The organism is Virgibacillus chiguensis, assembly GCF_900129865.1.
Lineage (GTDB): Bacteria > Bacillota > Bacilli > Bacillales > Amphibacillaceae > Virgibacillus > Virgibacillus chiguensis.
The window spans coordinates 1-57,671 of sequence record NZ_FQXD01000003.1 but is presented as its reverse complement, the minus strand read 5'-3'; the positions used below and the strand labels follow the sequence as shown (position 1 = coordinate 57,671).

Here is a 57,671-nt window from a genome sequence, read left to right as displayed (position 1 = left end):
TTAGTAGTTAAGTCTGCTTGCTCTCTTAGCCAAACGAAGGCTACTGCCATAAAGGTTTGGCAATAGCTTTCTATTTGATGTTAAATCTTATGTTTTCTAATAACGTTAAAAAAAGCTAGTCAAGGCAGCGACCCTAACTAGCTTTTTTATTACAATGTAATGATATTTTCTTCTTTACTTTCTACTTTTCCACTCTTCTCAAGTGATATTTGTTGTCCCTCTTTTAGGTTGGTAAATACAATTGGTGTGATAACCGGCATTCCTTTACTTTGAATAAAGGACAGATCTGCTTTAAGCAGTGGTTGTCCAGCTTCGACCTTATCTCCTTCTTCAATGAGCATTTCAAAGCCGTCTCCTTTTAAATTAACCGTATCAATACCAACATGAATAAGAATTTCTTTTCCACCATCTGACTGTAAACCAATGGCATGTTTAGTTGGGAAAACATTTACCACTTTCCCATTTACAGGTGAAACAACTAGACCGTCTTCTGGTACAATCGCAAAACCATCACCCATCATTTTTCCAGAAAATACTTGATCAGGAACTTCTGTTATTGGCAATAGCTCTCCTTTCATTGGTGAAACAATTGCTTCTGTTTCAGCTTCATTTTGCATTGCCTCTGGATTGACTTCTTCAATCTGTTGTTGAACTTCTTCATCTTGATCTGTTTCCACAGGACGTGGTGTTTTACCAGACATAATATCTTGCATTTGTCCTTTAATCGTTTCGGAACGTGGACCAAAAATGGCTTGAATATTATCGCCAACTTCTAATACACCTGAAGCGCCTAGCTTCTTCAATCTTTCTTTATCGACATTTTTGATCGAATTAACGGACACACGTAAACGTGTAATACATGCATCTAAGTGTGCAATATTTTCTTGACCACCCATTGCTTCTAATACATCATAAGCAAGCTCACCAGTTTGTCCATTATTATTTTCCTCTTCCTCTTCCACTTTCTCCCGACCTGGAGTCATTAAGTTAAACTTCTGAATGAAGAAGCGGAAAATGACGTAGTAAATAACAGCAAATGCTAATCCTAATAGGATGGTGATCCACCACGGTTCTTTATTCGGTAAAATTCCAAATAATACAAAGTCAATCGCACCACCGGAAAACGTATAACCGACATTAACGCTAAAGAACGTCATTAGTACGAATGAAAGTCCATCTAAAACCGCATGTAAGAGAAATAATAGCGGCGAAACAAACATAAATGAAAATTCGAGCGGCTCAGTAATCCCTGTTAAAAAGGATGTTAATGCTGCAGAGCCTAACAAACCAGCAACGACCTTTTTCTTTTCTGGTCGTGCTGTATGATACATAGCTAGCGCTGCTGCTGGTAAACCAAACATCATAACTGGAAATTCCCCTGCCATAAAGTTACCAGCTGTAATTTCTACCCCATCTTTTAACTGGGCAAAGAAAATCGTCATATCTCCACGAACTAAATCACCTGCTACAGTAGTATACGAACCAAATTCATACCAAAATGGCGCATGGAAAATATGGTGCAATCCAAATGGAATAAGTAATCTTTTTACAAAACCAAAGAAGAAAACAGCTAAATATGTTCCTTCCTCAATTAGCCAATAGGATGCACTATTCATCGCATCTTGCACAGGTGGCCAAACAAATAATAGCGCAATACCTGCAAGAAATGAAAACGCAGCCGTAACAATTGGTACAAATCGCTTTCCAGCAAAGAAACCGAGAAAAGCGGGCATTTCAATATTGTGATAGCGATTATAACAAAATGCGGCAATCAAACCTACAATGATACCTCCAAACACGCCTGTTTGTAACGTAGGAATGCCTAATACAGAAGCAAACCCAGGGTCTGATTCGATCATTTCTGGGGTAACATCGATCCAAGAGCCCATTACTTGGTTTAAGACTAAATACCCTACAAGAGCTGCTAAACCAGCTGCCCCATCACTCGCTAAACCTATGGCTACACCAATCGCAAAGATAAGCGCCAAGTTACTAAAAATAATTCCACCGGCATCTTCCATGACAGTGGCAACCAATTGAATCCAATCCGCTTTTAAAAACGGTAAGTATCCTAACATCGTCTCTTGCTGTGCTGCATTACCAAACCCAAGCAATAAACCAGCAGCCGGTAATAACGCGACTGGAAGCATAAGTGCTTTACCAACTTTTTGTAAGACACCAAAAGCTTTTTTAAACATCTTTTTTCCTCCTTTTATGCAACAACCAACATTAAAATTTCGAGAAGCTTTCTTTACCATTTATCCTTCCCAAAATCTATAAGAAAAATGAAAAAAACATGACTTATTAGCAAGTATCATGACGAAATCCTTCACTTTACTTCACACTATAAACTTGAAAAACGCGCTTTTCGCCAAAGTGTTTATAACACTAGAACGTCAACATTTTTCTTAAAGGATAAACCCTAAAGAACAAAAAAAGGCATGAGTAGAAATCAGAAACAAGCAGTAGGGGCTATACGTGTACCCTACTGTCCTATTTCATAATCTTTCCACTCATGCCTGATCGTATCAGTAACACGGAAAATGTATTATGAGTCATGTTTTTGATAGAGGCGTTGCAAGTGCATCGTTAAATACACCGCTTCCGCTTCATATACTGGTTGCTTTAATGTTTGTTGCATCATTTTAATCAATTTCCACGCTAGATTATAACATGTTGGGTATTCCTTTTTCAAGAGGGAAGCTATTTTAACTGGTTCATCTACTGTCTCCCCCTTTAACACGCGTTCGATTGTATAGCGCACATGCCGAACAAGGCGTACGTACTCTATCCCGCCTCTGTCCACTTTAATTTTTAATTGTTCTTCAATAATATCGACAAATTGCGTAACCAATTGGGAGTATTTATTGATATCAGAGAGAGCTTTATTCGATATGGCACTGTGTACATGTAAAGCAATAAAGCCAATTTCCCCTTCAGGAAGATGAATATCCAACCTATGATTCATGTCTTCAACAATTTCTGAGGCGATCTCATACTCAAAAGGATATAATGCTTTTGTTTCGGCAAGAAAAGGATTTTTTATTTCCAAACCTTTTAGCATACGATGGTAAGCAAACAACACATGATCAGTTAGAGCCACATGAACGGATTCATTCAACATGACATGTGATCGTTTCTGAATTAATTCTACCGCTTTAACAATGGAATCCAACAATGTATGATCTATGTTTGGAAGCAATTGCTTATATTGCGCCTGCGCCTGTTCATCACGTAATACAAACAGCTTTTCTATTTGCTCTTTATGGATAATGTCTTTTTTCTTATAATGAAAACCAATTCCATTACCAATCAAGACGACTTCATTTTGCTGATTATCCAAAGCAATGAGGACGTTATTATTTAGTGATTTCTTAACCGTAAACGTGTTCAAAATGTTTATCTCCTTAAAGCAGTATTGGCAATACGTACAATGATAACTTGTTGTTACTACAGGAAACATTATGCACGATTAGCTAGAAACATTGCAAGTAGATTGAATTGATTGAATCTACTACAGATTAAGGTTTGAAATGACCACCGAAGAAAAAGCATACGTTAATATATCTCCAGTAGTTGCGCTAAATTAATAAGCTTTCTCCATATAGCTATTATTTTGATGAATTAAGGATAAAAGTCATGTTAAAGCCTCTATGACTTGCAATTAATTCTTCTCATGTTTGGAATAGAAAAAATTTGGCTTATGCACCGTATTATCAAATGGTTTATGAAAAATATGTGTTGTTGCTGGTGACAATGGAGGAATAAGCCATGACCATTTACCAGTAACTGTTCTGCCTTGTTTTTGTTCATTCTTTTCAAATACCGCAAATTGTTTAGCTGCTGTATGATGATCAACAATGGAAACCCCTGCTTGTTTAAATGACTCTAAAACCGCAATGTTTAATTCAACTAAGGCACGATCTTTCCATAATGTATTTAAATGCTTTGTGTTTAACCTCAACTGTTTCGCGACTAAAGGTAATAAATTGTAACGGTTCTCATCAGCAAGGTTTCTTGCCCCAATTTCTGTTCCCATGTACCATCCGTTAAACGGGGCAGCATAATAACTTATACCACCTATTTCCAAGCGCATATCAGAAATAATTGGTACACCATACCATTTTACTTTTTGCTGAGCAAAAATATCTTCCGTTGGATGTTGGATGGGAACTTCTAAAACCATATCGCTAGGAATCTCCATCCACTCTGGTTCTCCATCATCAACTTGGATAACTAATGGGAGCAAATCAAAAGGAGTTCCTTCCCCTTTCCAGCCAAGTTTTTGACATTGCTGTGTAAAAGTAATCGAATCAGGGTCACCTATTATTCCATTTTCTGTTTGGTAACCAGCGTAGCGAAGCAGCTGATGATTCCATATTTTCACTGGAGCATGTCCATCCTTTGTTGGTGAGAATATCGTAATTAACGGTCGAATTTTCCCGCCGTTTCCAGCGTAACGAATGTGATGCAATAACTGTTCAAAAACATGTTGGCTTTTATTCACAGAACGCGCATCAATAACTTCCATACGCTCCCAAAACAACCTACCAATACAACGGTTAGAATTTCTCCAAGCTACTTTCGCCCCGTAGGTTAATTCCTCATACGTATGCTCATAAGTGCCTGTTTGTTCCATTTCACGTTGTACCTCTTGTAGTCGGTATTCAAGCTCTTTTTCTAACCCACATTCATTGTGATACAGTTGCAAAAAATGTACAGCTTCTGCCCATAGTTGCTCTTGATTATCATGCATATATTATCCTCCGATGTTTGAACTCTTTTATAGTTTATCAAAGCCATTTTCCTTCATGTGTGACAAACTTTCAACAACTGAGCCATATTCTAATTAATAATTTGTTTTCCTTTCACATCATCATTATCCTATTCCTTTTTTAAAAATAGACTTTCCACCAAACCATGAATACGAAAACAGCTGCTAGATTTTCACTTTACTATCAACCTTTTACATTTTATACTCTTATGAGGATGATTATAGCATCCATAGGAGTCCTGTAAGAAAATCAACTTTTAGTACAATAAATTGTCGTTCATTCCATGTAAACGACACTGAATTCTACTGCATTGTAAAATTTTATTGACGGTTTTCAGTTCTTTCGTTTTTTCTGTCTAGATGTAGTAAGATAGATTGGGTAGAATAAAAGAGGGAGATTCGAATGGAAGATTTACTACACGATTTACTTAATGAACAGCTTATTTTAGTCTTTGTTATTTTGTTTTTAGGATCATTATTAGGACAATTAAAAATAAAAGGCATCTGTCTAGGCTCAGCTGGAGTTCTAGTAATTGCGATGCTTTTTGGACATTTTGGTTATCAAGTATCAACAGCAGTACAAAATTTGGGGCTTAGCTTATTCATAGTTGCCGTTGGGCTACAAGCGGGGCCGCGTTTTTTCCGTATGATGCGTTCTAATGGGATCGTTTTTTGCCTTATTTCTCTATTTATCGTCATTAGTGCAGCTGTAACTTCTGTTGTCGTTGCTAAAATTTTCGACCTGCCAACAGCACTAGCTATTGGGTTATTAACAGGTGCATTAACAAACACCTCAGGCTTAGCAGCAGCTCTGCAAGCAACCAATGACCCGATGGCATCTGTTGGTTATGGGATCGCCTATCCATTCGGCGTGCTTGCTATTATACTATTCGTTCAGCTTTTACCGCGTATTGGGAAGATAAACCTTGCTAAAGACTTAGAAGAAACAAACAGCCCGATAAAAACAGAACACTCACCAGAAGTAATGACATTTAAAGTAACGAACCCAAAATTGCATAAAAAAACATTACGCGAGCTCGGTTTTAGTCGAAATTCTGTCGTGATCAGCCGGATTATCCGTGGAGTTCACACCATGATTGCACTTCACGACACTACTATTTTATTAGGAGATTACCTCGTTTCCGTTGGGGAAGCTGACGAACTGAAAGCTTTTGGAGAATATGTTGGTGAACCCGTCAATGCAACGATGGATAACCCTGATAATATACAATTACGCAAGATTACGGTTGAGGATGAAGACTTAGTTGGTAAAAACATGAAAGAACTTAGACTGAGGAGAGATTATGGGGCAACCGTAACCAGAATTGAACGAGATGGAATTGAGCTAAATCAAAATCCGAACACTCCTTTACTTCGTGGAGATGTCTTAACGATGGTAAGTAGTGAAAATCGATTAGATGAAATAGAAAAATTCTTTTCCCGTAAAAAACTATCTGTAACAAACATTCACATCCTATCCATTAGTGTTACGCTTTTAGTCGGTATTCTAGTTGGAATGCTACCAATTCCTATACCAGGATTAGGAACGATGCAGCTCGGATTAGCAGGAGGCCCTTTAATTGTTGCTTTAATCATTGGCCACTTTGGAAAGCTAGGCCCCATCCATGTACGGTATTACGGTCCAGCTATTCACGTTATAAGCGAATTAGGTCTTGTCTTATTTTTGGCAGGCGCTGGAACAACAGCAGGCCAAGGTTTAATTGATGTGATCCAAAAGCAAGGTGTCGTATTAGTTGTTAGTGGAACTATTATAACGACTGTGTCCATCTTATGTGGATATTTTGTAGCAAGAAAACTGTTTAAGTTGGGCGTTGTCTACTCACTAGGTACTTTATGTGGTGGTAGAACATGTACGCCTGGACTAGGTGCCTTGAATTTACAAATAGATTCTGAAGAACCAGCTATTGCTTATGCTGCAGCTTATCCTTTTTCACTTATTTTTGGTACGGTTGCCGCTCAATTTGTGTTAGTTTTCTTCTAAAAAATAAAGATGAAGATATCACAACCTTTATTTGTACATTTTCTCACATAGTACTACCATCTATTAACAGATTAAAAATCAGTGGAGAAAAAAACAAACTCCACTGATTTTTTCTATTACTTTTTAAACTGTTTCTTTTTTATCGTATGCTTTTCAACCTCATCTTTTAAAACTGTATAACCAATTCCTGGCGCATCATTTACTGTTAAGACACCGTCTTCTGCCACTACCTCCGGATTAATAATATCTTTTTCCCAATATCTAGAAGAAGACGCTGTGTCTCCCGGAAGTGTAAAGTTGGCTAGCGAAGCAATAGCAATATTGTGCGCGCGTCCAACACCAGACTCTAACATTCCACCACACCATAAGGGTATCCCTGCTTGTTCACATAGGTCATGAATTCGTTTTGATTCGGTCAATCCGCCTACACGACCGATTTTTAAATTAATTATTTTGCAACTTCCTAAAGCAATTGCTTTCCGAGCATCTTCATAAGAATGGATGCTTTCATCTAGACACACTGGTGTTTCAATCTCTTTTTGTAACGTAGCATGATCAAGGATATCATCAGCTGCAAGCGGCTGCTCAATCATCATTAAATGAAACGCATCCAAAGCTTTCAACGTGTCCATATCTTCCAGCGTATAAGCAGAGTTTGCATCTACCATTAAAGGGATATCTGGAAAATGCTGACGTACTTCTCGTACTACATCCACATCTTTACCAGGCTTAATTTTTATTTTAATTCGTTTGTAACCTTCATCCACTTTTTCTTGAATATTTGCTAGTAGTGCTTCAATATTTTCCTCGATTCCTAAGCTAATCCCTACTTCGATTTGCTTTTTGGTTCCACCTAATACGGAAGATAAAGACTTTTCTTGCTGTTTTGCATACAAATCCCACATAGCACCTTCCAAAGCTGATTTAGCCATATAATTGCCTTTATACGGTTTAAACGTATGTTGTAAATCGTTTGGGTGGCTTATCTCTTGTTTCAATGCCTCTGGAACGAGAAACTGGTCAAGCATCATCCAGCTTTGTTGCGTAAATTCTTCACTATACATCGGACGTTCGGAAGCTACACCTTCGCCCCACCCAGATCGACCACTAGCATCTTTCACCTCTACTAATAAAAAACCGCGATCTTGCTCAGTACCAAAGCTTGTTGTAAATGGGTGTTTCATTTTCATTTTCAATTGATATAAAATAATTTCTGAAATATCCACTAGTTATCTACTCCTTTTTTTAAAACAAATTACCATTGGGACTTTGCTATCCTTTCGGAAAGATTTAGCTATGTTTACATAGTATCATGTTTGAATGAAGGATGGTTCAGCAAATCCTTTCATATGTGTCAAGTTTTTCTCGACATATTTGTAACCTCAATATATCCAGCTATTTGAAATGTAGGCAAGATTGAACTCATGAAGCCTATACAGGCCCCCAACTAATAAATACTGCAACCGTTAAGTAGACAATACCGATAATGAACCAAATAATTACTAAAGGTATAATGAATTTTACCCACTTTACCCAGGAAATACCAGCTATCGCTAGGGTAGCCATCAAAATTCCAGAAATAGGAGTAATGACGTTTGAAAATCCATCCCCCATTTTGTATGCTTGAACCGCCACTTGTCTTGGAATTTCCATCATATCTGCTAAAGGGGTCATAATAGGCATGACAATTACTGCTTGTCCACTTCCAGAGGAAACAATAATGTTAAACAAAAAATTAGCTAAAAACATCATATTTGCGCCTAATACACTGGAGAATGGATCCATGATCGTAGCCATCCCTTGGACAATCGTATCCAGAATTTGACCGTTTTCTAAAACAACAACGATAGAACGAGCCATTCCAATAATCAATGCTCCATATACTAAACCACGACAACCATTAAAAAATTGTGTAACGAGTTCATTAGGATGCATTCTAGCAAGAAAAGCTGTTCCTATTGCAATAACGATAAACATAGCGGCCATTTGGTTTAGCGACCAATCATACTGAAAGACACCAAACACATAAATAGCTATGCCAACCGCTAGCCATGTTAATACTAACTTATGAACAGTGGTAAGTTGTGCATGAACGCTTTCGAAAGCTTTTTCTTCTGATTTTGGAAATGGGTTGTCTCCTAATACACTTTTGGTTGGGTCTTTTTTAATTCGATTCGCATACCACCAAACATAGCCAATCGTAGATCCAAGTACAGTTACATAAATGAGGATTCGATAGCTAATACCTGAGAAAAGAGGAACTTGAGCAATTTCTTGAGCCGTCCCTGTTGTTAACGGGTCAAGAAATGCTGTGTTAAACCCTGCATAAGCTCCCAAATATATAATGGACACGCCAACAATAGCGTCTAATTTCATAGAACGCGCTAGGATAATCCCTATTGGTATAAATGCAATGACAGCATTTACTATAATTCCCAATGCTCCAAATATTGAAAATAACGTACTAACGAGAATAATTAGTAAATATTCCTTATTCTTCGTTTTATTAATAGTCTTCATAATAAGTGCATCGATCGCTCCCGTATACTCAATGACCCCAAAAGCACCACCAATGATAAGCACTAAGAAGATAAGCCCTGCTGAATCAATCATTCCTTGTTGAATAGATACAAATAAATCCATAAAGGAAGCTGGGTCCTGCTCAATTTGTTGGTAGCTCTCAGGCACTACTATCGTTTTGTCATCCACTGTTTCCCGCTCAAAACTCCCCGCTGGGATAATATACGTGGCTATAGCAGCTAGCACTAAAATCATAAATAAAATAACATAAGCATCTGGCAAACCTAGCTTCTTCTTGTCTTTTTGTGTGAATCCTGATGAATTTTTCATAGTCTCCTCCGATTTTTCTAAATTTTATTAACTTGCATGATATTATAATAAAGCATATAATTTATTTCAATACTAAATTAAAATAATAGTTTAAAAACTTTTAAACTTCCACTCTTGTAAAGCGAACCGCAATTAGGGGAGTTCTTTCATTCTCCACTAGATTTTCTTCGCATGTCATGAGTATGACCTACAACCCTCTTACAAAAAGGAATAGAGATGTTGTTAGCTGACTTAGATGTTTCAACTCATCTTTTTCAATTCTTAAAGGAGAAGCCTTATAACACTTTTTAAACAGGAAAGGAGATCGCCTCTCATGGCTAACTTAGAACAAAAAATAAAAAACACGTTCCATCATTTACATAACCATGCAGAAATCAGTTGGGAAGAGATGGAAACGACCAACTACATCAAGCATATTCTTCAAGAACAAGGGTGTGATGTGCATACATTCACAGATCACACAGGGGTTATTGGGCGATTTGGAAACTTTGAAAAAGATTTACCAATAGTAGCCATTCGAGCTGATATCGACGCACTTTGGCAAGAAGTAGATGGCACATTTCAAGCCAATCATTCTTGTGGACATGACGCACATATGGCTATGGTATTAGGGCTATTGTGGAAATTAAAACAGAGCTCCAGTCTTCAAGACAAGGTAGCGATAAAATTTATTTTTCAACCTGCAGAAGAAACAGGGACTGGCGCATTAAAATTAGTAGAAAAAGGTGTTGTAGAAGATGTCGATTATTTATTTGGCGTCCATTTACGACCAAAACAAGAGACACCGATGCACAATGCAGCTCCCGTCATTGTGCATGGAGCATGTAAAACATACAAAGGGAAAATTATTGGTGTAGACGCACATGGGGCAAGACCGCACTTAAATACGAATGCAATTGAAGTTGGTGCACAAATTGTACAATTACTAAGTAAGATTCATTTAGATCCAACCGTCCCGCATTCTGTAAAAATGACGAGCTTCCAAGCTGGTAGCAAGAGCACCAACATTATACCTGGAAGTGCTACTTTTGCAATCGACATGCGGGCACAAACGAATGAAGCGATGGATGAGCTAGATAAGCAAGTAGGAGCCATTTTTGATTCAATACAACATCTTTACCCAATTAACATAGACATTATGGAGAAGCATGGCATTGCTGCAGCCAAAACAAATAAGGAAGCAACATCTATAATGACAACTGCTATTACCAATGTGTTAGGGAAAGAAGCCGTTCAGCCCCCTTTAATTACTCCTGGAGGAGATGATTTTCACTTCTATACAATTAAGAAGCCAGAATTAAAAGCGACTATGCTAGGTCTCGGTTGTGATTTAACGCCAGGATTACATCACCCACAAATGACATTTAATTCTGATGCACTCATCAACGGTGTTGAAATTCTAACGGAAGCAGTTCGACAAGTTTATGAATTGTAGAGCATTTTCTATTAAAAGGTTGGTTTCCATTTTCGTTATATCTCAAGTTGTACGTTCTAAAGGTGTGCAGAGGAAATAGACGTAGACACTGTAGTAAGAAGGCATTGGTGAGCCCCTACATTGCGCCTGCACGAGGGGGCTATCCAACCACTTACGAAAAGCAACATGTTTTGCAGAGCATTTTAGAGGCATGAACTACTTCTACTCGTTCATGTTTTTCTTTGTTCAGAATACTTTTGTTACAACTTCGAGGTTACACAATGCATTTAAAAGTTGAAAAATTCCTTTACTATACATTTTTACCTCTTTCCCCTTCATTCAACAACTGATAAATTTCATAGATTCTCACCCACCTTTTAGTAATATATTTTAAAAATGGTTTAAACAGGATATTAAAGCGATTACAATGTTTTTCAATCATTCAAAGCTTGAAAAATTTTTGAACAATCTTCCCAAGAACAAGATTTTTCCTTTCGTTGTAGTAAAATAGATACTATGAAAGAAAGAGGAGAGGAAAATGGAAACATTACTTCACGATTTACTCGACGAACAACTTATTTTAGTTTTTGCCATTTTACTGATTGGCTCTTTTCTTGGCCAACTTAAATTAAAAGGACTAAGCTTCGGTTCTGCCGGAGTTTTACTTGTTGCTATGATTTTTGGACATTTTGGATATAACGTATCGCCAATTGTACAAAACCTAGGTTTGAGCTTATTTATAGTAGCTATCGGTTTACAGGCTGGCCCACGATTTTTCAGAATGATCCGTTCTAATGGAATTATATTCTGTAGTATCTCTTTATGTATTGTTACCAGTGCAGTCATCACTACCATTATAGTTGCAAAAACATTTGATCTTGAAGCAGCGCTAAGCATTGGATTAATGACCGGAGCATTAACAAGTACTCCTGGTTTAGCTGCAGCATTACAAGCAACAAATGATTCCATCGCTTCTGTCGGTTATGGAATTGGGTACCCTTTCGGTGTGCTAGCAATCATTTTATTTGTTCAGCTTTTGCCTCGTTTTAGTAAAGTCGACTTAATGAAAGATTTAGAGGCATCAAAAAATCCAATTAAAGATGAACATTCACCTGAAGTGATGTCATTTAAAGTAACCAATCCAAAACTTCATAGAAAAACCTTAAAAGAGCTTGCGATTAGTAAAAAGGATGTCGTAATTAGCAGAATTATTCGCAACGGACATACGATGATTGCTCTCAGCGATACTCCTGTACTTATGGGGGACAACCTTGTTACTGTTGGAGAAGAAGATGAATTGAAATCTTTTGGCACCTATGTCGGACAAAAAGTAACCACGCAACTAGAAAACCCAGATAATATACAGTTTAAAAAAATCACTGTAGAAGACGAGTCCGTTATTGGAAAAAGCATGAAGGAATTAAAATTGAGAAAAAAATATGGTGCCACCGTAACTAGAATTGAACGTGAAGGACTAGAATTAAAGCAACATCCTACGATGCGCTTGCTCCGAGGTGATGTTTTAACCATTGTAAGCACGGAAAATCGTTTGAAGCAAGTTGAAAAATTATTTTCGCGAAAAAACCCAGCCGTCACCAATGTACACATTTTCTCGATTAGTATAACACTATTATTAGGAATCATTGTTGGTATGCTCCCCATTTTCATTCCAGGGTTAGGAACAATTAAACTAGGAATAGCTGGTGGGCCACTTTTTGTTGCTTTAATTGTTGGTCATTTCGGTAACGTTGGACCCATACATGTCCGTTATTATGCCCCAGCAAATCATGTCATTCGAGAATTAGGTCTTGTATTATTTCTAGCAGGTGCTGGAACAACAGCGGGACAGGGACTTGTAAATGTGATACAAACAGAAGGAGTGCAGCTTGCGGTTGGAGGAACGATCATCACGCTTGTGCCACTCTTTATCGGTTATTTAGTAGCAAAAAAACTATTTAAGCTTAGCATTGTGCACTCACTTGGTTCACTGTGCGGCGGTAGGACGAGCACCCCTGCTTTAGGTGCATTAAATCAAGTGGTAGATTCCGATGATGCCGTTATTGCCTACGCTGCTGCTTACCCATTTTCACTGATTTTTGTTGCTATTTCAACACAATTAATGATGTTTTTTCTGTAATTCATGCTCATCAATGAACATGGGCCTCTGTCATTTTAACAAATAACGTAGCACTTATATGTTAGCTTGCATTTACGCCTTTTGCCATAGGACTTGGCGAAAGGCGTAGTTTTTCTTATACTATACACCTTTATACTTTTATGCTTTCCTATAGTACTAGTAAAAACGATAGTCGTATTTATGTTTGTTTTGTTTAAATTATAGAGTAGGATAGAATTCTAAATTATAACTAAAGCAATAGCCATAGAGATTAGTAATAAATCACATATTTATAGTAAATCTTTACACTACTTTAACCAATTATTAACAACTGCTCCCGTATACTTAGACATATACATGCAAAGGGAGGATAAAAAATGCAAAACAAGAAGTTTCGCACGCTTTTAGCAGCATTGACGGCGATCGTAATAATAATCGCCAATTTCTTACAACCAACTTCGGTTGCTTATGCCACTGTTTCCACCCCTAAACAAGCAACAAAAACTAAAGAGGAAAAACAGCAAGAATTACCAAATCAAGATAGTGAAACTATGAATAATGATACATTGATTATGCAGCATGTTGCACCTAAAGTGATGCAACGCCTGCAACAGCATTCATTATCAGTAACTGCACCTCACGCAGAGAAAGTAAGCTTGTTTTATCAATCTACAAAGGTTTCTAAACCGATAGAAATTGACATGAAAAAAGAAGACAATGGTGAATACACTGGTGCTATTCCCAAATCAGCAACTTGGTCTGACCATATAACGTATTGGTATGAGGGAAAGTCAGCAACAGACCAAGGAAAAACAGATCCATATACTGTTCCAATACAATCGCAAACTAGTACGAATGTACAAGCACTGCCTAAAATAATGATTACAGAAGTAGGGTTTGGTGAACAACCCTTTATCGAAATTTTCAACCATTCATCACACCCCATTGATGTAAAAGATTATTCATTACAAGTAGAGAACCAAAAAATTTCTTTTGAACAATCTTTATTGATCGCATCAGGAAAAAGTCATATTATTTGGTTTGCTAACGAAGAAGCAGATATGAATACATTTCATAGCTTCTATGAAATGCAACCAAATAAACAACAAGTAACTGCTGTAAATAAAGCGTTACTTCCTTCCACCATCAATAAACTATCATTAATAGAAAACAGTACCAATGAAGTTGTAACAGAAGGTAATGTTCATTTCACAGAGAATATGGCAGGGCAGCTTTTCTATTACACAGACCAAAAAACATGGCGGGGTGGCGGACTTACAACAGAAGCGAGCCCTGGTGAGATTTTTCCTGGCCAAGTTCCAGCTGAAAGAATGGAAGTAAAAGCAGAACAACCCGAAAGCTCTAAAGAAAAAAACACCAATGAAGACATGGTGACGAAAGAAAAGAAAAAGCAAACAAAAGATACAGAATTAGATAACAAGAAAAATGAAAAGAACGTTACAACAGATTCGTTCATCCAACATGAAGCCATATATGATGCGACAGCTACAGATGACCTTACAATTACAGCAACTTTAACCGATGAAGTAACCGAGCTTAACCTTCAGTTCCAGACTGCAAATAAAATGGAAATGGAGGAATTGCCATTCACGAAAGATAAAGATGCCACTACCTATTCCGTTACAGTTCCTAAAGAAAAACTGTGGTCACCAAACTTTTACTACCAAATTGTTGCTCAAACGAAAGATGGTACAAGCATACCCTATCCTGAACAGGAGCCTATACATGTTACGATCAAACAAAGTGATACGGATGATACACAAACAATACCCCCATTGTTAATTACAGAAATTACTCCCGACACGACAAATGTAAATCAAAAAGATGCCTATGAATTCATTGAAATCTATAACAATACAAATCAAACAATTAACATGAATGATTACCAATTATTCTATCAATATCCAGATGATATGCCTGATCAAATATGGGGTATAAGTGATAATAAAGAAATCAAACCCCAGGAAAGCTTTATTGTATGGATTAAAAATGAAGGTAACCAACGTTTAACTTTAGCTGACTTTAATGAACAGTATGGCTTACATATGCCAGAAAGTCATGTAACCGAAATTCACAATGCTGGCATGGCTAATAGCGGAGAACGCACTTTAGTCGTTGCTGATAAATTTAACAACGAAATCGTATCCGCTACGTATAATGATACGGAAAAGGATGATACATCTCCAAACCAAGGAATTGTTTACCGTTATCCGAATCAAGGGACAAGCATGATAAAAACTGGTTTAGGACAAGCGATGACGCCATTGTCTAACCTGCCTGGACAAGTTCCAAAAAAACCTGTTATCGTGGATGGCACTGCGAAAAAGCCTATTTTGGGCAAGCCAGAACTTTCCATGGATGAGAAAGGAATAACCGTTCAAATAGAGGTTAAATCAGAAAAATCAATATCAGGAGCTAGTCTCTCTATCTTGCAAAGTGCTGAAGCAACATATCAAACATGGCCATTGCAAGTTTCTGAGGAAAATCCGAATATCTATTCGGTAACTATTCCACTCGAAGAAATTTGGAGTGACCACATTCAATACTATTTCACCGCTACCAATGAGGCCGGTGAGGCAAAAACAGATGTTCATTCTTATCAGCTACCAACGAAGGAGATCGACTATCAACAAGTTCCACCTCTGTTCATTACAGAAATAACTCCTGATACGACGAATAGCAATAGTGCTGATGCCTATGAATTTATCGAAGTTTATAACAATACTACAGAAGCAATTGACTTTAAAGACTATACGATCCGTTATCGCTATCCGAACACAGACGCAGGTAACGATTTACTTTGGAGTCCAAACGAGAAGGACACAGTGATCATTCCACCGGGAGAAACAATTGTTTTTTGGATCATCAACCACGGCAATAAAGAAAAAACTGCAGCCGATTTCAATGCAAATTATGGGTCCCATCTAACAGAAGGTGAAAATTTGTTTAAAATGTATAACAATGGAATGGCCAACGGGAGTCAACGGTCACTCATCGTTGCTACGAAAACTGGAAAAGAACTTTCTTACTCCACGTATAACGATGTAGTTGATGTTGATGATACAACAGCGGATAAAGGTATTTTCTATCGTTTTCCGACAGATAGCAGCTTGCATACTGCCAAAATAAGTGCAGGTGAATGGGATGCTACACCAGGTGAAGTATTAACAGAACAAGTTCCTAGAAAGAAAGTTATCTTTCCTAAAGATGCGGAAAAACCTGTCATTAAAAATACAACCAAGAAAAAAGAAATTACATCGGAACAGCCTTTTACATTATCTGCCACCATTACCGATAATGCAGACGTCAAAAGCGTATCTGTTCATTATCGTACAGATGGGGGAAAGTTTAGAAAGGTGAATTTAGAGACACAAGCAACTAACCGTTATGAGCATATTATTTATGAGCCAGAGTTAATTGGAAAAGATACATTAGAATATTACTTTACAGCGAGTGATGGAGCAAACAAAACTACTTCTCCTACAAGCACTGTTTCCATTGATAACCCAACACTGCAAGAAGGGCTAAGACTTAATATGCAAGATAATGAATTTATTTCTGGGAAAAAAGTCATAAAAGCTACCGCTGACAATACAGAAATAGAGCCGAGCTTATTTGTTGATCAAAAGCAAGTAACAGATACATTTAAAGCGATGGAATCGGACGCATATTTCGCGTTTGATGTACGTGAGACAAATATTTACTTTAAAAATGGGGTGACTATGGGAGATGAAATACTCCACATTTTTGATGATACACATACAAAATTTACTACGATTACCGTCCCTGTTTCTGCTGATAAACTAAAACAAGGAGAAAACACGATCTCCATTCGAGCAGGTAATAAAGTCGGCCCTTTTGATGCAACATCTCAAGAGAACCGAGATGATTTCACGATTAAAAATATTCGCCTCGTGCTTTCAGATGGGACGACGATTTACGACCCAGCGTACAGTAAACCGAATCAAGATTACTCCATTGGCGATAGCTCAGGCAAAAAGCCTGTCTATGATTTCACTTTCACATTGGATGAAAGGGCATTTGCATCGACAGCTTATGTTTTCGATACAACCAAAGTGGACGATGGAAAGCATGAAATAAAAACGGTTTTAAAGAATGAAAAAGTAACCAAACAGGTGATTACAGATAATACTGCTCCAACGATCACGCCTTCTATAAAAAATGGTGAAACATATAAAGGGGCTTTTACCATTGACGCTAATGCCAAAGATGCAACAAGCAACGTTGAATCTATAACTGCTCAGTTAGATGGAAATTATATATCCTTACCGTATAATACCTCTTCTTCCCTGTTAGAACCTGGGAAACATGAGCTCAGTTTTCAAGCTACGGATACAGCAAATAATCAAACAGAAAAGAAAGTAACATTTTACGTAGACGAAGAACATCCACTGCTACCTAATTGGTTAGGGAATAATTCTGATAGCACAAGTGCCAACTTATCTGTTACCGTACATGACCCAACCAACGATGCCATGGATGTTGATTTTTATCAATCCTACCAGTATACAGCAGATGATCCAAATATGACCATTTCACAAAATGCTGTAGACACAGAACCGCCGCAAAGTTATTTACCAGAGGGCGAAGAAAGATTAACAAAAAAACAGCTGAAGCATTTACAGACAATCGATGGCAATCAAATAGATACGACCTCTGATTACCAATTTCCATATCATCGTTTTGACGTTACGGTTAATGAACAAGTAGATGCAAACGACGAAATAGAAATGGTTTGGAACGGATCTTCATTAGAAGGGCGAAAAGTAACGATGTATGCTTGGAACTATACGACAAACAAGTGGGATGCGCTTGTATCCACTATTGCTGGCACAGATGCGCTTGAACTCATCGGCTCTGTAAAAGGAACAGAGTATATGCAAGACCAAAAAGTTAGTGTTATTGTTCAGGATGAAATTGCCGAGATTGGAGAAAACTTTAGCTTTGTTTGGATGGCGGATACCCAATACTATTCAGAAAGTTATCCACACATTTATGAAAGACAAACAGAATGGATTGCAGATAATAAAGAAGCATTAAATATAGAATATGTCTTTCATTCAGGTGATCTAGTAGATGTTTACGACGATCTAGAACAATGGGATGTAGCTGACCGATCGATGAAAAAATTAGATGAGGCTAATATCCCTTATGGTGTTGTTGCTGGAAACCATGATGTAAACAACAAAAGTCGTGATTACAGCTATTATGGACGTTTCTTTGGCGAAGAGCGTTTTAAAGACAATTATTATTATGGGGACTCTTTCAAAGACAACCGCGGCCACTATGATCTAATGTCTTTGAATGGAATGGATTTTATTATGGTTCATCTTGGCTGGGGGATTGAAGAGGATGGAATTCAATGGTTAAATAAAGTGTTACAAGCACATCCAAACCGTAAAGCTATCCTTAATGTACATGAATATTTATTAGCTACTGGAAGCAGAAGCCCTACTGGCGATCAATTGTTTGAAGAAGTTGTTATTCCAAATGAGAATGTGTTCGCTGTATTATCCGGTCATTACCATAATGCTCAGACATTAATCGATGACATTGATGATGATGGAGATGGGATTACGGATCGGACCGTTTATCAAATGTTAGCAGACTACCAAGGCGGCCAGAAGGCGGACAAGGATATTTACGGATATTGAACTTTAATATGGATACAAATCACATTGATGTAGAGACTTATTCACCATATCTAGATGATTACAACTACTATGACCCAGAAGAATTCCCTGGAAAAGATACATTCTCGTTTGATTTTGATATGTCGGTACAAACGAAGCGAGTGGCTACAGATTACGTAGAAGTAAATGTGTATACAGATGAAAAAATTGGTTCTGTAAAAAATGTCCCTAGTGGTGAAAAAGCAGCGATCGTTTGGGAAGGATTAGATCCAAATAGCGAGTACTTCTGGTATACCGTAGCTTCCGACCAATACGGCGGTAAAACACGATCCGATATTTGGAAGTTTTTAACCATCGATGGGGAAATTATAGTACCTGAAGAACCGGATAATCCTACTTCCCCAACAGTTCCGGAACAGCCCTCTGGAGAAGATAAAACCAATGGTGGAGACATGGACCAAAACGATCAAAACGCCGATGGGAATGCCTTCCATAAAGGAGAAAAAGGCAACGGAAAACCATCCATTCAACAACCAAGCTCGGAGGAGAATCAAGAGGGAAGAAATAAACATCAGTTTGACGATGGGATGCCATCAATTAAAAATACGTCAAAGCCTCATCAAGCAGGGTCCTCCTTACCAAACACAGCAACAAATATGTTTAACGCTCTATTTATTGGAATAACGCTATTACTATTAGGTTCAAGCATATGGCTCATTCATCTTTATCGAAAAAAAGGGCAGGTACTAAACGAATAAGAAGTAAATGGAATCTCCAATCAGTGGGGAGTTTAATCACTCTCCACTGAATAAATTTCAACTTCGTATGCTTGATTAACTTTTTCCATAATCATAACACTTAGTAAAATGGATTTATTGTACACCGAATTGACCATCCTGTTTACAAAACAGTGGCAAAACGATAGAATAGATCAAGTGTGTCTTTATTCTAGATAGATAGAAGTAACAAATGTTGCTTCTTTTTGTTTTTTCTCCATACATTACCTTATACTGCTAGCGGTGGTGTTAAACCTGACTGTTCAAGCTTTTCTTCCCCTTTCATTTCAAGCTCGCCCCCCTGGTTTTTATTAAGATAAGGAGAGATAGATATTGAGTCATCAACCAAAGATTTGGACAAAAGATTTTATTAGTATTTCATTAACACAATTCTTAATTTTCATTTCCTTTTATACACTTTTAACTACATTACCTATTTTTGTTGTGCAAAATTTACATGGAAATGAAGCTGAGGCTGGTCTCGTAGTTACTTCCATGTTAATTGCCGCCATTATTATAAGACCTTTTTCTGCATTACTATTGCAAAAAACAGGCAAAAAGCGAGGACTTATTTTAAGTGTTGTTATGTTTGTCGCTATTACTTTTCTTTACATGTTTATTAAATCTTTTATTCCTCTATTAATCGTTCGTTTCTTACATGGACTAGCATTTGGGGTTGTCACTACAGCAACAGGTGCCATTGCTGCTGATATTATTCCTGCTTCACGCCGTGGGGCTGGATTAGGATATTTTGCTATGGCAATGAATTTGGCTGTTGTTGTTGGGCCATTTATTGGCTTAACCGTACTACAATATACAAGTTTTCAACAGCTATTTCTCCTATTAAGTATTATCATGCTCGTCACAATCATTCATGCTACCATGATACAAATCGACGAAACAGGTGTTAAACCGAATGTTCAGGAAAAACAGAAATGGACGGTACATGATTTTATAGAAACACGTGCGCTTCCTATAGCATTCATTTGTAGTCTAATAGCTTTAGCTTATTCTAGTGTTATGTCCTTTATATCTGTCTATAGTAGTGCATTAGGACTTACATCTACAGCTGGGTACTTCTTTGTTGTTTTTGCAGCTGTCATGATCACCTCTAGACCCTATCTAGGAAGAACCTTTGATGTGAAAGGGCCTAAATATGTGATCATACCATGTTTATTCATTTTTTCACTTGGGCTTATCGCTCTAAGCATAACGCATTCAAGTTGGATGCTGTTAACATCCGCAGCGCTTATTGGCTTAGGATTCGGAACATTATTACCTAGCTTTCAAACAATGGCTGTTCAGGCAGCACCTAAACATAGAAGCGCGCATGCAACGAGTACATTTTTTATTTTATACGATGGTGGAATGGCTCTCGGTTCATTTATTTGGGGTATGCTTATTTCTTATTTCGGATTTGCTAATCTTTACTTACTAAATGCGGTAATTGTTTTAGCAGTCATATTGCTATTTCGTTATTATTTAGGTAAAAGAACCCTATTTATACATCGTAAACGTGAAAGAATTAGCTCGTAAAGATTTAGGGGACAAAAATAGAAACGTTTTGCCCCTTAAGCATGCCCTTTTCAAAAACGCCCATAATCAGCCACCATTTATCTTAGAAACTTTTGTTTTATAATATTTAAATACTTACATACTGTTTAAAACAAATCAATTAGATATTTGCAAATCGAGTTTCTTTCAAGAAAGTATAAAATGAAGGAGATTCAAATTATCATGTGGATACCAGTTAAAAAGTAAAAGGGATAATATATTATAAATCAGATTATCGTGTGAATATAATAGCGTCTGACTGTAAAGAAACCTTTACAATCAGACGCTATTATGTTACTGTTTGTGTAAAGATATCTTTACTTAGATTTGGAGGAGCAATTAATGGGAGTGATTAATTATATTCGGGAAATCCGTCAAAAAAAGGGGATAACTCAAATTAAAATGGCTGAGGATCTACAAGTTACACGTCAAACTATAAATGCAATTGAAAAAAACAAGTATAATCCAAGTCTTGAGTTAGCATTAAAATTAATAGCATATTTTGATATGCCAATAAATGAAATATTTATTTTGGAGGATGATGACAAATGAGTGTAGAGGATAGAAAAAAATGGGGAAAGATCTTAGCAAAGTGGACTCCATACTTTATTATTACTTGTACTTTTATTGGTGCTTTGCTTGGTTCATTTCTTGCTTATTTTTTTCAAGGTGAATTTCCGTATGAAGTGCTTGCAGGTGGTTTCGTAGCAACTATCATTTTGACAGTAATTCAGGTGATTAAACAGAAACGAAAAAGAGATAATTTGCCCGAAGCAGATGAACGAGTCATCCACAATATGTTCCGTTTTTTTGCATACGCATCACATATTTCCTTAGCTATTTTATTAGTGGCTTTAGCAGTTTTCACATTTTTAGAATATGAGTCAATTCCCATTCTTTATCTATGGCTCTTTTTCTTTTCGTATATTTGGATTGTAGGTATAGTTGCTCTTATTATTAAAAGAAGGTAATAGGCTTTAATAAACAACCAAGGTTTCTATTCATTTGATTTTATTTTGATCGCACAAGCCGTCATATCTTTAATAGGAATGATACAAGCATGATGATGAACAGTGCGCTGTCATTTTATTTTTGCTACCACCCCCTTTCAAGGCAGGTACTGGTGCTAAACGTTGCGTTAATGATTTACTATGGAGAATAAAGATTTAGAATACGGGTGCTGCTGCGATTGAATAATTTTTTCTGTTTCTCCTATTTCGACAATTTCTCCTGAATACATTACAGCAATGCGATCGCAAAAATATTGCACAACATGTAAATCATGAGAAATAAATAAATAGGTTAGTTGATATTGATGTTGTAAATCTTTCAGTAGATTTAAAATTTGTGCTTGGACAGAAACATCGAGTGCCGATACGCCTTCATCAATGACAATAAACTGAGGTTTGAGAATAATGGCAGCTGCAATTGCTATCCGTTGTCTTTGTCCACCACTAAGCTCATGAGGATAGCGTGATAAATAAGATTCGTCTAAACCAACGTCATGTAAAGTTTGAACAATTCTCTTATAACGGGTCGCTTTATCTCCCAATTTATGAAGTGCTAGTGGCTCATCTAACGTCCATTGGACGGTTTTCTTCGGATTCAATGATGAAAAAGGGTCTTGAAAAACAATTTGCACTTCTTTTCTCCAAGCTTTTAATTGCTTAGCAGAGAATGATGATACATCCTCCCCCTTAAAATAAATTTCCCCTTCTGTTTGCTGTATTAACTGTACGAGTAATTGACCAGTCGTGGATTTGCCACTACCACTCTCACCTACTAATCCAAATGATTCACCCTCATATAAAGTAAACGATATACCATTAACAGCTTTTATGTACGAAGCTTGTTCCCAAAACTTCCCCCGCCTTTGGTCATAAAATTTTTTTAGGTTTTCTACTTTTATAAGCGGCTGTTTCAATGGTGGTCACCTTCTTTAGCAAATAAATGACAAGCGACCGTTTGCCGTGCAAATGTATATGTATCTGGGAAAACTGCTTCACATTGTTTCATTTTTAACGGACAGCGCTCATAAAATGGACAACCTGTTTTTCTCTCTTGTAAACTTGGTACGTTTCCTGGAATTGTATATAATCGTTGCCCCCGCTTGGATGCATTAGGAATAGCTTGGAGGAGGCTTTTCGTATAAGGATGTTTCGGTTCATTCATAAGCTTATCTACATCGCCTTGTTCGACAATTCTTCCTGCGTACATCACCATCACCCGATCACAAATGCGTCGTATAACGCCCCAATCATGGGAAATAAATAACAAAGCATTGTTGTAATTTTGTTTAATGGATTGAAACAAACTTAATATTTGAGCTTGCGTGGTTACATCTAAAGCGGTTGTCGGTTCATCTGCAATAATCAATTGCGGTTGGCCAATAACTGCCATAGCTATAACAACGCGCTGACGCATTCCTCCTGAAAGCTGGTGCGGATACGCTTTCCATAATGCTTCTGGTCTAGGTAAGCCCACTTTTTTCCATGTTTTCATTACTTGTTGCTTTCTCTCCTTTTTTGAAAGAGATGTATGTCTCTTTAATACTTCAGAAACTTGCTTCCCAATGGTTAACACAGGATTCAGTGAAGTCATTGGTTCTTGGAAAATCATCGTTAATTCATTTCCTCTTAAACGTTGCCAATCTTTATCTAACATTTGATGTAGCTGACGATTCTGAAATATCATGTTTCCACGTGTAATACTCGCATTTTGTGGTAATGTTCCCATAATGGCTTTTGCAGTTAGACTTTTTCCACAACCAGACTCCCCTACAATGCCAACTACTTCATTTGGATTTATTTCAAAAGAAATATCTTGCAAAGCATAAAACTCACCTTCAGGAAGGTGGAAAGTTATATCGAGTTCATGAACTGCTAAGGTAGCTTGATTCACTTTTCCCCTCCTATACCCTTTTATCATGGATGTCACGCATCCCATCACTTAATAAATTAAAACCTAACACAAGCACCGTAATCACTACCCCCACAATGACGACATACCACGGAGCAGTAGCGATATAAGGCTGTGCTTCTTTTAACATTCTTCCCCAGCTTGGATCAGGAGGCTGCACTCCTAAGCCTAAATAACTTAAACCAGATTCCGCTAATACAGAACCTGAAAAGCTTAAACTTGCTGCTACGAATATTGGTGATAACGCATTTGGAAGAATATGCTTCAACATAATATGCAATGCACTTCCACCTTTTGCTATACTCGCCTTTACAAAATCATACGATTTGTACTGAATAAAAGTACTCCGAATAATTCGCGCAAATGCAGGAACACTCATAACCCCAAGTGCAATTACCGTATTTTTTATGCCTGGTTCAAAGACAGCAACTAGCATAATTGCTAATAATATCCCAGGAAAGGCTAGCATAGCATCAATAAAACGCATTAATATCTCATCTATCCAGCCACCAAAGTATCCAGCAAAAGCACCGAATAGGAAGCCAAAAAATAAACCGATGGATACAGCAGTAGTTCCGATGAAAAAGGCGGTCTTGGTTCCTTCCATGACACGACTAAAAATATCTCTGCCAAAATTGTCTGTGCCAAATAAGTGGGTAGCTGACGGTAAGGCAAGCCGATTTGTTGCATCCATCGCGTTAGGGTCATAGGGTGTATAAAACACGCCAATCAACATCATAACAAAAAGCGATCCTACAAAAGTTAAACCAATATATAAGGGGAGTCGATTGCTCCTCATTCAAAGATTACCTCCCTTGCCTTATTCTTGGATCAATAAATTTATATAAAAGATCGACGACAAAATGAATGACTAATACAATAGCAGCTATGTATAGAACCATGGATTGCACCAAAGGAAAGTCTCTTGACGTAATAGATTGAATAAGTAAACTCCCTAGTCCAGGAAGGGCAAAGACATTCTCAATAATAATGCTCCCACCCAACGTATCTGCAGTAATTAAACCAATAATCGTAATGATAGGAATACATGCGTTTCTTAAAACATGCCCATATAGTACAGCTCGCTCAGATAATCCTTTACATGTTGCTGTTCGCACATAATCCATTTTGTTTTGATCTAATATGGTATTTCTTAAATAACGAATGACAACAGCAATATTAGAAATAGCAATAGCTAGCGATGGCAACAAATGCGCCTGAAGCGCTCCAAAGAAATCTTCTGACCACGCTACGTACTCAAATGAGGTTACCCAATTTAACGTCACGGAAAACAATAAAATGAGCATAAACCCAAACCAGAAAGAAGGAATGGAAATGCCTAATTGTGTAAACATCGATAAAAAAACAGCAATTCTCTTCCCATTCATTCTAGCAATTAAAATTCCTAAGGGGATTCCAACAATAACTGTTAACACCATGGAAAATATCGCTATGGATGTCGTCACGGGAATACGTTCGGCAAGCACGTCACTGACAGGTACTTGGTAACGCAAAGATTCCCCTAAGTCCCCTTGAAATATACCGGCCATCCAATCGATGTATCTTACGATTGCTGATTTATCCAGTCCTAATTCCTGCTCTAAATAATGAATTTGTTGTTCATCAGCATCCAACCCAAGGATAATTTGGGCTGGATTACCTGGCAATAACTGAAAAACAAAGAAAATCATGAGGGAAACGATAAATAATGTTAAACCGAACATAGACAATTTATATAAGTAAAACCTCACAACAGTTATCCCCTTTACGTGACAGTTATTCCGTATAATATAAATCTTCTAAATTGAATTTTTGAATCGGATACATTTTCCATCCTTGTAACCCTTTCTTCATCGCAACTGTACGATAAGGATCCATAATAAATACGGAAGCTGCTTTTTCTGTTAGGATTGTTTGAGCTTGTTTATATATATGAGCTAACGCTTTTTCATCCGTAGCCGCAAGTGCCTCCTTGATAAGTGCATCGTATTCCTCATTTTCAAATTGAACAAAGTTATTATTGTAGTCACTTACATACCTTCGTAAAATTTCATAAGGATCTAGCTTTCCAGTAAACCCGATAATAGTACTTTCATATTGCGCTTGATTATAGACTTTTTCCAACCAAGTACTAAATTCAATTCGTTTGATATCTACTTGAATACCCACTTGCCCTAATTGTTCTGTAATAACTTGCGCTGTATCTACATGAAATTGATAATCAGATGGCACCGTCAATTCTAAATTAAACCCATCTTTGTATCCTGCTTCCTTCAATAGCTTTTTCGCTTCATCAAGATGAGGTTGATACGTATCTTCTAATCCTGCCTGGTAATATAATTCCATGGATGGACTAAAATTTGATCCTAGTTTAACACCATCTCCTTCAGCTACCATATCGATAATCATATCTTTATCAATAACTAAGTTAATTGCTTTACGTACACGAAGATCATTTAACGGTTCTACTTGGTTGTTTAAAGCCATTAACTGTACCATGTTTTGTGGGGCAGCTATCGTTTCAATGGTATCGCCTAATTGCTCTTTGCCTTGAGCAGATATACCTGGAATGACATCAATTTCTCCAGATCGCATCGCTAGTATTGCTGATTCTGGATCAGGCATGATTTTAAACTGCACTTCATCCAGTTTCGGTACTTTTTCTTCATCATAGTAGTCTTCGTATTTCACTAAGCGCAGTTCTTGTCCTACTTTATATTCTGCAAATTTAAACGGACCAGCTCCAATAGGTTTTTCGCTATGATTATCATAATCAGCAGGTAAAATCGGTCGAATATTTGCTGCTAGAAAAGCCGAATTTGTTTCTTTTAATGTAATGACGACTTCAAAATCAGAGGGAGTCTCCACCTTTTCAATTACTTCAAATTGGGATGAAATTGGCTCGTCGCCGCTTAACCCTGCTAACTTTTCATAAGAATATTTCACATCTTCTGCAGTTAATTCAGATCCATCGTGAAACATAACATTTTCCTTTAATTTAAATGTATATACGCGCCCATTTTCGGAAATATCGTACGATTCTGCGATAGCAGGCACCAGTTCACCAGACTCATCTGTGTCTAATAAACCATCATATACATTGTCCATCATCGACATCGTATCTGTTGCAGCAGATTGATACGGATCTAAATGATCCACTTCCGTACTCATTGCTATACGAACCGTACCGCCTGCTTTATTTTCCTTGGCGTTTACTTCTTGCTCATCCGTTGGAGTAGAATTTGCATTGGAACAAGCTATAAGAGCAAGTGAAACAGCACATAATAACAAAAAAGCTTTGAAATTACTTTTTTTCATATCAAATCCTCCGTTATATAGTGATGGTAAAACCTTCCTTTGCAAGATGAACAACTTGATCTGTTTTTGACGTCACTTCCTCTTTTAGTTGTTGAATATTACCATAGTGCGGGAAATGCGTAAGAATAATGGTAGCTACGTTTGCTTTTTTAGCAATGTCAGCTACTTCATAGCTCGCTAAATGCCCTTTTACTAATCCTTGTTGTTCAGCATAAAAACTACATTCAATCAATAATGTATCCACATTTTGAGCAAACTGAATGAGTTTTTCTGTATAACCTGTGTCTGCAGAATATACGAAGGCATGTCCTTGCTGATTCATTACCTTCATAGCACAGCACGGAACCTCATGAACATTTTCTGAAAAAGTAAGCTGTAGTGAACCTATAACCACCGATTCAGTTAGGTGAATTGGATGGACACGTAATACATGAGGAAATTCAAACGATAGATCACTCCTATTTTCTGCGTATATATAAACATCTAACGGCTCTTTTCTTTTCCCTAGTTGTTGTAAAATAAGCATGGCATATTCCAAACTGTAAATATCCGCCATATGATCGGTATGAATATGACTTATAAAAACGGCATCTAAATCCTGTAACTCCATTACATTTTGCAACTTAGAAAGAGCGCCACTGCCACAATCTAGTAAAATTTTTGTTTGTTCCTCCTCAACGTAATAACATGAAGTCGCTTCGTTCACGTTTGGATAGGCGCCCCAATATCCGACTGTATGTAATTTCATTTTCATCCACTCCTATCAAGATTCGCTTTTTTCTAGAAAGTCTGGATAACTCTTTTCAATTTGCTTTATATTTTCTTTCACACGCTCCCCTCCAATATGGGAAAGTTCATTTACAATTGCCTGACATATAGATAAGGCGGCTGTATACGAATCTAAAAAGCCTTTTGACTTTGTTTTCGCAAGCAAAGTTATATCCGCATGTTTACAAGCAGGGCATAAAGGCGAGTCCGTCAAAATAATTGTTTGAACATGTTTCTCTTTTGCCTTTTTTATAATTTGTACTGTTTTATGATCATAACGCGGAAATACACTTCCGATAAGGACGTCTGTTTTTTTAAAATGTGCACTATATTCAGCGAGTTCTCCTTGGGGAATTAACGTCGTATTTCCAAGCATATAAGAAAAAACAAATCGCATATAAGTAGTTATCGATAATCCCAATCGCCAACCAGCTATCCATATATGATTAGCATGCAGCAGTGTGTTAGCTACGTCTTGAATGTCGCGCTCCTTTATTGCTTTACTTGTACGAACAATATTGTCTGCTTCTTGCAAGAAATGTTTTTCTAACCAAGAATCTGGTTTTTCAGCAGTTGTAGTAATTAAATTATTCAGCGCTCGTTGGTTCTTACGCAATGTTGTATGTATGTCCTGTTTTAGTTCAACAAAACTAAAATATCCTAGTGTCTTAGCAAATCGATGAACGGTAGCTTCACTTACGTCTGACAAAGAAGCAATTCTTTGTGCTGATAAGACAACAACTTCTTCCATATTTTCTACTATGTAACGAGCGACTTTTCGTTGTGCTTCGCTTAATTGTTCATATTTTTCGTTTATTAACTTATTCAAACATGCTCTCTCCTTTAGGGAAAACTTGGCTTGTTAACAAGGTCTTTAAGACGAAAACGACCGTTTATCGTATCATACTTTTCTCCAGTGCAAAGCCTTACGCAAGAGAGTGTGCCAATGTTATCCCATTTAGACTTACTCAGCATACATCTTTCATGTTTTTAAAAACTTAAAAACACTTTTTTCGAAGCAGACTTTTATTCTAAAGTGCAAGAAATAGATGGGTGATTCCTTTCACATATAGTTTGGTTACCGCTGCTTATTAAATACGGCGTATCCCGCTATTATTCCTCCTGGTAAAACCTTTTTTGCACATATCTTTATCCATCCAACGGATACAACCTTCTACAACTTTTTTGAATAGTATAACACATAACATTTATATTGTGGGTAAAAGGCGGAAAGGTATCATAGCATCATTTTTCGGAGCATTTCCTTCACAGCGATTAGGATAAAGAAGCAATGCTTCAAATTATTTTGTTGCTTTTTATTTCCTTGGAATACTGATAAAATCTAGCTAGAGAGGAGTTCTTGAAAATGGGAAAATGGTTAAAAGAAAGCAGCTTAATTATTATCGGATCATTTATATTTGCGTTTGGAGTTAATTATTTTGCAATTCCCAATAACCTGTCTGAAGGGGGAATCATTGGGATATCGATTGTAACTTATTATATATTTGGATGGTCCACAGGAATTGTAAATTTTGCTATTAATGCTGTTTTACTAGTTATCGGTTATCGATATTTTAGTAAACGGGTCATGATATATACCATTATATCTATCGTCTTTTCGTCCCTATTTTTGCATGTAACTGAAAACATCGGTAAAGCTGGAAACGGTGATACATTGTTAGCCGCTTTATTTGCTGGCTTAACTGTCGGAATTGGGTTAGGTCTCATTTTTAAAACTGGAGGTACATCAGGTGGGACAGCTATTATCGTTCGTTTACTTCATCAATATATCGGCTGGAGCTTTGGAAAGGGCATGCTCCTTACAGATATTGCTGTAATCGGGGTTTCTGCGTTCGTCATCGGTCAAGAAAAAGCCATGTATACGTTAATCTCTGTTTACGTTGGTGCCAAAGCAATTGATATTATCGTAGAAGGTGCAAATGAACGCACGGCCGTACTCATTATATCAAAATACCCTGAAGAAGTTCTCGAACAAGTAACGAATAATATGTCTCGTGGAATTACTGTTTTAGAAGGTAAAGGTGGTTATACAAAACAGAACAAAGAAATTCTTTACATCGTCATAAATAAACAGGAAATTGTTCACTTGAAGCGCATTATTGAAAAAATAGATGAAGATGCTTATATAACCGTTCATAGTGTACAGGAAATAAATCGTAGAGGCTATAAAGGAAGGTAATACAAATTGAAGATGAAGGAAAATGAAGATGTTTAGCAGATCGCTCAATGCGAGTCATGATAGTATTTTATTGTACACAACCATTCGATAAGCTTGAAAAAAGCTTATTGAATGATTGTTAGAATAAGGTTGAATCACCTTTTGCTTTTCCGTTCAGCGCCATTATGAACTAGAGGCGGAACAGGAATGAGATTGCTCCGAAAGTGAAAGATACAATGGAAGGCGCCTACTTGGATTTTTTGTATCGTTTTTGTCAAAGACCGACTATAATTTTACTCGTTCTTTATATTTTTCAACTAAGCGTTGGTTATGTTCATCAGAACCCTCTATATTGCCGCTTAAAAATACAGGCGGTTCAAATCCTTGCTCTGCCATCGTTTCAATCGCTTTAGCTAATATAGCATTCAGTATCGTTGCTCCAATAACGGTTGAACTTGGTGCAAAAGGTACAGTTACTTTTTCATGAGATAGTAGTGCATCGCCAGCAGGTGCGTGATTATCGATGATGATATCAACGACATCATAAAGATGTTTCCCGCTAATGTGACGTGAGGCTTGACTAGATGAATAAGCAATGGAAGTAATGCCTATTACGTAAGCACCTTGCTGTTTTGCATAGTTAGCCACATCTACGGGTACTGGATTTCTTCCTGAAGTAGAAATGACAAATATGACATCTCCTGCTGTAATTCCTTGATCAGAAATAAAGTTTTTCGCATAATCGTTCTCTCTTTCTAAAGAGGAAGAACGCACAGCTCCCTCATGGAGCATTAAAGGTTCATGAAGAATAGGATGGATGGGCACAAGTCCACCAGCACGATAATACACTTCTTCTGTTAAAATATGCGAATGACCGCAACCAAACAAGTGAATAACCCCGTCAGCTTGAATCGTTTGAGCTACTTTGTTTGCTGCTTTTTCCATTGTTTCTGTTTCCTTTTGTTCTACAGTAGTCAGTAATCCGTGAATCTTTTCAAAATATGCTTGAATCAAAACAACTACCTCCTCTTTTAACATGTAAATCATTCCATTAATTTCAAAAAATGCAAAAATAAAACTTATCGTCTTTTCTGGCAGTGATTCCTTAACATGTCAACCATATTGCGAATCGCAATCTCGATAATATGTTCACCTTTTTCTTTTGTTGCCAATGTCGCATCTCCTAAAACAGCTGATCTTGTAAATGCTTCCCAAGGAGTTGGTGTGACATCTGCATCTTCAGGTATATTCGGAATATCTTTTATCGCTTTTTTCATATCCACATATTCTGGCGCTAAGTAAAGCATGTAAGATGTTTCAATTTCACAGGCATGAAAGTATGTGGCATGAGCAGAGTCTGTTTCTCGAACTTCCTTTGCCGCTTGCTTCATTCCCGGATAAAAGAAGTAAAAAACTTTCATATCAGGACATGATGTAAATAGAACACGAGCAGCGTCTTTTAATGCAGGCTGATTTCCTAAATGACCATTCACCATAACAAACGTACGGAACCCTTGGTTGTATAAACTTTCACCAATATCCACTACGATGGAAATAAGCGATTCGTTCGAAACGTTAATACTTCCTGGAAAATTTCGCAAGCTCCATACTTGTCCATATGGTAAAGTAGGTAAAACAAACGCTTCTACTTGCTCAGCTACGTTTTTAGCGACACGTTCAGCTAAAAGATTATCTGTTCCCAATGGCAAGTGTGGGCCGTGTGCTTCAACAGCTCCTACTGGTAAGATGGCAATACTTGATGCTGTGACCTTATCTTTTATTTCATATGAATTTTCGTATTGAAACTCCATAGTTGCACCTTCCATCACATATTTAATTTTCCACATAATTGTTAAGGGTAATTACTTTTTAAATGCAAAGCATCTCGCTGGGTTATTTACAAAGAAATTGGTGACTAAATCTTCTCCTAAAAACCCAGCTTGGTCCGCTTCTTCTATAAAGCGAGGTACCCATTTTCCTAAAATATTCTCTAAACCTAGCCCATAATCGTAATGCTTGTAATACGTTTTTCTAGCTGTATCGCCACTAACTAAAATTTGCTTTTCATAGCCTTTTTTCACTAATTCAAAAATACATTGAATGCGTGTGCTCTCTGGAGCATATTTTATTTTAGATATACCGTCAAAAGATAAGAATGCGCCTGTTCTTGCTACTTGTTCATGATAAAAAGGATCTGGATTTCGATCCATATGGCCAAAACTCACATATTCTAATGGAACATGCTCTGATTTTAAAATTTCAATTTGCTCTAGTGCCATCGTACCTGCTTCTGTATGTGAATGAACGGGAGCTTTTGTTTCATGATGTGCTCTAGCTACTGCACGAATCGTTTTCTCTTCTAAAGGAGTAATTCGATTATAGCCCGTCCCAAATTTCACCTGCCCACCGCAAATGTTCGTCCCTTCTAAACCTTCTTCTACTTCGCGAATAACGAAATCTGCCAACTCATTAATACTTTTTGCTTCAATCCACTCATGAAATGTTGAATAATTGCCGGTTACAGATTTCAAATGTTCAGGGATGCTTGCTACCCATAAAAAACTTTTATTAAACCCTGCTGTACCTACAATGGTAACTCCTGTCTCTTCTGAAATCTCCTTGACCGCCTGTACATCTCTACCATAATCAATTGCTGTAGCATCTACGATCGCTTCACCACCAAGGCGACTGAAATCTAACACATCCAGTTTGGACTTCTCTTTATCATCAAGCAATAAATCATCTGCTTCTTGCTCGACCCAATATGGCGGACGACAAACGATATGCTCATGAGAGTATGTAACTCCTAGTGTTTTAGGATCAATATCACCATGAAATGTACGAATAAAACTCATTACGCATCAGCTCCTTAGAAAAACTTGGCTTGTCGCCAAATCTTATGACGCAAGTTGTAGTTTTTCTTATACTATAAACCTTTAAACTTTTATACTTTCGTATCGTGTTAGAAAAACTGGGCTATCGTCAAAGTCTTTATGACGATAGCCGTCATTTTACTTAGTTAAAGATAATACATAGCTCAACTTTAGAGCATGCAGTTGATGATATGCTCCATCCTCTCTACTTGAAACCAATCATAAGTGTCGTTTTCTTTATTTAGAAAAATAATTGGGATAAGAAACGTACAATTGGTCCTAAGATGAACATGTCTGAATCCGCTGCCCACATCGCTGTATCAGGAATGGTATCGGATAGAAGCATTTTCACCATAATAAATTGCCCCCATGCTACAACAGTTGAAGTAATAAATCCTGCCATTAATGCACCACGTACTCCTCCAGTCGCATTTCCAAATACACCCGCTGTTGCTGAATGGAAAAATAATACGATCATCGTTGGAACAAAAACGTAGCCGACAGTATTTCCTAAAACGACAAGCCAAATTAGCGCACCTACAAAGGATCCTAAGAACCCTAAAATAACAGCATTTGGTGCATATGGGAAGACGACTGGACTGTCTAGAGCTGGCTTTGCACCAGGTACAATCTTTGTCGCTATTCCTTTAAATGCTGGAACCATTTCACCAATAAACATTCGTACACCTAGCAAAACAACTGCAATACCCGCTGCAAATGTGAAGGATTGAATAATCGAGTAAATAATAAAGTTTTTATCACCTGCAGCTGCCACTAACTCTTGAGCACCGGGAGTATCTTTAAACGATATAATGATGGCTCCAACTAAAAATAATAATCCCATGGTCAATGCAGTTATAACGTTTGAGTCCCTTAAGAATTCCAATCCTTTAGGAAGTTTTATTTTTTCTGAATCATTTTCTTTGTTCCCCATCACTTTACCAGCTAAAGCTCCTAATAAAGCAACAGAAGCAGAAGTGTGTCCGAGGGCAATATTATCATTACCGGTAATTTTTCTCATAAATGGTTGTGTTAAAGCTGGTTGAATAGTCCAATATAACCCCATAAATATACTTAAGAATATAACGAGCTTTGAAAATGAAACATCGCCAGCAGCTTGAACGATTACACCTGCAAAAATGGTGGTTGTCCAAAACATCATATGCCCGGTTAAATAAATATATTTTAATTTGGTAAATCGAGCTAAAAGGACGTTAATGACAAACCCCAGCGTCATTGCTAACGTAACAGCACTTCCATACTTTGCGTTAAACCCTTCCTGCCCCATAAAATCACCAAGAGGCTCCGCCGATAAATTAAAAACTTCTTTCCATAACGGCTCAAATACGGTTAATGCGTTTACAATAACGCCAGCACCTGCACTAATTATTAAAAACCCTATAATCGCTTTAAATGTACCGCTGACCGTTTGACTTGCTGATTTTTTTTGCAACAGTAATCCTAAAAGAACGATAAAACCTAATAATATGGCGGCTTCTCCAAACACATTCGTGGCAATCCAAAAAATAATATCCATTACTTTTTCCTCCTATTTTTTATAGAAACCTCTTAAAGATTAAGAGGCTTCCATATTTTCTTTGATCGCTTCATTAATTTCATCCATATCAAAATAGTTATTAACAATAACAATCTTTGCCTTATGCCCTTGCAAACTTTCAGCTAATTCATTACTTGTAATGATATAGTCAGCATCCATACTAGAAGCTGTTGATACGTCCATATGCTCTACATCTGCACGTATTCCAATATCTGTTAAAGCCTGCTCCACATTCATTTTTAAGATTAAACTTGTTCCCTGTCCTAAACCACAAACTGTTAATACTTTCATCTTGTCATCTCTCCATTTCTAATTGTTTTTTGAACTTCATCTATTGTTGTTGCTTGAAGCAATTGCTCAATATTTTGTGGATCATTTAATAATGTTGTTAGTTTTCGTAGCAGCGTTAAATGCTCTGCACTTGATGAAGCACCTAGCCCAAATACTAAACGTACAGGGTCATTAATCGCATGTCCAAAGGATATAGCTTCTTTTAATTGTACTAATGAAACAGCTGCTTCATTTACTCCATCTTCTGGCCGTGCATGCGGAATTGCAATTTGAGGCGCTAAGACAAAATAGGGCCCATTCTTGTTATAAGCTTGCTTCATAGCTTCTACATAAGATGGTTCAACCAACCCATCTTTCAATAATAATTGGCCTGCTTTCATAATTGCATCTTCTGGGCTTTTTACTTCTACATCTAGCTGTATAATAGTTTTTTCTAAAAATTTCATAATATGCAAACACCTATCTTTCTTTCTGCTATTCCAATATGCTTTGCGAATACTGTTTAATTAATTCATATATAGTAAACGTATCCTTAGCCTCCATTACGAGCTGTTTATTATTTTTTTCAGAAAACAACTTCGTTAACTGTGCTAACGCTTTTAAATGTTGTTCGTTATCTTTAGAAGCTAAGACAACGATAATTGAAACTTCTTTGCCTAATAAATTTACCGGTTGTTTCAAACAAAGCATACTTAACCCCGTTTGAAATACATTTTTTGATGGACCAGCATGAGGCAAAGCAAATTGGTCAGAAATAACAATGTAAGGACCATTTTTATCAACGGCTTGCAGCATGTCATCTATATAACGTTGATTAATAAACCCTTCCTTTACTAAAGGTTGAGCTGCACAAGTAATTGCTTGTTGCCATGTAGAAACACTAGTTTGCAATTGAACATGATGAATAGGCAATAATTGTTGTAAACTTTGCTTTTGATGATTCCTCTGTTCAGGAGTATACAAAAATCTCCTTAATTCTTTTCGCAGCTCATCTTCTTTCTGAATAGTAGCATAGCGATGAACGATGTCTAAAAGCGTTTCCACAGAATATTCTTGTCGAGCATTGATGGAAAATAAACTATTTACGTTTTTCAACAACTGTTCTTTCTCATCATTGCTTAATACAGGGCTAACAACAAACACAGGTACACCTCGATCTGGAAGACCTATGGTTGAAACAATAAAATCAACAGCCAAATTCATTTGTTGGTATTCTCTTAATGACGTTACACCTTGAAATTCCACATTCGAAAACAGTGATAATAATTGACTCTCTAGTAATTTGGAGGTTCCTAAACCATTCGTACAAACGATTAATAAACGCTTAGGTTTATCTTCAAGAACAACCCCTTCCCTTCGAAGCCATCCGCCAAAATGAGTAGCAATAAAAGCGATCTCATTGTCATCTACTACTTTTTCAATAAGCTCTTCAAAATGTTTCATCACTTGCTTTGTAATTTGAAAAACTTCTGGATATGTCTGTTTAACCGAATCCAGCAATGTATTTTCTAATTTAATTCCATACATAATTCGATAATATGCAGGTTTTAGATGAAGGAGCAAATTATCCATAATCTGTTTCGGTTCATCAAATTCCACTGCCGCATATAGTTGAAAATCATTGACCATTTTTTCAACTACATCTATTAATGACTTCATAACACTATCTTCTTTATTTGGCGTCAAATCATAATTCACTTTCGCACTGAGTAAATATTTAGCGAAATAATAACTCTCTTGTTTCTTATCTGTATCATCTATGTCGTTTGCTAATAATTCTTGACATAGCGTTTGTACACCTACGTAAACATCCGTTGTCTCAATAATTTCCTTCTCGATCGGATCTATTTGTACAATAGCCTCTTGTTCCATTCGCTTTATAAAACAATGAAACCAGAGGACTAAACTGTTTAGCACGTCATCAATAATTTCAATTTTAAATCGTTGCTCATATTTAATGAGGTGATGATGAATATGCTGCAGGATTTTCACATTAAATATAGTGTACGTTGGTGGCAGGTCTTTTTCATGTGTATGTGGATAATGTAATAGGCTGTACCAATTGTCCATTGGAGTAACAACAGAAAGATATTGAGTAATTGTTTTTCTAATATCTATTTCTTCTCCCATAATATGGTATCATTGTCTTCGGTTAGTATGCATTTGTAATTGCTCAAGTTGAATTTCGTTTTTTAATGCCTTTATATCTTCTAATACTGTATTTCTACTTACTTGAAAAAGGTTTTGAAAATCTTCAAGAAAATAAGTTTTAGAACTGCATGTAATATGCAAATATATCCATGCTTTGCGTTCTTCTTTTGTATACTCATAATATTGAGCCTGAACGAGCGAATCCGTTTGGCTTAGAGCTTCTTTTGTACTTGCCTCTAGATAAAAGCCCTCTGCTCTCACTTGTTTCACGATCTCCAACTTTTGCTTTTTAAGCCAATCATTGATTTTTCCTATATCGTTATAAATCGTTCTTCTTGAAACGTGAAATGCTTTCGCCAGCTGTTCACTTGAAAGATATCCTTCTTGTTCAACTAACATATTCAGTACTGCCATACTACGTTGGTTCATGAATTTACCACCTGCCATTTTATGAATTAGTAGTATGTCTTAACTTTATTATAAGCGAACATTTCTATTCCCATAAGACCAAAAATATCACAGGGGTTTGTGCAATAAATGGGCGGAGGTCAATTTAGTTTTCAAATGAAGGGAAAGATGAAGGCTTGCCGAAGGGCGCCGGGCATACTCCTGTTGCAGGAGCATGATTCCTAAAAACTTTAGTTGATTCGCTCCGCTCGCTACGTTTATCTTTTAAAAAAGGCGAGGCTTTTTTAAGTGCGTCAATAACCGATTTAATTTCCTTTTATCACCATAAATAAAATAATGCATCTTAAAACGAGCAATCTCATATAGAAAAAGGAGCTGTCAGCAAATGCATAATATGCATTTTGCGACAGCCCCTTTTTTTTCGTAAATCGGGACATCAAAGATGTACATACTGTAACCATTTAATAACGCACCCGCATATTCAGTGAGTCTTTTAGGCTGAGTCCGGCAACAAAGGCTTTAAGTCGCGGAGCAAACCACCATTTCACACACTGGTGATTTTAATTATTTTCAGTTGCTAAAGCGATCTGATCAAAACACTGAAAAGGCAAATATGGTGAAGAAACAATTAATAATAAAATGAATGCTGTGATTATTGAAATGCTATCATGGCTTAACCTGAAAAATAAAGATGATAAATCTATTCATTATATAATGACTTAAGATAATCATATAGTTCATTATTGTCATCCAAAACCTTATACTTCTTATAGTTATTCGGGAGAGACACTACAATATATTCTTTCGCTATTTTGTACTGTTGTTCCGCTCCATCTTCAAAACGGATAAATAAATAAAAAACGCTATTTGTATTATCTTCAATTCTTCCGCCATTATAAATACGAAGATCACTATTTAATATCTGATAAATTTCATCTTCATTGTCTAAGGTTAACACGCTATCATTCTCAGGTGCAATATAATCAAAGTCTTCGGTTACTATACCACCCTGTCGAATCTCTATTCTATTTACTTGTTCAAATTTTTCCTCATTTGTAAGGTTATCTTTAAATACATTCACAAATGTAGTTGGCAATGACGTTAGTGATATATTAAAATACCCAATAACAAAAAACACCATTAACATTATGCCAATCAATACGTATTTGCGTTTTGACATTAAATTCCCCTTTGAACAATTAATTTAATTATTACCACCTATCTTAGCTAAATTACCCAAATAAAACAATAATAAATAGAAAATTTCACATAAGAAAGATCAAAGCACAAGTTTTAATCACTAGCAAATTTAGTAATACAAGCTGACCCCATTACGCTTAATTAAAAAATCCTATTTATAGAACTCATTATCGACTTGATCATTTAATTTCGTCGATATATCAGCTAGTAATGAGGCTGAAGAAGATACCTCCTGCATAGACGCATTTAGTTCCTCAACGACCGCTACAATATTTTGTAGATTAGCTGTCGATTGACTCGCAACGCTAGATACATCTTCCATAGATGAAGTAACACCATTCATATTTTCCTTTACCTCATGAACAGCTTCTGATAAATCTTGAATAAATTCATCAACTACATCCACATCTTGAGAAATAAGCTGAAATACTTGAGAAATTTCACCATTTCTGGATACACCTTGTTTAATCGTATTTCCACTTTCCTGAATGACATCAATAACTTCTTTTGTTCCACCTTGAATTTCATCAATTAGATGCTGTGTTTTAGCTGTTGCTGCATTTGTTTGCTCTGCTAATTTGCGAACTTCTTCAGCAACTACAGAGAATCCTTTCCCATGCTCACCCGCACGCGCAGCCTCAATTGCAGCATTTAAAGAAAGCAGATTCGTTTGATTTGATATATCCGTTATAAGCGACAATATTTCTCCGACCTGGTTCATTTTTTCTTTTAAATCATTGACGACGTGAATAGAATCATCCACTTGCTTCGCTATCTCATCCATTTGCTCGGTAGCACTAAAAACAACATCACTTCCGTTTTTCGCATTTTTCTTAGCTGTTTTCGACGTCTCTTTTACAAATTTCGTACTTTCATCTATTTCCGTTAACGTAAAAAAGACTTGCGATGAAGAATCATTAATCGTTTGAATGGATTGTGTTTGCATATCGGCTCCAGAAGCTAATTCTTGAATGGACGCAGAAATTTCGCCTGTTGCTTTCGTCGTCTCTTCCGTTGTAGACATCAACTGCTGAGAAGATGCAGCTGTTTGTTCAACTAACTCCATTACTTGTCGATCTTGTTCATTTACTGAATTATTCTCTGTATTCATTATCCACTCCTTCACCCACTTATACACAGGATGGTGGAGAGAATCATCTCCGCTAACATCTATATCTTTTACATTTTGTTTAAACGGAGAAAACAGAAAATGTCCATACATATAGGCAAAGCACAGGGAGAGTAAACTTGCAATAGATAGCCCGATTATTGCAGAAATAGATTTTAAACTAATATCTGAGATAATGAATATGAAAAGTGTAACCAAAGGTATAAAGGTAATAATTAAAGTAAATAAAAACAAATACAATAATAATGTTTGATAAACCGTTAAGCTTCTTCCTACTTTTTTCATCTCTTTTCATCCTTCATTTATTTTGAATTCTGGAATACCCATGAACTCCAGTGCTTCATCTAATTTCGTAAAAGCTCGTATGGAGTCATATGTACCTGCTGTTCTAGATAAGCGATTCAACTGCATTTTTAGCGCCACACTTGGTGCTACAGTAGCGTTTTTCTCAATATTACTGCTTACCCATTCCATAAATTTCCCCCATACCATATTAACCTCTGGCTTAGCTACACCTATAATTTTGCTATTATCATTAAGGAATTTTTTTATTTCGGGTTTTTGTAAAACTTCTTTTACTGCATTTGCATGCTTCTCAGCTTCCTCTTTCGTCCCAGCCATTTCAAAGTAGTTAAAATATAGTACATCTTTATACACTTTCATTTCGTACTTAGCCATTGTTCTTCTCCCTTTCTTCAACTACTGATTTAAAAATATGCAATGCATGAATTGCCTTTGGAAATCCTGCATAAGCACTACAATGATTGATTAATTCTAAAATTTCCGACTGATGAACACCTACGTTTAGCGCTGCATGGAAATGATAGGTTAATCCTCTTCCAGCATCGCCTTGGGTAATTAAAGAAGATAGCGTAATAAGGGCTCGTTGCTTTAAATCAAGCGAATCATTGTGATAAACATCCCCATAGCCAAATTCTAAAGCAAGCTTAGCTAAACGCGGCGAAAACTTTTCAACTTCTTTCATCGCATCTATTCCTTTAGAACCGGCTAATTCTTCAATTTGCTTCCATCCTCTTTCTTGTTTGTTCAATATATTCATCTCCTATCTTGGTAACTTTATGAAGACGGGAAAGATGGCAAATTTCCACCTTACCCACGTTTTAATGTTGGAGGGACTTCCTCTTTTTCCACTAGGATTTCAATAACTGCTGTTTGTCGCTCTTTTAACGCTATTTCAGTTGCTTGGACAATTTCTTCCATTTTTGTGCAACGATAACCGATTGCGCCTAGAGATTCAGCAAACAATGTCGCATTCATTGCAGTCGTATACCTTGTTCCTGCTGATCTACCAATGTTATAACGCATCCCTTTATCTACCATGTCAAGCATGCCATTATTAAACACATAGAAAATCATTGGAATTTTTTGGTTTACAGCTGTCGATATTTCCGTCCCTTGCATCATCACACAGCCATCACCTGTAAAACTAACAACAGGTGTTGCTTTTGCAGCTATTTTTGCTCCAATTGCAAAATTAAGCCCGTGCCCCATCGCACCAAATACATCGTCAAAAAAGAAAGTACCAGATTTTACAATATCAAAATATTTAATAGCATAGAAAGTATGGCTACCATCGTCTCCAAATACAACGGTCTCCTCAGGTAATACGGCTCTTAAACATTTCATAACTTCTGCTGTAGATAAATTTCGGTATACAGCTTGGTCTTTTTTCTTTTCTTCTATATCACGTATTTCTTTTTTCCAATACGGCTTTAAATTGGGCGTTTCCCTATTTGAAGAATAGTTCGTATTTAACTGCTGAAGATTCTTTTTTGCATCTCCTTTAACAAATACAGTATCTACTAAAATAGACTTTCCGATAAAATTAGCCTGTTGATCAAAATGAATCATTGTTTTAGGGTATTGTTCACTTGCCAATCCAGCTATTGACATATCCGTTAACTTAGATCCAATAACAACCATCACATCTACACCCTCAGCCATATAAGCAGTAGCGGCTTCCGTACCACCTAGTCCATACGCCCCTAATGAAAGTCGATGTTTTGTGGGAAATGTTCCTTTACCTCCTGGTGTGGTCATGACCGGAATATTCCATTTTTCACTAAACTGCATTACTTCTCGGTAAGCCTTAGCTATGTGAACCCCTTTTCCTAACAATAGAACAGGGCGTTTCGCATCTTGCAATATGTGGGCTGCTTGCTTCAGATTCCCTGAAATAGGAGTATCATTTATTAGCTTTATAGGCGATGTGAATGGGGCTATCTTATCAATAAGTACATCTAGGGGAATGGATAAATGTACTGGCCCTTTTTCTCCAAGCAAGGCTCGTTCTAAAGCGTACTGCATATATTTTTTTAACAGGTTTGCATCCTCTACCTTTGCGCTAAACAACGTTACAGAACGAAACATTTCTGTTAAATCCGTACCAAACATACTTGAGTCTTGACCAACTGGCTTCCCCATATCCGTTAATGGTGGATGACCAGTAATAAACAAGACAGGTGCATGATATGCTTTTGCTTGTGCTGCGGCTGTAAGAAGGTTCGTTCCTCCAGGACCTGATGTACCAATAGCAACTGCTAAACTATCATTTTTCAAGGCATAGCCTGTTGCCATATAACCAGCACTACATTCATGTCGTGCTAATACAAAATTCATGTCGCGATGTTCCATTTCTAAAATGAGTGGCACAATAGGCTTACCTGGAACTCCAAAGGCATATTGGCAGCCTTGTCCTTTTAAGATTTCTACGATTTGTGCTGCAACGGTTAACATATTTTTTGCTCCCCTCCTTAGAAGATGTTTTATGCTTTTGCTTTGTTTATATCGGTGGATATTATGGTATATTTAGTCATTTCTTCATTTTATTAGCTGAAAAACCAAAAAGACTTGGCTTAAAGCCAAGTCTTTAACGGATTAGTAATTGTAATACTGTTATTTCGTATATTCAAGCAATGTAAAACTAGTTTAAAAATTTCACACAGACTACTTCAGGAACTTCGACAGTAGAATCCATTGGTGTTAATTTTCCCGTCTTTTGGTCGCGTGCAAATAAAACTAAGTTTCCACTATGCTGATTGGAAGCAACAATGAAGGACTCACTAGGATCTAATACAAAATCACGTGGCCACTCTCCGCCTGTTGCAGTGAATTCTATAAAGGTTAATTCGTCTGTTTCTGCATCTACTTCAAATAGCGCGATACTATTGTGACCGCGATTACCAGTGTAAACAAATTTTCCGTCTGACGAGATATGAATCGCACTAGCATCGTTTGTTTCTGTGAAATCTGCTGGTTTCGCAAGCACGGTTTGCTTTTCTGAAAAAGTTCCTGTTTGTGCATCATAATCTAGCACAATTACTTCTGAACTAAGCTCCGTAAGTAAATACGCTGTTTTCCCATTGGGATGAAATACAATATGTCTTGGACCACTTCCCGGTTTTACGGTTCGTGTTTGATGACGAACAAGTTTATTATCTTCTATACGGTAGGTTACTAGCTCATCTGTACCTAGATCACAAACGACTACATAGTTATGATCTGGCGTAAATCCAGCAAAATGAACGTGTGATTTTTCTTGACGCTCATGAGGACCATCACCGTTATGTTGTATAGCGGACGCAGTTACTAATGCTTTGTTATCTTCAAAAGCGTATAAAACTACCTCGCCTCTATGGTAATTACCAGTAACTATTTGATTGTCATAAATGGATAAGTGACATGGGGATTTCCCTTCTGTCAGTTGTTCATCTATTTTTATTAGTTCCCCTGTTTCTTGTTTTATTTGATAAGCTTGTACACCGCCTAAATCTCCATCTTGTCCAATGGAGAACAAGTAACGGTTATCCTCACTAACGGCTACATACGTTGGGCTCCCAACTTCAGCGGCTACTTCAACTGCTGTTATTTTTTTCGCTTTTGGATCTAATTCAAAACGATAGATACCCTTACTTGTATTACGCGTATACGTCCCTGCATATCCAAGAAAATTATTTTTCATGATGATACCTTCCTTTTTAAAAAGATGTGTACTTAAAGTCTAAGCGCAAATGAATAAAAAGTAAAACACGGAGAGGGAGAAACTGCTTAACATCATAATTACTTTAGTGAAGGGTTACGTATCAATCATTAAAAACCATATTATTTACAATTTCTCCATTTTATCTATCAATGGATCTGCTGATATTGCCTATTATTGCCTTTAATTATTGGAGAGGACCCTAGTGCTAGAGAAAGTTTTCACAGAGAATAAATCAACCATATGAATAAGAAAATAATAGGGAATATAATAAGTGTTAATTAAACGATTTTTTTGGTTGCTTAAGCCAACTGCGAATATTTAGCGGAATACCTAAAGTAACTACATCAAAAATAGCTAATCCGACAGATTTATATGCTTCTTTGTTTTTAATTGTAATCACCCTTTATGATATTTACGAATTTTTACAAACACAGTACGGATAAATCCCATTAATACTGCTAGCAAATAATTGATTACCTAATGTACGATTTGCTATACTTTTCTAAAACAATACACTATAAGCATGCTTACTTTTTTTATAGTGTGAAAATGGAGGTAAAGACATTGAAATTAAAATCCTTACTACCCTTCTTGCTACTATCACTATTCGCGCTAATACTAGTAGCATGTAATAACGACGATACAAGTGAAACTAAAGAGAATAGTGATAAAGTAGACGTTAAACAATTAGTAAACGATTACAGCACGGACAAAAAAGAAGCAGAATCAGCTTCGATTACTGGGGAAGAGCTCATTGTAAATACTACAGCTGGAAAAGAAAAAAGCTATGAACTCCCTAAAGATGAATTTTTCGTTTCTATCGCTCCATTTGTCGAACAAACGCATCCTTGTACTTACCATAGTTTAACAGGATGCCAAGGTGAAATGGTAGAGAAAGAATTTGATGTATATATTGAAGATGAAGATGGTAATGTCGTTGTCGATGAAAAAGTAATGTCTTTGGCAAATGGTTTTATTGACTTATGGGTTCCTAGAGATAAAGATTACTCGATTACAATTAAGCATGATGGCAAACAAGTTGTATCAGAATTTTCCTCCTATACAGAAGACCCAACTTGCCTTACCAATATGCAATTAACGTAGGTATCACTTAGCTAAAGCCTAGATCAACGAACTTTAGACAAAAGGTGGCTTGCAAGCACGCCTAAGATTAGATTTCAATTCTATAATAGATAATGGATCAAAGTATGCTAATCTTAAAGATTTTTATAGATAAAACGCATTTCGACATCTAAAAAGCGTTCTTGCATAACAAGGAGAAATCTGCTATAGTACAGACAATCGAATATATTCCTATTTCAAAATGTTATTGAAATAAGGATAGAGGTGCGAGGCTCAAAAGTACACTATTGGAGGATAATGAGATCCATAGAAAATAGTGAAAAGGGTGCCTTGCCGAAGTTGTAGAGAACTCATTACTTCTACAGCTGGTTCTGCTATTGAACAAATACAGGACTGTCATATAGGTAACTATATGGAGGGCTATCTAGACGCATGAAGCTTTTACACTTTCAAAGCAGCAGCGATATGCCATCGCTGTTGCTTTTTTGCGTACAAAATTGCCTTGTTACCTACACTATAATTTTAAAAAAGGGTGTGAAGTAATGAATTTTGGCCAAGTTATCACTGCAATGGTAACACCATTTGACAACAACGAAAATATTGATTTTTATGCCGTTGAAAAACTTGTCAACTACTTAATTGAAAATGGATCGGATGGTTTAGTTATTGCTGGTACTACTGGAGAATCACCAACATTAACCAATGATGAAAAAATCGCTTTATTTAAACATGTAGTTACAGTTTCTAAAGGACGAGCAAAAATAATAGCCGGAACAGGTTCTAATAATACGAAAGCTTCCATTGAATTAACCGAGCAGGCTGAAAAAACTGGTGTCGACGCAATTATGCTTGTCACTCCTTACTACAACAAGCCTTCTCAAGAAGGAATTTATCAGCATTTTTCTACGATTGCTAACGCAACACATTTACCAATAATGCTTTATAACGTACCTGGCAGAACTTCTGTCCATGTAGAAGCGGATACGATCAATCGTCTTTCCAACATAGAAAATATTGTATCCGTTAAAGAAGCAAGTGGTAATTTAGATCAAATGACAACCATAATCTCTAACACTCCAGATAATTTCACTTTATACTGTGGAGATGATAGCTTAACGCTACCTGCCATTGCCATTGGTGCAAATGGCATTGTATCCGTTTCCTCTCATATTATTGGTAACCAAATGCAGAAAATGATCCAGCATTTTAGGAATGGTGACGTCACTACAAGCGCAAAATTGCACCAAAAATTACTGCCAATAATGAAAGCAATGTTTGCTCAGTCAAGTCCGGCTCCGGTTAAAAGTGCTCTAAATATGCTAGGCGTTACGGTTGGAGATGTCCGTCTGCCAATACAAGGGTTAACAAAGATGGAATGGGATAAACTAGAACAACAACTTACTGCCTCTGGCATTTTAAAATAGGTTTATTCATTACCATGAAGTGAATACCTTCTATACAGTTGTAATCCCTTGAAGATAAACGTCATAAATATGAACAATTTGTTACATTGTCGTTACCCCAAACAAAAGAGTGTCGAAATTTGTAAATCTACGATACAATAATACCGGAGTTAGTTTGTAAAAAATTTCTTTTGGGGGTAACAACATTATGAAAGCAGCAGTATGGTATGGAAAAAAAGACATTCGCGTAGAAGAAAGAGAACAAAAACCATTAAAAGACACAGAGGTTAAAGTAAAGGTTGCATGGGCTGGTCTATGCGGTAGCGACTTACATGAGTATGAAGAAGGTCCAGTATTTATTCCAACAGAAAAAGAAGATGAATTAGCTGGTGGTATTGCGCCGCTTACCATGGGACATGAATTTGCTGGTGTCATTGAAGAAGTTGGGGCAAAGGTAACAAACTTCAAACCAGGCGACCGCGTAGCTGTAAATCCAACTATTACGCATGGCGACAAATCAGAAGATCTTGATCCATATGATGGTTTTTCTTTTGTCGGCTTGCACACAGATGGTGGATTCACATCTTTTGCCAATGTGCCAGAAAACAACGTGTATCTTTTACCAGAACCATTAACTTTACAAGATGGGGCATTAATTGAACCTACAGCAGTAGCAGTTCAAGCTGTGAAAGAAGCTGGCATGCAATTTGGCGACACTGTTGCAGTATTTGGTGCTGGTCCAATTGGCTTGTTAACCATCCTAGCAGCAAGAGCAGCTGGAGCAAGCAAAATTATCGCATTAGACTTATCTGAAACACGTTTAGAAAAAGCAAAAGAAGTTGGTGCGACACACGTCATTAATTCAGGGGAAACAGACCCAGTAAAAGCTGTTTTCGATATCGTCCCTGAGGGTGTCAATGCTTCATTTGAAGTTGCTGGTGTAGCGCCTACTTTCAAACAATCTATTGAAGTAACAAAACCACGTGGAACGATGGTCATCGTTTCTATTTTTGCTAGACCAATTGAGTGGAACCCAATGCAACTAACTGGAAAAGGTGTGAAAATCACTTCTACTATTGCGTACACACCAACATCTTTCCAACAAACCATCGACTTAATGGCAAGTGGACAATTAAAACCACAATCCATTATTACTAACCAAATTCAATTAGATGACATTGTAGAAAAAGGATTTGAATTATTATCTACAGATAAGTCACAAGCTAAAATCTTAATTGAGCTAAGTGGCGAAAAATAAGCACAACAACGAAAAAATATACGTTTACATCGTTTTAAGAACAGCACCTGTATCTTGACGCTCACAAAAAAGTGAAAACGTCTAGAATATACAATTGCTTTCTAATTAAAAACGTTAACTTGTGAAAAGCGAACAAGGTCTAACCAAATACTTTTTGGATAGACCTTGTTTTTTACTCAGCAAATTTAAGGAGCAAGCTTTGCAAGTGTATGAAATTCCGCTTGCCTATTTGACGATTGCTCACTTGAAAAGGCACGCACAAGGTATTGATCATCAATGATAAACTTTTGGTCTGTAGAAAAACCTTTACGCAACCTTTTTATGGTAGTAGCATTTCTAAATAAGGGTGTATGTGCTAACAGTTGCTTCTCCAATTACCTTCCCCTCCAATCACAGTTATTTACTCATATTCTCATAACCGCTGAACAAAGGCAACCGCCCGTTTAGCAACGTGGCGAGTGAAACGAATCAACGAATGTTTTAAGAATCATGCCACTAAAATAGGAATATGCCGACGCACTAAGGCAAGCCCGTATTTAGCTGGCTTTCCTATTTAGCACGAACCGAGGATGAGTTATCTTAGGGCAATGGAGTGAAGTCGCCTAGTTGCTGGCGCTGAAGCCGGACGTGGCTTATTCTGTTATTTCATTACAAAGCATCTAATTTTTATACTTTTTTACCGTTTAAAAAAATCTACTAGAAGCGAGGGATAGGTTCTGCGCGAACATTTAAGAGAAAATCCGATCTATCATTCATATTTCAAAGAATCTCAAATGGTAAATCGGACTTTAATTTTTCAAGATCATTAAGATGGTACTATTTCACGCTTTGTTCGATAATTAGGAGTAGTTCCGGTTTCCATGCCAAGTTCATCTAACCAGCGACGATAAGCAATGGTTAAAGCATCACATTTCAAATGCATTTCGGCTTGCAAATCTAACGGCAATAACTCAGGCTTCTGGCTTTCAACCACATCTAAATCTTGTTTAAATATTAGATCTTGAAACTCCACAAATGGTTCATCCGGCTTATCTAAATCATAGTTTCTCGTTAATAGCATAAACACCTTTGTTTGTTCATCCGCTTCTTGTACGACTGTAATGAGGACGATGAATTCTTCCCTTGAACCCTCAACTGATTTGGTAAAACGAGCTGTAGTAGGATTAAGTATTTCATATACATAGTCCGTATAGCCACCTACTGAACGACCATCTGGATTGGGCTGATAGATTGGTATTTCACTTGTGATAAAACGACCATCAACAAACGTAACATCATAATTTTGCACTTCAGCATGATCCTCATCTCCCAATAAACCACCATGAACAAACATAAGATGCGAAATATCAAGGAAGTTCTCAATGACTCTAGGTGCGTTAGCACTCACTTTATAAGGGCCACAAATAACAGTCCGATATCCTTCTCTACTATATTCTGGATAGTTTAATAATGGTAAAGGCTGTTCACTTAAGTTTACCCAAATTAATCCCGCATACACTTGACAATGATATACCGTTGCTTTCGCCTTTTGTGGAATGGCACGCTCGCATGGTAGGGCAGGTATTTTTACACATATCCCTTCATCATTGTACTCCCAAGCATGATATGGACAAACAATATTCCCATTCTTTACTTTCCCTAAAGACAATGCTGCACCTCGATGAATGCATAAATCCTTAAATGCATGAACTCCCTTTTCATTTCGAAATAAAACTACTCTTTCTCCAAGAATGTGAACTTGCTTTGGATCTTCGTGTAATTCCGTTTCCTTTAAAACTGGATGCCACTCCTGCCATAATCGATCTTTTTTCATACAAATCCCCTTCTGTTTAATAAATAAGTTATTTTAACAAAAACGTTCCTGAAGAACTCCTTACCTAACATGCAGAAAACGTTCCTTTAAATGGATGCCTGCACGTTTCACAACACCTTCCGCCAATTGCTGAGCTGTCTCTATTATTTCATTTTCATTAACGGTTAAAATGTTTCGATCTTTCATTAACCATTGCCCATTGCACATGGAAGACTCTACATTGCTTGCATGCATGGAATAAACGATATTGGCAATCGGGTCATGCATGGGGAAACTTCCTATTTGTTTAGGGTTAATAATAATGAGGTCAGCCCTTTTTCCTTGCTCCAATGAACCAATCTCCCTATCCCATAATAAACATTTCGCTGCCTTTACAGTCGCCATTTCTAGGACTTGCTCAGCGGGAACAGTCGTTGTATCCAATGTTCTTCCTTTATGTAAGAGTGATGTTACATACATTTCGTCCATCATGTCCATACGATTATTTGCGGGCGCGCCATCTGTACCAATGGACACATCAATTCCTTTTTCCAGCATTTCTGGAATTCTCGCAAAACCGAGCACCTTCATTGCTGCGCCTGGGTTATGGGAAACTTTAACGTTATGTAACATCACAAGATCCATTTCTCGATCTGTTAGCCAAACCATATGTGCTGTTAACAAGTTTTCATCCAATAAACCAAGTTTATGTAAATGCTCAATAGTTGAAGCACCACGTTGTTCCTTTGTATAACGTATTTCATCCATTATTTCTGCTGCATGCATATGAATACCAACTCCATATTGATCAGCTAATTGTTTTGTTTGTCTTATTAAATCATCAGAACAATTAAATATAGTACGTAAACCAAACCACATTTTAATTCGCTCGTCAGAAGTATGATGCCATTTCTCTATAAGTGTTTCTTGTTTTTTCAATGCCTCATTTGTTGTTTCCTGCCAATTTAATGGCAATCCTTCCCCCATATCCATGGTTGAACGGGATAAAATAGCTCGAAGTCCAACTTCTTTGACCGCTTTTCCTAATGCATCTACATGATGACCGCCAGCTTCGGCCAAAGTCGTAACACCTGATTTAATAAGTTCAATACTACAAGCAAGGGCTGAAATATACGCTTCCTCCTCTGTCATACTGCTCTCATATGGCCAAATTCGTTTACGCAACCATGTTAGTAAATCCACATCATCTGCAATGCCCCTACCTAATTGTTGTGACAAATGAACATGCGTATTGATAAGACCTGGCATAACCATTTTCCCAGTAACGTCTACTACATCGGCATCAGCGTGAATACTGTCTTTTGTAACATGCCCAACTGCTTTAATTGTATTGCCTTCAATGAGAACATCTCCGTGAACAAATACTTCTCTATTTGCATTCATTGAAATGATATATCCATTTTTTAAAAGTGTTTGTTTCATCTTTTTCCTCCAGTGATCGTTTCATAATGTGTACGTACATTACTTGTTAATGGTTTATTATCTACATTTCGTATTATATGATTTGTTTTTTCAGGTAGCAGTTTATTTAATATAACTGCTGCTAAAGCCCCAACCGCCATCCCTGAAGAAAATAAATAGTGAATTATGTCTGGCATTTTTTCAATAATTTCAGCTGGTAAAAATATTGTAAACAACGTTAACATAATTGGGATGCCAATCATTAACATATTTCGTTCAGAAAACGGGATATCTTTTACCACTCGAAATCCATTCATCATAATGACGACACAGACTAAAGCGAACACACCGTTAACAACTGGAGCCGGGATACTGGCAATAGCATTCATTATTTTAGGCATCATGCTTAATGCAATTAAAATAATTCCTCCAGCTATCACCGGATAACGGCTTTTCACACCAGTAATGGCTACTACCCCAGCATTAGAAGAATAGCCAGTAACAGATGTACCACCAAAGCAAGCGCCTATTAAACAGCCAATGCCTTCTCCTAATGCTCCGCCATTTAAACGTCTATCATCAAGCGGCTGTCCAGTCACATTACTAACGGTAAACCAGGTGCCTGTAGTTTCAATCATAATAATAAAATAAAGAAAAGTCACAATCATAATCGCTTCCCATTCAAAGGTGGGGACACCAAAAGCAAAAAGATGCGGCATTGCAAACCACTTAGCTGTATACACCGATGAAAAATCCAACATACCAAAGAATGAAGCTACGACTGTGCCTATAGTTAAGGCGAAAATAACTGAAAACAATTTCACAAACTTGAACCTGATAAATGTTTCACCTACATAAATACATACTACTAACACTCCCATACTCAAAGCGGCAATGAAAACATTCGTGCCAAAGTGACCTGGAGCAGTATAAATTGATTGAATAGCGCTTGGCATTAATGCAACACCCACCACAATAATTACTGTTCCAGCAACAAGTTTCGGTATAAAAGATTGAATAATTTTACTAACAATTCGGAGAGGGTAGCCTAACAAAGCAATCAATATGGCCCCAGGAATCAAGCTACCAATCATAGCGCCTAGTCCAGAGGTAGTTCCAATTGCTGCTAAAGCACTCAATGGTATAAAAGAAGGCCCCTGCATAACAGGTAGCTTCATTGCAAACCCTGCTTGTATCACCGTAGCAATACCACAAGCTAGAAATGTCATTTGAATAAGTAATGCTGTATTTGCGACAGAAAGCGACAGAAGCCCAGCTAAAATAATTGGCGGAATAAACAAATCCATTGCTAAAACATGCTGGGAACCAATCATAAGTGACTTTAAAACTCGTGGTCTTTCTTGCTTAGATAGATGTTGATTACGCTGAAATTGGTCTTCTTCCAGTAATGATTTCATTCTTCGTTGTCCCCTTTGTCTAGTTGATTGTTCCATACAATAGGTATTTCTCCTCTATCTCCATCTAGATTCCTCTTATTGGAATACACACGGATAAAATTAGAAAAACTTGGTTTGTCGCCAAGTCCTATGGCGAAAGGTGTAGTTTTTCTTATACTATAAACCTTTAAACTTTCCTATAGTGGAACAAAGGCGCAAGCGCCCGGTTAGCAACGTAGCGACTGGAACAAATCAACGAAAGTTTTAGGAATCATGCTCCTGCAAAAGGAGTATGCCAGCGCCCTCCGGCAAGCCCGCCTTTAGTCGGCCTTCCTATTTAGAACGAACCGATGATGACTTATCGTAAGGCAATGGAGTGAAGTCGCCTAGTTGCTGGGCGCTGGAGCCGGACGTGTCTAAATAACTTAGTTAGTTTATCCACAGCTGCAAAATTTTATAAATTCCTAGACCATAAAAAAGTTCGGAATACACTGCCTTTTCATGAAAAAGCAATGTATTCCGAACTTTTAACGAAATAACAAAGAATAGACTATGCCATAACGGCATAAGCCATACCTTTTTCATAGTCAGTTTATTTACGGTAAACCGGTAGAAACTTGCAGGCCATATCCCCGCGATTATATGAAAGTTACGATTTAATTTGAATGGGATAAGTATAACATTCATTTCTAAAAAAACAACCCTATGTTCATTTGTTGCAAAAATCAAATATTACCTTGTTTCCCACTTATCAAACAATTAAAAAACGAACAATAAAACGTATATACTTAAAAATATTCGTTATTGACGAACTTTCAACATAGTGATAAGATAAATTCGTGTTTTTTCGACATATTTTACAGGGGGCATCCAAATGCAATTTAAACAACAATATGAAGCCATAAAACAGGTCGCTGAGGATATTTATTACCATCCTGAACTTGGATATAAAGAAAAACGTACAAAAAAACAAGTCATTGATTATTTAAAGGCAGTAAACCTTAATATTGACATTGAAAATTTTAGTTTAACTGGTTTTAAGACAAGCTTAGGAACTAAAGGAACAGATGATTTACACATTGCTTTTATCGCTGAATTAGATGCAGTCTATGCACCTACCCATATGTATGCTGATGAGCAAACAGGAGCAGCCCATAACTGCGGTCATTACTCACAAATAGCGATAGCTCTAGCACTCTATCAATATTTCTTTAAGACAAAAGCATATAAAAATTTAGATTTCAAACTAACATTCGTTTTTGTACCCGCAGAAGAATACTTAGATTTAACCTATCGTCAGCAATTGTTACAAGAAGGTCAAATTAGTCATTATGGTGGGAAACCAGAAGCTATGAAACTAGGTGTTTTTGAAGACATCGACCTAAGTATATGTGTGCATGCCATTGGCGGAGAATTTTCTAAACGAACCATTGAAATGAATTGCGATTTAGCTGGTTTTTTATACAAAAAATACACCTTTGAAGGGAAAGCTACACATGCTGGATTTGATCCATTTTCTTCTAAGAATGCGTATCATATGTCAACGTTATTTAATACTGCAATCGGACTTAGTCGTCAACAATTAAAAGAGTCAGAGCATGTTCGAATTAATCCGATCATCATGGAATCAGATATGTCTACAAATGTTATTCCAAATCACATCGTTGTAGGAACAGATTTGCGAACGAAATCTGTAGACTATTTAAAAGCGACAGCAGAAAAATTAGACGATGCGGCGAAAGGAAGTGCCATGGCTCTGCAAGGAAATGTAACGATTGATACACAAATGGGCTATTTACCATTTGTACAAGATAGGTATTTATCCACGTTTGTTGAAGCAGCATTCCATAAAAACACTGAAATTGATGAAATACTAAACGATAACTTTATTAGCGCTGCCGGTGATATAGGTGACCTTTCCTTTATGATGCCATGTATACAAATTGGCTATAGCGGCTTTACTGGAACCATCCATGGAGATGACTTTATAGATGTCGATCCTACGTTTATTTACGAGATATTTCCGCGATTTTTAGCACAAGTACTGGAACAAATGAGTGGAAGCATTGACAAAGCAAAGCTATATAAACAAAGCTATACAGCTTACCAAGAACTAATCGCATCTATTGTTCAAAATAACATGAATCCAACAAAGAAATGAGGCAGAACATGAACAAAAATTTGATTTTTTTAATTGCTTTTGCACTAATTATTATTACCATCTCTGAATTAATAGGTTTTCAAGCTATACCATTAGGATCGTTTACAATTGGACTACTCCCTTTAGTTTTTGCCATTATATTAACGATGTTCTTAGGTCTGAAATTATTTCGTAAAGGAATCATGAAAAAAATATACAGTGAAAAAAACATTCATTTTGCTAGCACATACCTTATTTTAATTATGCTACCATTAATGGCACGATACGGAGCAGATGTCGCACCACAAATTAGAGACATCTTGCAGGTCGGTTGGGTATTTATTATTCAAGAACTTGGTAATTTAGGAACGGTGTTCATCGGGTTACCAGTTGCTCTTTTGTTAGGTTTACGCCGAGAAGCAATTGGTGCTACGTTAGGTATTGGCCGGGAGGGAGAGCTTGCATATATCTCAGAAAAGTACACATTGGAATCTAAGGAAGGACGAGGCGTTCTTTCCATCTACATTATTGGAACATTATTTGGGGCTATCTTTTTTAGTGTTTTTGCACCTATTTTACTCGATTTAGGAATTCGAATTGAAGCACTTGCTATGGCATCTGGTGTGGGATCAGGTAGTATGATGAGTGCAGCTTCAGCAACATTAGTCGCGCGTATCCCTGAAATGGAAAGCACCATTCTTGCATATGCTTCTGCCAGCCAACTTCTCACTAGTTTTCTTGGCACCTTTACTATGGTATTTTTAGCTGCGCCTATTCAAGCATTTATGTATAAGAAACTAGTTCGAGGTGATAAAAAATGAGTATTCAAAAGAATAAATATGTCAAATATGGTCTAATCCTTCTCTTAAGTGTAGCATTAATTTTGTTTACAATGGAAATTAAATTGATAAAAAATCCCGAATCAACCCCTATAACAGCAATGACCTTTGCTGGTCTTGGTGTGTTGTGGCTTTTTTCAATGATTGGTATTTTCATTTCTGATATGATGCAAAAATCCTCGGTGAAATTTATTCGCAATTTCCCGATCTTAGGCTGGGTTTCGATTACCTCGCTTTTATTATGTTTACTATCCGATTTTTTTGTCCAAGCAATTCAAGCAGTTGACTTTCTTTCCATAACTACACCAATATTAACCTTTGCGGGTATATCTGTTGCAAATCGTCTCGTTGATTTACGAAATACTTCATGGAAAGTTGCCATCGTAGCCGTCTTTGTTTTTACCGGAACATATGCAGGCAGTGCCTTACTTGCACAGATTGGCTTGCATTTATCTGGAAATTAGACCGTTTATCTTTAACAAACCTTTTAAACTTTGAATCATCGTTTTACACACCTACTATTTGTAACAATGCAATCTTACTTGGTTAAATGATTCCATTTAAGGGTCATAAAACCAGAGACATTAGCATTCATTAAATAGCAAAAGCTGAACAATAATAAAAGGATTGTTCAGCTTTTTTATCAAGGAAGTAAACATCACTATAACATTCTTTATTTCCATTTCTACTAGAATCAATTGGTATGAACACAGAAAAACTTGGCTTGTCGCCAAGTTTTTCTATGACAAGTTTTCTTTATTAGGAAACCTACCAAGTATATTTCAGTTGATGTTAGTTAGTATTCAAATGCTTTTGTATTAATAGTTGACACAGTTTTTAGGATTTACGATCAACAGATTATTTTAGTCCATTTTGCTTGCCACGTTACCAAAAAGCGTGACCACCATCTCCTATAACTATAATTTAAATAAATCATAGGAGATGGTGTTGTTAAAGAAAATACCAGCTCTGTTTTCCTTTATTTTATCCACACACCCATAATGAGCTTTAACCTTGTTACAGCTAATATCTTGAATGTTAAAAATGTATATTTAATTCTTCATGAATTGCTTTTTCTAAGTATTCCTCAAAACTCTCTGCTATAAATTTTTTACCACCGAAATTAAAATCAAATGTAATAATTTCTGTATCAGGGAAATTAAAGCCCACTGAATTTCCTGCACCGTCTATACCAATGGCAGTAAAGTTCTCATATCCTTTGGGCAGTACCTTCCTAAAATGTAGTGATTTATCTACAAATGACGGTGTTGCAACAAACTCCGCCTCTTTTAATCCCAAAACAATAGCCTCACCAACTGCTCCAGAACCATATCTCAAAAGAAATTCTTTAAAATCCTTTGGTAATTTTACATTTAATTCATCTTCTGCTTGGTTTACTTCCACAATATTAAGAGGTCCTCCAAAAGCTTCTGGGAACATTTCAAACTCTTCATTAATGGCATTTAATATTTCTCTCTTCATTCAATAAGCCCCCTTTTAATCATTTCATTGGCATACCTTGCCTTCCAATATTCTTTACGCCACTTATTAAATTCTAACCTACCTTCTCCACTGCCAACTCCACCGGAATTTCCAAATGGATGTTGTCTTTTATTCCCTAAATCATGGTATCTACTTGGCATCTCAATTATTGGTCCCTCAACTTTTTGTTCATGGTGATGGAGTACAATTGTATTCGCCAATAATATCATCTAAAACCCCATAATTAATTTGTAAGTCACGCTTCACAAACTATCCCCCTTCTCCCTCTCCCTCGTTATTAAGACATTTCAGTTTTCTTCCTCTATATAAATTCTAATGGTAAAATAACCCATACACCATGCGTCTTTTTTCCTTGTTTTTATATAGGTGGTTTTTACTACTTAAATAACCACCTGCTAAAGCAGGTGGATTTAGACATAAATATCGACGACTAAAGTCGTTTCCCAGGCTAAAGTCCTGCTCAAAGGGCTTAGCTAAAGCATCCTCAAAGCTAGACTAAACTCATTCTTCTATCCTAAATATTTCGTCCTTACCTTCATTGAATTGATTTTCTATATAATTTCTTATTATTTCTTCCGTTACCGTTCCTACGGTGGCACAAAAATATCCTCTTGCCCACAAGTGCTGCCCCCAATATTTCTTTTTAAGTTCTGGAAACTCATCCTGCAATAATCTCGATGATCTTCCTTTTAGATACTGCAATATTTTACTTGGAGCAATACTTGGAGGACAAGATAATAATAAATGAATGTGGTCTTTCCCAACACTTCCTTGCAATATGGTAATTCCTCTGGCTTCACAACCTTGTCTTATCAAATCACGCACTCTCACCGCTATATGCCCGCCCAAAACCTTATATCTATACTTTGTCACCCA

The 57,671-nt window shown here is 36.9% G+C and carries 48 protein-coding genes, 1 pseudogene and 2 riboswitches; of the genes and pseudogenes, 16 read left to right on the top strand and 33 right to left on the bottom strand.

What is annotated here, in order from left to right; genetic code table 11:
- Nucleotides 1–149 precede the first annotated feature (149 nt).
- The 3 genes from ptsG to BUB45_RS04695 form a co-directional block, all read right to left on the bottom strand.
- Nucleotides 150–2,198: a glucose-specific PTS transporter subunit IIBC gene (gene ptsG, locus BUB45_RS04705; protein WP_073005833.1), complete on the bottom strand. Its 2,049-nt coding sequence runs from the start codon at nucleotides 2,196–2,198 to the stop codon at nucleotides 150–152.
- 350 nt (nucleotides 2,199–2,548) lie between these two features.
- Nucleotides 2,549–3,394, bottom strand: a complete 846-nt coding sequence (glcT, locus tag BUB45_RS04700; protein ID WP_073005831.1) for a glucose PTS transporter transcription antiterminator GlcT — start codon at nucleotides 3,392–3,394, stop codon at nucleotides 2,549–2,551.
- 270 nt (nucleotides 3,395–3,664) lie between these two features.
- Nucleotides 3,665–4,756 carry a nitric oxide synthase oxygenase gene (locus BUB45_RS04695; RefSeq protein WP_073005829.1) on the bottom strand — a complete coding sequence of 364 codons (1,092 nt, stop codon included), beginning with the start codon at nucleotides 4,754–4,756 and terminating at the stop codon, nucleotides 3,665–3,667.
- Nucleotides 4,757–5,177: 421 nt separating this feature from the next.
- On the opposite strand from BUB45_RS04695, the gene BUB45_RS04690 reads away from it, so the two are divergent.
- Entirely contained in the window at nucleotides 5,178–6,776 is a 1,599-nt protein-coding gene (locus BUB45_RS04690; RefSeq protein WP_073005828.1) for an aspartate:alanine exchanger family transporter, read from the top strand.
- Between the two features lie 116 nt (nucleotides 6,777–6,892).
- Here the strand turns inward: BUB45_RS04690 and menC are convergent, their stop codons facing one another.
- Nucleotides 6,893–8,002: an o-succinylbenzoate synthase gene (gene menC / locus BUB45_RS04685; RefSeq protein ID WP_073005826.1), complete on the bottom strand. Its 1,110-nt coding sequence runs from the start codon at nucleotides 8,000–8,002 to the stop codon at nucleotides 6,893–6,895.
- Between the two features lie 205 nt (nucleotides 8,003–8,207).
- Complete coding sequence (locus BUB45_RS04680; RefSeq protein ID WP_073005825.1) at nucleotides 8,208–9,626, bottom strand: YfcC family protein; 1,419 nt, start codon at nucleotides 9,624–9,626, stop codon at nucleotides 8,208–8,210.
- Nucleotides 9,627–9,939: 313 nt separating this feature from the next.
- Here BUB45_RS04680 and BUB45_RS04675 point away from each other — a divergent pair, with 313 nt between their 5' ends.
- From BUB45_RS04675 to BUB45_RS04645, 7 genes are all read left to right on the top strand, one after another.
- A complete protein-coding gene (locus BUB45_RS04675; protein ID WP_073005823.1) occupies nucleotides 9,940–11,061 on the top strand; it encodes a M20 peptidase aminoacylase family protein in 1,122 nt (373 codons plus the stop codon).
- Nucleotides 11,062–11,578: 517 nt separating this feature from the next.
- A complete protein-coding gene (locus tag BUB45_RS04670) occupies nucleotides 11,579–13,177 on the top strand; it encodes an aspartate:alanine exchanger family transporter (protein WP_073005821.1) in 1,599 nt (532 codons plus the stop codon).
- Between the two features lie 356 nt (nucleotides 13,178–13,533).
- Nucleotides 13,534–18,852 carry a lamin tail domain-containing protein gene (locus BUB45_RS04665; RefSeq protein ID WP_073005819.1) on the top strand — a complete coding sequence of 1,773 codons (5,319 nt, stop codon included), beginning with the start codon at nucleotides 13,534–13,536 and terminating at the stop codon, nucleotides 18,850–18,852.
- An 8-nt stretch (nucleotides 18,853–18,860) separates the two neighbouring features.
- The gene (locus tag BUB45_RS04660) at nucleotides 18,861–19,589 is read left to right on the top strand and encodes an LPXTG cell wall anchor domain-containing protein (protein ID WP_139300091.1); all 729 of its coding nucleotides are present in this window, start codon (nucleotides 18,861–18,863) and stop codon (nucleotides 19,587–19,589) included.
- A gap of 351 nt (nucleotides 19,590–19,940) precedes the next feature.
- A complete protein-coding gene (locus BUB45_RS04655) occupies nucleotides 19,941–21,143 on the top strand; it encodes an MFS transporter (protein ID WP_084723536.1) in 1,203 nt (400 codons plus the stop codon).
- A gap of 360 nt (nucleotides 21,144–21,503) precedes the next feature.
- Nucleotides 21,504–21,713, top strand: coding sequence for a helix-turn-helix transcriptional regulator (locus tag BUB45_RS04650; RefSeq protein ID WP_073005814.1), 210 nt, complete (start codon nucleotides 21,504–21,506; stop codon nucleotides 21,711–21,713).
- Nucleotides 21,710–22,132: a hypothetical protein gene (locus tag BUB45_RS04645; RefSeq protein ID WP_084723535.1), complete on the top strand. Its 423-nt coding sequence runs from the start codon at nucleotides 21,710–21,712 to the stop codon at nucleotides 22,130–22,132. The genes BUB45_RS04650 and BUB45_RS04645 overlap by 4 nt, the downstream gene beginning before the upstream one ends.
- A 167-nt stretch (nucleotides 22,133–22,299) precedes the next feature.
- Here the strand turns inward: BUB45_RS04645 and BUB45_RS04640 are convergent, their stop codons facing one another.
- From BUB45_RS04640 to BUB45_RS04610, 7 genes are read right to left on the bottom strand one after another with little or no spacing between them, the layout of a single operon-like run.
- Entirely contained in the window at nucleotides 22,300–23,085 is a 786-nt protein-coding gene (locus tag BUB45_RS04640; RefSeq protein WP_073005812.1) for an ATP-binding cassette domain-containing protein, read from the bottom strand.
- Nucleotides 23,082–24,062, bottom strand: coding sequence for an ABC transporter ATP-binding protein (locus tag BUB45_RS04635; RefSeq protein ID WP_073005811.1), 981 nt, complete (start codon nucleotides 24,060–24,062; stop codon nucleotides 23,082–23,084). Before BUB45_RS04635 ends, BUB45_RS04640 begins: the two co-directional genes overlap by 4 nt.
- A gap of 10 nt (nucleotides 24,063–24,072) precedes the next feature.
- Complete coding sequence (locus BUB45_RS04630) at nucleotides 24,073–24,879, bottom strand: ABC transporter permease (protein WP_073005809.1); 807 nt, start codon at nucleotides 24,877–24,879, stop codon at nucleotides 24,073–24,075.
- A 7-nt stretch (nucleotides 24,880–24,886) separates the two neighbouring features.
- On the bottom strand, nucleotides 24,887–25,831 hold the full coding sequence (locus BUB45_RS04625; protein WP_170861708.1) for an ABC transporter permease: 945 nt from the start codon (nucleotides 25,829–25,831) through the stop codon (nucleotides 24,887–24,889).
- 25 nt (nucleotides 25,832–25,856) lie between these two features.
- Nucleotides 25,857–27,398 (bottom strand): ABC transporter substrate-binding protein, encoded by a 1,542-nt coding sequence (locus BUB45_RS04620; protein ID WP_073005807.1) that lies wholly within the window; start codon nucleotides 27,396–27,398, stop codon nucleotides 25,857–25,859.
- Nucleotides 27,399–27,411: 13 nt separating this feature from the next.
- The gene (locus tag BUB45_RS04615) at nucleotides 27,412–28,146 is read right to left on the bottom strand and encodes an MBL fold metallo-hydrolase (RefSeq protein WP_073005805.1); all 735 of its coding nucleotides are present in this window, start codon (nucleotides 28,144–28,146) and stop codon (nucleotides 27,412–27,414) included.
- Nucleotides 28,147–28,161: 15 nt separating this feature from the next.
- Nucleotides 28,162–28,995, bottom strand: coding sequence for a MurR/RpiR family transcriptional regulator (locus tag BUB45_RS04610; RefSeq protein WP_073005803.1), 834 nt, complete (start codon nucleotides 28,993–28,995; stop codon nucleotides 28,162–28,164).
- A gap of 537 nt (nucleotides 28,996–29,532) precedes the next feature.
- Here BUB45_RS04610 and BUB45_RS04605 point away from each other — a divergent pair.
- Nucleotides 29,533–30,366 (top strand): YitT family protein, encoded by an 834-nt coding sequence (locus BUB45_RS04605; RefSeq protein WP_073005802.1) that lies wholly within the window; start codon nucleotides 29,533–29,535, stop codon nucleotides 30,364–30,366.
- A gap of 264 nt (nucleotides 30,367–30,630) precedes the next feature.
- Here the strand turns inward: BUB45_RS04605 and BUB45_RS04600 are convergent, their stop codons facing one another.
- The 8 genes from BUB45_RS04600 to BUB45_RS04565 form a co-directional block, all read right to left on the bottom strand.
- A complete protein-coding gene (locus BUB45_RS04600) occupies nucleotides 30,631–31,359 on the bottom strand; it encodes an SIS domain-containing protein (RefSeq protein ID WP_073005800.1) in 729 nt (242 codons plus the stop codon).
- Between the two features lie 65 nt (nucleotides 31,360–31,424).
- Nucleotides 31,425–32,156 (bottom strand): creatininase family protein, encoded by a 732-nt coding sequence (locus BUB45_RS04595; RefSeq protein WP_073005799.1) that lies wholly within the window; start codon nucleotides 32,154–32,156, stop codon nucleotides 31,425–31,427.
- Nucleotides 32,157–32,207: 51 nt separating this feature from the next.
- Nucleotides 32,208–33,200, bottom strand: a complete 993-nt coding sequence (locus BUB45_RS04590; protein WP_073005797.1) for a phosphotriesterase family protein — start codon at nucleotides 33,198–33,200, stop codon at nucleotides 32,208–32,210.
- A gap of 259 nt (nucleotides 33,201–33,459) precedes the next feature.
- On the bottom strand, nucleotides 33,460–34,755 hold the full coding sequence (locus BUB45_RS04585) for a PTS ascorbate transporter subunit IIC (RefSeq protein ID WP_073005795.1): 1,296 nt from the start codon (nucleotides 34,753–34,755) through the stop codon (nucleotides 33,460–33,462).
- Nucleotides 34,756–34,794: 39 nt separating this feature from the next.
- Nucleotides 34,795–35,067, bottom strand: coding sequence for a PTS sugar transporter subunit IIB (locus BUB45_RS04580; protein WP_073005794.1), 273 nt, complete (start codon nucleotides 35,065–35,067; stop codon nucleotides 34,795–34,797).
- Nucleotides 35,064–35,513, bottom strand: a complete 450-nt coding sequence (locus tag BUB45_RS04575; RefSeq protein ID WP_073005792.1) for a PTS sugar transporter subunit IIA — start codon at nucleotides 35,511–35,513, stop codon at nucleotides 35,064–35,066. The genes BUB45_RS04580 and BUB45_RS04575 overlap by 4 nt, the downstream gene beginning before the upstream one ends.
- A 28-nt stretch (nucleotides 35,514–35,541) precedes the next feature.
- Nucleotides 35,542–37,197 (bottom strand): BglG family transcription antiterminator, encoded by a 1,656-nt coding sequence (locus BUB45_RS04570; protein ID WP_073005790.1) that lies wholly within the window; start codon nucleotides 37,195–37,197, stop codon nucleotides 35,542–35,544.
- A 9-nt stretch (nucleotides 37,198–37,206) separates the two neighbouring features.
- Nucleotides 37,207–37,647 carry an HTH domain-containing protein gene (locus BUB45_RS04565; RefSeq protein ID WP_073005788.1) on the bottom strand — a complete coding sequence of 147 codons (441 nt, stop codon included), beginning with the start codon at nucleotides 37,645–37,647 and terminating at the stop codon, nucleotides 37,207–37,209.
- Between the two features lie 597 nt (nucleotides 37,648–38,244).
- Between BUB45_RS04565 and BUB45_RS20745 the strand changes: the two are divergent.
- A pseudogene (locus tag BUB45_RS20745) lies at nucleotides 38,245–38,349 on the top strand (hypothetical protein); the annotation flags it as partial.
- On the opposite strand, the gene BUB45_RS04560 reads toward BUB45_RS20745, so the two are convergent.
- The 6 genes from BUB45_RS04560 to BUB45_RS04535 all read right to left on the bottom strand — a co-directional run bounded on the left by BUB45_RS04560 (nucleotide 38,327) and on the right by BUB45_RS04535 (nucleotide 43,937).
- The gene (locus tag BUB45_RS04560; RefSeq protein WP_073005787.1) at nucleotides 38,327–38,806 is read right to left on the bottom strand and encodes a hypothetical protein; all 480 of its coding nucleotides are present in this window, start codon (nucleotides 38,804–38,806) and stop codon (nucleotides 38,327–38,329) included. The pseudogene BUB45_RS20745 and the gene BUB45_RS04560 overlap by 23 nt on opposite strands.
- 171 nt (nucleotides 38,807–38,977) lie before the next feature.
- Entirely contained in the window at nucleotides 38,978–40,240 is a 1,263-nt protein-coding gene (locus BUB45_RS04555) for a methyl-accepting chemotaxis protein (protein WP_073005785.1), read from the bottom strand.
- A gap of 6 nt (nucleotides 40,241–40,246) precedes the next feature.
- Nucleotides 40,247–40,633, bottom strand: coding sequence for a hypothetical protein (locus tag BUB45_RS04550; RefSeq protein ID WP_073005783.1), 387 nt, complete (start codon nucleotides 40,631–40,633; stop codon nucleotides 40,247–40,249).
- Entirely contained in the window at nucleotides 40,626–41,006 is a 381-nt protein-coding gene (locus BUB45_RS04545; protein WP_084723532.1) for a carboxymuconolactone decarboxylase family protein, read from the bottom strand. Before BUB45_RS04545 ends, BUB45_RS04550 begins: the two co-directional genes overlap by 8 nt.
- A 59-nt stretch (nucleotides 41,007–41,065) precedes the next feature.
- Nucleotides 41,066–42,712: a thiamine pyrophosphate-binding protein gene (locus BUB45_RS04540; RefSeq protein WP_073005780.1), complete on the bottom strand. Its 1,647-nt coding sequence runs from the start codon at nucleotides 42,710–42,712 to the stop codon at nucleotides 41,066–41,068.
- A gap of 187 nt (nucleotides 42,713–42,899) precedes the next feature.
- Nucleotides 42,900–43,937: a lactonase family protein gene (locus BUB45_RS04535; protein ID WP_073005778.1), complete on the bottom strand. Its 1,038-nt coding sequence runs from the start codon at nucleotides 43,935–43,937 to the stop codon at nucleotides 42,900–42,902.
- Between the two features lie 585 nt (nucleotides 43,938–44,522).
- Here BUB45_RS04535 and BUB45_RS04530 point away from each other — a divergent pair.
- The 3 genes from BUB45_RS04530 to BUB45_RS04520 all read left to right on the top strand — a co-directional run bounded on the left by BUB45_RS04530 (nucleotide 44,523) and on the right by BUB45_RS04520 (nucleotide 47,702).
- Complete coding sequence (locus tag BUB45_RS04530; RefSeq protein ID WP_073005776.1) at nucleotides 44,523–45,062, top strand: CueP family metal-binding protein; 540 nt, start codon at nucleotides 44,523–44,525, stop codon at nucleotides 45,060–45,062.
- Nucleotides 45,063–45,292: 230 nt separating this feature from the next.
- A riboswitch (Lysine riboswitch) is annotated at nucleotides 45,293–45,472 on the top strand.
- A gap of 111 nt (nucleotides 45,473–45,583) precedes the next feature.
- Entirely contained in the window at nucleotides 45,584–46,465 is an 882-nt protein-coding gene (gene dapA, locus BUB45_RS04525; RefSeq protein ID WP_073005775.1) for a 4-hydroxy-tetrahydrodipicolinate synthase, read from the top strand.
- A gap of 187 nt (nucleotides 46,466–46,652) precedes the next feature.
- A complete protein-coding gene (locus BUB45_RS04520; protein WP_073005773.1) occupies nucleotides 46,653–47,702 on the top strand; it encodes a 2,3-butanediol dehydrogenase in 1,050 nt (349 codons plus the stop codon).
- 185 nt (nucleotides 47,703–47,887) lie between these two features.
- On the opposite strand, the gene BUB45_RS04515 is transcribed toward BUB45_RS04520, so the two are convergent.
- The 4 genes from BUB45_RS04515 to BUB45_RS04500 form a co-directional block, all read right to left on the bottom strand.
- Nucleotides 47,888–48,076 (bottom strand): hypothetical protein, encoded by a 189-nt coding sequence (locus tag BUB45_RS04515; protein WP_073005772.1) that lies wholly within the window; start codon nucleotides 48,074–48,076, stop codon nucleotides 47,888–47,890.
- A gap of 431 nt (nucleotides 48,077–48,507) precedes the next feature.
- On the bottom strand, nucleotides 48,508–49,515 hold the full coding sequence (locus BUB45_RS04510) for an aromatic ring-hydroxylating dioxygenase subunit alpha (protein ID WP_073005770.1): 1,008 nt from the start codon (nucleotides 49,513–49,515) through the stop codon (nucleotides 48,508–48,510).
- Between the two features lie 60 nt (nucleotides 49,516–49,575).
- Nucleotides 49,576–50,937: an amidohydrolase gene (locus tag BUB45_RS04505; protein WP_073005768.1), complete on the bottom strand. Its 1,362-nt coding sequence runs from the start codon at nucleotides 50,935–50,937 to the stop codon at nucleotides 49,576–49,578.
- On the bottom strand, nucleotides 50,934–52,334 hold the full coding sequence (locus tag BUB45_RS04500) for a nucleobase:cation symporter-2 family protein (protein WP_073005767.1): 1,401 nt from the start codon (nucleotides 52,332–52,334) through the stop codon (nucleotides 50,934–50,936). The genes BUB45_RS04505 and BUB45_RS04500 overlap by 4 nt, the downstream gene beginning before the upstream one ends.
- Nucleotides 52,335–52,877: 543 nt before the next feature.
- Nucleotides 52,878–52,979, bottom strand: a riboswitch (purine riboswitch).
- A gap of 208 nt (nucleotides 52,980–53,187) precedes the next feature.
- Between BUB45_RS04500 and BUB45_RS04495 the strand changes: the two genes are divergently transcribed.
- From BUB45_RS04495 to BUB45_RS04485, 3 genes are read left to right on the top strand one after another with little or no spacing between them, the layout of a single operon-like run.
- Nucleotides 53,188–54,474 carry a M20/M25/M40 family metallo-hydrolase gene (locus tag BUB45_RS04495; protein ID WP_073005765.1) on the top strand — a complete coding sequence of 429 codons (1,287 nt, stop codon included), beginning with the start codon at nucleotides 53,188–53,190 and terminating at the stop codon, nucleotides 54,472–54,474.
- 8 nt (nucleotides 54,475–54,482) lie between these two features.
- Nucleotides 54,483–55,274, top strand: a complete 792-nt coding sequence (locus BUB45_RS04490; RefSeq protein WP_073005763.1) for a DUF3100 domain-containing protein — start codon at nucleotides 54,483–54,485, stop codon at nucleotides 55,272–55,274.
- On the top strand, nucleotides 55,271–55,756 hold the full coding sequence (locus BUB45_RS04485; RefSeq protein WP_073005761.1) for a hypothetical protein: 486 nt from the start codon (nucleotides 55,271–55,273) through the stop codon (nucleotides 55,754–55,756). Before BUB45_RS04490 ends, BUB45_RS04485 begins: the two co-directional genes overlap by 4 nt.
- Nucleotides 55,757–56,330: 574 nt before the next feature.
- Here the strand turns inward: BUB45_RS04485 and BUB45_RS04480 are convergent.
- From BUB45_RS04480 to tnpA, 3 genes are all read right to left on the bottom strand, one after another.
- Nucleotides 56,331–56,774, bottom strand: coding sequence for an SMI1/KNR4 family protein (locus tag BUB45_RS04480; protein ID WP_073005760.1), 444 nt, complete (start codon nucleotides 56,772–56,774; stop codon nucleotides 56,331–56,333).
- Complete coding sequence (locus BUB45_RS04475; RefSeq protein ID WP_073005758.1) at nucleotides 56,771–57,004, bottom strand: HNH/ENDO VII family nuclease; 234 nt, start codon at nucleotides 57,002–57,004, stop codon at nucleotides 56,771–56,773. Before BUB45_RS04475 ends, BUB45_RS04480 begins: the two co-directional genes overlap by 4 nt.
- A 292-nt stretch (nucleotides 57,005–57,296) precedes the next feature.
- Nucleotides 57,297–57,671 (bottom strand): IS200/IS605 family transposase (tnpA, locus tag BUB45_RS04470; protein WP_073005756.1); only part of this gene is annotated, 375 nt, incomplete at its 5' end.

What these genes read in the sequence shown, in the direction of transcription:
- ptsG (WP_073005833.1), bottom strand. Translation starts at nt 2,198, where the DNA reads ATGTTTAAAAAAGCTTTTGGTGTCTTACAAAAAGTTGGTAAAGCACTT.
- BUB45_RS04695 (WP_073005829.1), bottom strand. Translation starts at nt 4,756, where the DNA reads ATGCATGATAATCAAGAGCAACTATGGGCAGAAGCTGTACATTTTTTG.
- BUB45_RS04690 (WP_073005828.1), top strand. Translation starts at nt 5,178, where the DNA reads ATGGAAGATTTACTACACGATTTACTTAATGAACAGCTTATTTTAGTC.
- BUB45_RS04680 (WP_073005825.1), bottom strand. Translation starts at nt 9,626, where the DNA reads ATGAAAAATTCATCAGGATTCACACAAAAAGACAAGAAGAAGCTAGGT.
- BUB45_RS04675 (WP_073005823.1), top strand. Translation starts at nt 9,940, where the DNA reads ATGGCTAACTTAGAACAAAAAATAAAAAACACGTTCCATCATTTACAT.
- BUB45_RS04670 (WP_073005821.1), top strand. Translation starts at nt 11,579, where the DNA reads ATGGAAACATTACTTCACGATTTACTCGACGAACAACTTATTTTAGTT.
- BUB45_RS04665 (WP_073005819.1), top strand. Translation starts at nt 13,534, where the DNA reads ATGCAAAACAAGAAGTTTCGCACGCTTTTAGCAGCATTGACGGCGATC.
- BUB45_RS04660 (WP_139300091.1), top strand. Translation starts at nt 18,861, where the DNA reads ATGGATACAAATCACATTGATGTAGAGACTTATTCACCATATCTAGAT.
- BUB45_RS04650 (WP_073005814.1), top strand. Translation starts at nt 21,504, where the DNA reads ATGGGAGTGATTAATTATATTCGGGAAATCCGTCAAAAAAAGGGGATA.
- BUB45_RS04645 (WP_084723535.1), top strand. Translation starts at nt 21,710, where the DNA reads ATGAGTGTAGAGGATAGAAAAAAATGGGGAAAGATCTTAGCAAAGTGG.
- BUB45_RS04630 (WP_073005809.1), bottom strand. Translation starts at nt 24,879, where the DNA reads ATGAGGAGCAATCGACTCCCCTTATATATTGGTTTAACTTTTGTAGGA.
- BUB45_RS04620 (WP_073005807.1), bottom strand. Translation starts at nt 27,398, where the DNA reads ATGAAAAAAAGTAATTTCAAAGCTTTTTTGTTATTATGTGCTGTTTCA.
- BUB45_RS04615 (WP_073005805.1), bottom strand. Translation starts at nt 28,146, where the DNA reads ATGAAATTACATACAGTCGGATATTGGGGCGCCTATCCAAACGTGAAC.
- BUB45_RS04605 (WP_073005802.1), top strand. Translation starts at nt 29,533, where the DNA reads ATGGGAAAATGGTTAAAAGAAAGCAGCTTAATTATTATCGGATCATTT.
- BUB45_RS04595 (WP_073005799.1), bottom strand. Translation starts at nt 32,156, where the DNA reads ATGGAGTTTCAATACGAAAATTCATATGAAATAAAAGATAAGGTCACA.
- BUB45_RS04590 (WP_073005797.1), bottom strand. Translation starts at nt 33,200, where the DNA reads ATGAGTTTTATTCGTACATTTCATGGTGATATTGATCCTAAAACACTA.
- BUB45_RS04585 (WP_073005795.1), bottom strand. Translation starts at nt 34,755, where the DNA reads ATGGATATTATTTTTTGGATTGCCACGAATGTGTTTGGAGAAGCCGCC.
- BUB45_RS04580 (WP_073005794.1), bottom strand. Translation starts at nt 35,067, where the DNA reads ATGAAAGTATTAACAGTTTGTGGTTTAGGACAGGGAACAAGTTTAATC.
- BUB45_RS04575 (WP_073005792.1), bottom strand. Translation starts at nt 35,513, where the DNA reads ATGAAATTTTTAGAAAAAACTATTATACAGCTAGATGTAGAAGTAAAA.
- BUB45_RS04570 (WP_073005790.1), bottom strand. Translation starts at nt 37,197, where the DNA reads ATGGGAGAAGAAATAGATATTAGAAAAACAATTACTCAATATCTTTCT.
- BUB45_RS04565 (WP_073005788.1), bottom strand. Translation starts at nt 37,647, where the DNA reads ATGAACCAACGTAGTATGGCAGTACTGAATATGTTAGTTGAACAAGAA.
- BUB45_RS04560 (WP_073005787.1), bottom strand. Translation starts at nt 38,806, where the DNA reads ATGTCAAAACGCAAATACGTATTGATTGGCATAATGTTAATGGTGTTT.
- BUB45_RS04555 (WP_073005785.1), bottom strand. Translation starts at nt 40,240, where the DNA reads ATGAAAAAAGTAGGAAGAAGCTTAACGGTTTATCAAACATTATTATTG.
- BUB45_RS04550 (WP_073005783.1), bottom strand. Translation starts at nt 40,633, where the DNA reads ATGGCTAAGTACGAAATGAAAGTGTATAAAGATGTACTATATTTTAAC.
- BUB45_RS04540 (WP_073005780.1), bottom strand. Translation starts at nt 42,712, where the DNA reads ATGTTAACCGTTGCAGCACAAATCGTAGAAATCTTAAAAGGACAAGGC.
- BUB45_RS04535 (WP_073005778.1), bottom strand. Translation starts at nt 43,937, where the DNA reads ATGAAAAATAATTTTCTTGGATATGCAGGGACGTATACGCGTAATACA.
- dapA (WP_073005775.1), top strand. Translation starts at nt 45,584, where the DNA reads ATGAATTTTGGCCAAGTTATCACTGCAATGGTAACACCATTTGACAAC.
- BUB45_RS04520 (WP_073005773.1), top strand. Translation starts at nt 46,653, where the DNA reads ATGAAAGCAGCAGTATGGTATGGAAAAAAAGACATTCGCGTAGAAGAA.
- BUB45_RS04510 (WP_073005770.1), bottom strand. Translation starts at nt 49,515, where the DNA reads ATGAAAAAAGATCGATTATGGCAGGAGTGGCATCCAGTTTTAAAGGAA.
- BUB45_RS04505 (WP_073005768.1), bottom strand. Translation starts at nt 50,937, where the DNA reads ATGAAACAAACACTTTTAAAAAATGGATATATCATTTCAATGAATGCA.
- BUB45_RS04500 (WP_073005767.1), bottom strand. Translation starts at nt 52,334, where the DNA reads ATGAAATCATTACTGGAAGAAGACCAATTTCAGCGTAATCAACATCTA.
- BUB45_RS04495 (WP_073005765.1), top strand. Translation starts at nt 53,188, where the DNA reads ATGCAATTTAAACAACAATATGAAGCCATAAAACAGGTCGCTGAGGAT.
- BUB45_RS04490 (WP_073005763.1), top strand. Translation starts at nt 54,483, where the DNA reads ATGAACAAAAATTTGATTTTTTTAATTGCTTTTGCACTAATTATTATT.
- BUB45_RS04485 (WP_073005761.1), top strand. Translation starts at nt 55,271, where the DNA reads ATGAGTATTCAAAAGAATAAATATGTCAAATATGGTCTAATCCTTCTC.
- BUB45_RS04480 (WP_073005760.1), bottom strand. Translation starts at nt 56,774, where the DNA reads ATGAAGAGAGAAATATTAAATGCCATTAATGAAGAGTTTGAAATGTTC.
- BUB45_RS04475 (WP_073005758.1), bottom strand. Translation starts at nt 57,004, where the DNA reads ATGATATTATTGGCGAATACAATTGTACTCCATCACCATGAACAAAAA.